54 protein-coding genes and 1 pseudogene (2 of these 55 cut by a window edge) are annotated in these 56032 nt (G+C 63.2%); 37 read left to right on the forward strand and 18 right to left on the reverse strand.

The genetic code is table 11. From position 1 onward, the window contains the following. On the reverse strand, positions 1 to 687 hold the 5' end (the start) of the coding sequence (locus ACH196_RS05360) for a calcium-binding protein (RefSeq protein WP_396645577.1). The gene continues 1560 nt to the left of window position 1, outside the view; 687 of the gene's 2247 nt are visible here — the first part of the coding sequence; its start codon is at positions 685 to 687; the stop codon falls past the left edge of the window. Positions 688 to 1047: 360 nt separating this feature from the next. On the opposite strand from ACH196_RS05360, the gene ACH196_RS05365 reads away from it, so the two are divergent. The 11 genes from ACH196_RS05365 to ACH196_RS05415 all read left to right on the forward strand — a co-directional run bounded on the left by ACH196_RS05365 (position 1048) and on the right by ACH196_RS05415 (position 14010). After that, a complete protein-coding gene (locus ACH196_RS05365) occupies positions 1048 to 1974 on the forward strand; it encodes a D-alanine--D-alanine ligase (protein WP_396645578.1) in 927 nt (308 codons plus the stop codon). After that, a complete protein-coding gene (locus tag ACH196_RS05370; protein ID WP_396645579.1) occupies positions 1962 to 2897 on the forward strand; it encodes a cell division protein FtsQ/DivIB in 936 nt (311 codons plus the stop codon). Before ACH196_RS05365 ends, ACH196_RS05370 begins: the two co-directional genes overlap by 13 nt. Further along, positions 2894 to 4204, forward strand: a complete 1311-nt coding sequence (gene ftsA / locus ACH196_RS05375; protein WP_396645580.1) for a cell division protein FtsA — start codon at positions 2894 to 2896, stop codon at positions 4202 to 4204. Before ACH196_RS05370 ends, ftsA begins: the two co-directional genes overlap by 4 nt. A 68-nt stretch (positions 4205 to 4272) precedes the next feature. Next, entirely contained in the window at positions 4273 to 5961 is a 1689-nt protein-coding gene (gene ftsZ / locus ACH196_RS05380; RefSeq protein WP_396645582.1) for a cell division protein FtsZ, read from the forward strand. Positions 5962 to 6236: 275 nt separating this feature from the next. Beyond that, on the forward strand, positions 6237 to 7187 hold the full coding sequence (gene lpxC / locus ACH196_RS05385; protein ID WP_396645584.1) for a UDP-3-O-acyl-N-acetylglucosamine deacetylase: 951 nt from the start codon (positions 6237 to 6239) through the stop codon (positions 7185 to 7187). Between the two features lie 298 nt (positions 7188 to 7485). Continuing rightward, positions 7486 to 8355: an outer membrane protein assembly factor BamD gene (locus ACH196_RS05390; protein ID WP_396645586.1), complete on the forward strand. Its 870-nt coding sequence runs from the start codon at positions 7486 to 7488 to the stop codon at positions 8353 to 8355. A gap of 170 nt (positions 8356 to 8525) precedes the next feature. Next, a complete protein-coding gene (gene recN, locus ACH196_RS05395; RefSeq protein WP_396645588.1) occupies positions 8526 to 10199 on the forward strand; it encodes a DNA repair protein RecN in 1674 nt (557 codons plus the stop codon). Positions 10200 to 10284: 85 nt separating this feature from the next. Next, positions 10285 to 12501 carry an NAD-dependent DNA ligase LigA gene (ligA, locus tag ACH196_RS05400; RefSeq protein ID WP_396645590.1) on the forward strand — a complete coding sequence of 739 codons (2217 nt, stop codon included), beginning with the start codon at positions 10285 to 10287 and terminating at the stop codon, positions 12499 to 12501. A 142-nt stretch (positions 12502 to 12643) separates the two neighbouring features. Then, positions 12644 to 13369 carry an AzlC family ABC transporter permease gene (locus ACH196_RS05405; RefSeq protein WP_396645592.1) on the forward strand — a complete coding sequence of 242 codons (726 nt, stop codon included), beginning with the start codon at positions 12644 to 12646 and terminating at the stop codon, positions 13367 to 13369. After that, positions 13366 to 13662 carry an AzlD family protein gene (locus ACH196_RS05410; RefSeq protein ID WP_396645594.1) on the forward strand — a complete coding sequence of 99 codons (297 nt, stop codon included), beginning with the start codon at positions 13366 to 13368 and terminating at the stop codon, positions 13660 to 13662. The genes ACH196_RS05405 and ACH196_RS05410 overlap by 4 nt, the downstream gene beginning before the upstream one ends. A gap of 9 nt (positions 13663 to 13671) precedes the next feature. Then, positions 13672 to 14010, forward strand: a complete 339-nt coding sequence (locus ACH196_RS05415; protein ID WP_396645595.1) for an antibiotic biosynthesis monooxygenase family protein — start codon at positions 13672 to 13674, stop codon at positions 14008 to 14010. A 9-nt stretch (positions 14011 to 14019) separates the two neighbouring features. Here the strand turns inward: ACH196_RS05415 and ACH196_RS05420 are convergent, their stop codons facing one another. Further along, positions 14020 to 15861, reverse strand: a complete 1842-nt coding sequence (locus ACH196_RS05420; RefSeq protein ID WP_396645597.1) for an aminopeptidase P family protein — start codon at positions 15859 to 15861, stop codon at positions 14020 to 14022. Between the two features lie 219 nt (positions 15862 to 16080). Between ACH196_RS05420 and ACH196_RS05425 the strand changes: the two genes are divergently transcribed. Beyond that, a complete protein-coding gene (locus tag ACH196_RS05425; protein ID WP_396645598.1) occupies positions 16081 to 16257 on the forward strand; it encodes a hypothetical protein in 177 nt (58 codons plus the stop codon). A gap of 49 nt (positions 16258 to 16306) precedes the next feature. On the opposite strand, the gene ACH196_RS05430 is transcribed toward ACH196_RS05425, so the two are convergent. The 3 genes from ACH196_RS05430 to ACH196_RS05440 form a co-directional block, all read right to left on the reverse strand. Next, complete coding sequence (locus tag ACH196_RS05430) at positions 16307 to 17179, reverse strand: 50S ribosomal protein L11 methyltransferase (protein WP_396645599.1); 873 nt, start codon at positions 17177 to 17179, stop codon at positions 16307 to 16309. A 12-nt stretch (positions 17180 to 17191) separates the two neighbouring features. After that, on the reverse strand, positions 17192 to 17770 hold the full coding sequence (locus ACH196_RS05435) for an SCO family protein (RefSeq protein WP_396645746.1): 579 nt from the start codon (positions 17768 to 17770) through the stop codon (positions 17192 to 17194). A gap of 63 nt (positions 17771 to 17833) precedes the next feature. Then, on the reverse strand, positions 17834 to 17971 hold the full coding sequence (locus ACH196_RS05440; protein ID WP_396645600.1) for a hypothetical protein: 138 nt from the start codon (positions 17969 to 17971) through the stop codon (positions 17834 to 17836). Between the two features lie 150 nt (positions 17972 to 18121). On the opposite strand from ACH196_RS05440, the gene ACH196_RS05445 reads away from it, so the two are divergent. From ACH196_RS05445 to ACH196_RS05455, 3 genes are all read left to right on the forward strand, one after another. After that, the gene (locus ACH196_RS05445; RefSeq protein ID WP_396645601.1) at positions 18122 to 18610 is read left to right on the forward strand and encodes a CreA family protein; all 489 of its coding nucleotides are present in this window, start codon (positions 18122 to 18124) and stop codon (positions 18608 to 18610) included. A gap of 38 nt (positions 18611 to 18648) precedes the next feature. Then, positions 18649 to 19290 carry a DapH/DapD/GlmU-related protein gene (locus ACH196_RS05450; protein ID WP_396645602.1) on the forward strand — a complete coding sequence of 214 codons (642 nt, stop codon included), beginning with the start codon at positions 18649 to 18651 and terminating at the stop codon, positions 19288 to 19290. Positions 19291 to 19415: 125 nt separating this feature from the next. Next, positions 19416 to 19904, forward strand: a complete 489-nt coding sequence (locus ACH196_RS05455) for a hypothetical protein (RefSeq protein WP_396645603.1) — start codon at positions 19416 to 19418, stop codon at positions 19902 to 19904. Positions 19905 to 19976: 72 nt separating this feature from the next. Here the strand turns inward: ACH196_RS05455 and ACH196_RS05460 are convergent, their stop codons facing one another. Then, positions 19977 to 20846 carry a LysR substrate-binding domain-containing protein gene (locus ACH196_RS05460; RefSeq protein ID WP_396645604.1) on the reverse strand — a complete coding sequence of 290 codons (870 nt, stop codon included), beginning with the start codon at positions 20844 to 20846 and terminating at the stop codon, positions 19977 to 19979. Between the two features lie 164 nt (positions 20847 to 21010). Here ACH196_RS05460 and ACH196_RS05465 point away from each other — a divergent pair, with 164 nt between their 5' ends. From ACH196_RS05465 to ACH196_RS05495, 7 genes are all read left to right on the forward strand, one after another. Then, positions 21011 to 22204, forward strand: coding sequence for a 2-aminoethylphosphonate--pyruvate transaminase (locus ACH196_RS05465; protein ID WP_396645605.1), 1194 nt, complete (start codon positions 21011 to 21013; stop codon positions 22202 to 22204). Positions 22205 to 22229: 25 nt separating this feature from the next. Beyond that, positions 22230 to 23486, forward strand: a complete 1257-nt coding sequence (gene phnA, locus ACH196_RS05470) for a phosphonoacetate hydrolase (protein WP_396645606.1) — start codon at positions 22230 to 22232, stop codon at positions 23484 to 23486. A gap of 27 nt (positions 23487 to 23513) precedes the next feature. Beyond that, positions 23514 to 24971: a phosphonoacetaldehyde dehydrogenase gene (gene phnY, locus ACH196_RS05475; RefSeq protein WP_396645748.1), complete on the forward strand. Its 1458-nt coding sequence runs from the start codon at positions 23514 to 23516 to the stop codon at positions 24969 to 24971. 145 nt (positions 24972 to 25116) lie between these two features. Then, positions 25117 to 25956 (forward strand): EamA family transporter, encoded by an 840-nt coding sequence (locus tag ACH196_RS05480; protein ID WP_396645608.1) that lies wholly within the window; start codon positions 25117 to 25119, stop codon positions 25954 to 25956. Between the two features lie 223 nt (positions 25957 to 26179). Continuing rightward, a complete protein-coding gene (locus ACH196_RS05485) occupies positions 26180 to 27202 on the forward strand; it encodes a putative 2-aminoethylphosphonate ABC transporter substrate-binding protein (protein ID WP_396645609.1) in 1023 nt (340 codons plus the stop codon). Between the two features lie 133 nt (positions 27203 to 27335). Beyond that, positions 27336 to 28463: a putative 2-aminoethylphosphonate ABC transporter ATP-binding protein gene (locus tag ACH196_RS05490; protein WP_396645749.1), complete on the forward strand. Its 1128-nt coding sequence runs from the start codon at positions 27336 to 27338 to the stop codon at positions 28461 to 28463. Position 28464: 1 nt separating this feature from the next. Continuing rightward, positions 28465 to 30480, forward strand: coding sequence for a putative 2-aminoethylphosphonate ABC transporter permease subunit (locus ACH196_RS05495; RefSeq protein WP_396645610.1), 2016 nt, complete (start codon positions 28465 to 28467; stop codon positions 30478 to 30480). Positions 30481 to 30537: 57 nt separating this feature from the next. Here ACH196_RS05495 and ACH196_RS05500 read toward each other — a convergent pair whose 3' ends face one another. The 3 genes from ACH196_RS05500 to ACH196_RS05510 form a co-directional block, all read right to left on the reverse strand. Then, positions 30538 to 31209, reverse strand: coding sequence for a Crp/Fnr family transcriptional regulator (locus tag ACH196_RS05500; protein ID WP_396645611.1), 672 nt, complete (start codon positions 31207 to 31209; stop codon positions 30538 to 30540). A 137-nt stretch (positions 31210 to 31346) separates the two neighbouring features. Further along, complete coding sequence (locus tag ACH196_RS05505; RefSeq protein WP_396645759.1) at positions 31347 to 31823, reverse strand: hypothetical protein; 477 nt, start codon at positions 31821 to 31823, stop codon at positions 31347 to 31349. Beyond that, a complete protein-coding gene (locus ACH196_RS05510) occupies positions 31823 to 32677 on the reverse strand; it encodes a hypothetical protein (RefSeq protein ID WP_396645613.1) in 855 nt (284 codons plus the stop codon). The genes ACH196_RS05505 and ACH196_RS05510 overlap by 1 nt, the downstream gene beginning before the upstream one ends. A gap of 854 nt (positions 32678 to 33531) precedes the next feature. Between ACH196_RS05510 and ACH196_RS05515 the strand changes: the two genes are divergently transcribed. The 4 genes from ACH196_RS05515 (at position 33532) to ACH196_RS05530 (ending at position 36062) form a co-directional block, all read left to right on the forward strand. Then, positions 33532 to 33813, forward strand: a complete 282-nt coding sequence (locus ACH196_RS05515) for a type II toxin-antitoxin system RelE/ParE family toxin (RefSeq protein ID WP_396645615.1) — start codon at positions 33532 to 33534, stop codon at positions 33811 to 33813. Positions 33814 to 33824: 11 nt separating this feature from the next. Continuing rightward, a complete protein-coding gene (locus ACH196_RS05520; RefSeq protein ID WP_396645617.1) occupies positions 33825 to 34127 on the forward strand; it encodes a HigA family addiction module antitoxin in 303 nt (100 codons plus the stop codon). 47 nt (positions 34128 to 34174) lie between these two features. Then, a complete protein-coding gene (locus tag ACH196_RS05525) occupies positions 34175 to 34432 on the forward strand; it encodes a hypothetical protein (protein WP_396645619.1) in 258 nt (85 codons plus the stop codon). Positions 34433 to 34679: 247 nt separating this feature from the next. Beyond that, positions 34680 to 36062, forward strand: a complete 1383-nt coding sequence (locus tag ACH196_RS05530; RefSeq protein ID WP_396645621.1) for a hypothetical protein — start codon at positions 34680 to 34682, stop codon at positions 36060 to 36062. Between the two features lie 6 nt (positions 36063 to 36068). Here ACH196_RS05530 and ACH196_RS05535 read toward each other — a convergent pair whose 3' ends face one another. Continuing rightward, on the reverse strand, positions 36069 to 38795 hold the full coding sequence (locus tag ACH196_RS05535; protein ID WP_396645623.1) for an ATP-dependent helicase: 2727 nt from the start codon (positions 38793 to 38795) through the stop codon (positions 36069 to 36071). A gap of 186 nt (positions 38796 to 38981) precedes the next feature. On the opposite strand from ACH196_RS05535, the gene msrA reads away from it, so the two are divergent. Next, positions 38982 to 39497 (forward strand): peptide-methionine (S)-S-oxide reductase MsrA, encoded by a 516-nt coding sequence (msrA, locus tag ACH196_RS05540; protein WP_396645624.1) that lies wholly within the window; start codon positions 38982 to 38984, stop codon positions 39495 to 39497. A gap of 7 nt (positions 39498 to 39504) precedes the next feature. Here the strand turns inward: msrA and ACH196_RS05545 are convergent, their stop codons facing one another. Continuing rightward, positions 39505 to 40206, reverse strand: coding sequence for an HXXEE domain-containing protein (locus tag ACH196_RS05545; protein WP_396645626.1), 702 nt, complete (start codon positions 40204 to 40206; stop codon positions 39505 to 39507). A 104-nt stretch (positions 40207 to 40310) separates the two neighbouring features. Between ACH196_RS05545 and ACH196_RS05550 the strand changes: the two are divergent. The 4 genes and pseudogenes from ACH196_RS05550 to ACH196_RS05565 form a co-directional block, all read left to right on the forward strand. Next, positions 40311 to 40419 (forward strand): annotated as a pseudogene (locus tag ACH196_RS05550) (peptide-methionine (S)-S-oxide reductase); the annotation flags it as partial. Between the two features lie 480 nt (positions 40420 to 40899). Then, positions 40900 to 41529, forward strand: coding sequence for a VOC family protein (locus tag ACH196_RS05555; RefSeq protein ID WP_396645750.1), 630 nt, complete (start codon positions 40900 to 40902; stop codon positions 41527 to 41529). Between the two features lie 436 nt (positions 41530 to 41965). Then, positions 41966 to 43489 (forward strand): hypothetical protein, encoded by a 1524-nt coding sequence (locus ACH196_RS05560; protein ID WP_396645627.1) that lies wholly within the window; start codon positions 41966 to 41968, stop codon positions 43487 to 43489. A gap of 341 nt (positions 43490 to 43830) precedes the next feature. Continuing rightward, a complete protein-coding gene (locus tag ACH196_RS05565; RefSeq protein ID WP_396645628.1) occupies positions 43831 to 44358 on the forward strand; it encodes a glyoxalase superfamily protein in 528 nt (175 codons plus the stop codon). Positions 44359 to 44460: 102 nt separating this feature from the next. On the opposite strand, the gene ACH196_RS05570 is transcribed toward ACH196_RS05565, so the two are convergent. Further along, complete coding sequence (locus ACH196_RS05570) at positions 44461 to 45000, reverse strand: OmpA family protein (RefSeq protein WP_396645629.1); 540 nt, start codon at positions 44998 to 45000, stop codon at positions 44461 to 44463. Between the two features lie 11 nt (positions 45001 to 45011). Further along, on the reverse strand, positions 45012 to 45662 hold the full coding sequence (locus ACH196_RS05575) for a L,D-transpeptidase (RefSeq protein WP_396645751.1): 651 nt from the start codon (positions 45660 to 45662) through the stop codon (positions 45012 to 45014). A 210-nt stretch (positions 45663 to 45872) separates the two neighbouring features. On the opposite strand from ACH196_RS05575, the gene ACH196_RS05580 reads away from it, so the two are divergent. The 4 genes from ACH196_RS05580 to ACH196_RS05595 all read left to right on the forward strand — a co-directional run bounded on the left by ACH196_RS05580 (position 45873) and on the right by ACH196_RS05595 (position 49577). Next, positions 45873 to 47021 carry a metallophosphoesterase gene (locus tag ACH196_RS05580; RefSeq protein ID WP_396645630.1) on the forward strand — a complete coding sequence of 383 codons (1149 nt, stop codon included), beginning with the start codon at positions 45873 to 45875 and terminating at the stop codon, positions 47019 to 47021. A gap of 145 nt (positions 47022 to 47166) precedes the next feature. Continuing rightward, positions 47167 to 47751 (forward strand): TetR/AcrR family transcriptional regulator, encoded by a 585-nt coding sequence (locus ACH196_RS05585; protein ID WP_396645631.1) that lies wholly within the window; start codon positions 47167 to 47169, stop codon positions 47749 to 47751. Continuing rightward, positions 47748 to 48584: an EamA family transporter gene (locus ACH196_RS05590; RefSeq protein ID WP_396645632.1), complete on the forward strand. Its 837-nt coding sequence runs from the start codon at positions 47748 to 47750 to the stop codon at positions 48582 to 48584. Before ACH196_RS05585 ends, ACH196_RS05590 begins: the two co-directional genes overlap by 4 nt. A 114-nt stretch (positions 48585 to 48698) precedes the next feature. Next, positions 48699 to 49577: a dienelactone hydrolase family protein gene (locus ACH196_RS05595; protein ID WP_396645633.1), complete on the forward strand. Its 879-nt coding sequence runs from the start codon at positions 48699 to 48701 to the stop codon at positions 49575 to 49577. A 156-nt stretch (positions 49578 to 49733) separates the two neighbouring features. Here ACH196_RS05595 and ACH196_RS05600 read toward each other — a convergent pair whose 3' ends face one another. After that, a complete protein-coding gene (locus ACH196_RS05600) occupies positions 49734 to 49940 on the reverse strand; it encodes a hypothetical protein (RefSeq protein ID WP_396645634.1) in 207 nt (68 codons plus the stop codon). A 177-nt stretch (positions 49941 to 50117) separates the two neighbouring features. Continuing rightward, positions 50118 to 50603, reverse strand: a complete 486-nt coding sequence (locus tag ACH196_RS05605; protein WP_396645635.1) for a thioesterase family protein — start codon at positions 50601 to 50603, stop codon at positions 50118 to 50120. Positions 50604 to 50703: 100 nt separating this feature from the next. Between ACH196_RS05605 and ACH196_RS05610 the strand changes: the two genes are divergently transcribed. Next, positions 50704 to 52107 carry an FAD-binding oxidoreductase gene (locus ACH196_RS05610; protein ID WP_396645636.1) on the forward strand — a complete coding sequence of 468 codons (1404 nt, stop codon included), beginning with the start codon at positions 50704 to 50706 and terminating at the stop codon, positions 52105 to 52107. Between the two features lie 12 nt (positions 52108 to 52119). Here the strand turns inward: ACH196_RS05610 and ACH196_RS05615 are convergent, their stop codons facing one another. From ACH196_RS05615 to ACH196_RS05625, 3 genes are read right to left on the reverse strand one after another with little or no spacing between them, the layout of a single operon-like run. After that, on the reverse strand, positions 52120 to 52410 hold the full coding sequence (locus tag ACH196_RS05615; RefSeq protein ID WP_396645637.1) for an addiction module antidote protein: 291 nt from the start codon (positions 52408 to 52410) through the stop codon (positions 52120 to 52122). After that, positions 52403 to 52708 carry a type II toxin-antitoxin system RelE/ParE family toxin gene (locus ACH196_RS05620; protein WP_396645638.1) on the reverse strand — a complete coding sequence of 102 codons (306 nt, stop codon included), beginning with the start codon at positions 52706 to 52708 and terminating at the stop codon, positions 52403 to 52405. The genes ACH196_RS05615 and ACH196_RS05620 overlap by 8 nt, the downstream gene beginning before the upstream one ends. Before the next feature lie 40 nt (positions 52709 to 52748). After that, on the reverse strand, positions 52749 to 53450 hold the full coding sequence (locus tag ACH196_RS05625) for a glycosyltransferase (protein WP_396645640.1): 702 nt from the start codon (positions 53448 to 53450) through the stop codon (positions 52749 to 52751). Positions 53451 to 53931: 481 nt separating this feature from the next. Here ACH196_RS05625 and ACH196_RS05630 point away from each other — a divergent pair, with 481 nt between their 5' ends. After that, a protein-coding gene (locus ACH196_RS05630) for an AsmA-like C-terminal region-containing protein (protein ID WP_396645642.1) crosses the window boundary here: on the forward strand, positions 53932 to 56032 show its 5' portion. Its footprint extends 2006 nt past the window's final position; the window shows 2101 of its 4107 coding nt (coding positions 1-2101); it begins with the start codon at positions 53932 to 53934; its stop codon lies off the right edge, out of view.

The raw sequence follows: 56032 nt of genomic DNA on the forward strand, positions 1-56032 counted from the left end.
CGGCCGAAAGATCGTTGCCCGGATCTGGTTCCGGCCATCCAGGGTGCCATCGTCGATGGCGGCTTCCGAATTCCAGATCGCAATGCTGTTGCCATTGCTCAAGGCGGTAGTCTCGGTCGCGATCTCGTCGAATTCGTTCGAGACCGTGTTCATCACGTGATCGGACCCGATCGGGACCCCCGCAGCCGTGTAGGCACGATAATAGACCTCGTCGAACAGGCTGGTGCCGGTGGACGCACCGTAGGTAACCACGAAGCCGCCATCGCCGGTCGCCGCGACGCTTGGCAGCACGGCTCCGGTCGAGGGCACCGTGTCGACCCGGAACGCGGAACTCACCGCCGTTCCGTCGGCGCTGAAGACCTGGCCAGCGATGTAGCTGTCGCCGGTAAAGATCGCGTCGTCGGGATTCTCGATCCAGGTGAAGACGATGTTTCCGTTGGCGAGCTGCGTCAGTTGCGGGTCGCCGGAATGGCCGCCATCGAGGGCGCGCATGATCTTCTCCCCGCCGACGGGGAGGCCGTTGGCGTTGTAGAACTGGGTGGCCACGTAGGTGGTGACCGGGCCGTCGTCGTAATTGTTAAAATAGCTCTCCCAGGTCACCACGAAGCCGCCATCGTGCAGCGCCAGGACGTTGGAGCTTCTCTGCCAGTTGTCCTGATAGGTGTTGACGCGGAATTCGCTGGCCATGGGAAACTCCTGTCTTTGGGTGACATTCTGACACCCTGCAGATGCAGCATACGGAGCAAATGCAACATACAGGCGAATTTTGGGCGCGGTCTGCGCAGGGGTAATTCGTCAAGCTGGGCCAAGCGTTCTGAGTGAGTCCAAAATGCCATAGTCGGCCGGCGAACTCGGCCGTCTCAGGCACGAAATTCCCTTTCCTGAAAATCAATGCTTGCCACGGGAATCATGCTCTGATTCTTTGGGGTTGAAAGCGTTTCCTGATTTGAGTCGTGCGGCGCGTCGCCGGTGAGGGGTGGTCACCGGAGGACTCGGATTCTGTTCGGGAAACCGCAGTGGATGTGGCCTGCGTGGGGACGACGAAGCATGGAGAAAAAACACGTAGCTGTTCTGTATGGAGGGTTCTCCTCGGAGCGGCCCGTGTCCTTGTCTTCGGGCAAGGCTTGCGCCGACGCCCTTGAGGCTGTCGGCTACACTGTCACCCGGGTCGATGTGGATCGCGATATCGGTGCGGTGCTTGCCGAACTCAAGCCCGATGTTGCGTTCAATGCCTTGCATGGGCCGTATGGCGAGGACGGCACGATCCAGGGCGTCCTCGAATATCTCGGCATCCCCTATACACATTCAGGCGTGCTTGCGTCCGCGCTGGCGATGGACAAGGAACTGGCCAAGAAGATCGCCAGGGCGTCCCTGATCCCGGTCGCCGAGTCCCGCGTCATGGACCGGCATTCGATCCAGAACCAGCACCCGATGAAGCCGCCTTATGTAGTGAAGCCGGTCAATGAAGGGTCGAGTTTCGGGGTGGTCATCGTCAAGGAGGGTCAGTCCCATCCCCCGCAGGTCATCTCCTCGCCGGAGTGGAAATATGGCGACCGGGTGATGGTCGAGCGCTACGTGCACGGGCGCGAACTCACCTGTGCCGTGATGGGCGATGTGGCTCTTGGCGTTTGCGAGATCGTTCCGACCGGTCACGCCTTCTACGATTACGACTCGAAATACGTGCCGGGCGGCTCAAAACATGTATGTCCGGCTAAAATTTCACTAAATATTTACCAAAAGATACAGACACTGTCCCTCAAGGCTCATCAAGCAATCGGCTGCCGGGGCGTCTCCCGATCTGACTTCCGCTACGACGATCGCCATTCCGAAAATGGCGAGGTCGTGTGGCTGGAAATCAATACTCAGCCAGGCATGACGCCGACGTCGCTTGTTCCGGAAATCGCCGCCGAGGCGGGGCATTCCTTCGGAGAGTTGCTGAGTTGGATGGTGGAGGACGCGTCGTGTTCGCGTTGAAGGCGGGGCATGGCAGGTTGACGGCGGGTACATCGAGCCCCGGCGGCACCCGGCTGGCCGACCGGTTCCTGCTGCCGCGTTGGGCAAGGCGCCCCGCGCGGCTGTTTGCGCGTCTGGGCACCGGCGACTTCGTGCCGCCGCGCTACGCGGCGACGATGGCTTCGGCGCTGCTGTTCGCTGCGACCGGTCTCTATGGTATCTATGTCGGTGGCCACATGCCGGATGTGGCGCAGGCCGTTACGGCGCGCACCGGCTTCGCGGTCGACCAGGTTCGCGTCGTCGGCCACCGCGAGACTTCCGAGATCGATATCCTTGAAAAGCTCGACCTAACGGGTTGGACCTCGCTGATCGGTTTTGATGTCGATGAGGCGCGCGAGCGCGTTGCCTCGCTTCCCTGGGTCGAGGTTGCCTCGGTCCGGAAAGTCTATCCCGAAACGCTGGAGATACGCATCACTGAACGCGAGCCCTTTGCGATCTGGCAGCACGACAACCAGCTTTCGATCATCGGCCGCAAAGGCAATGTGATCGTCCCCTATACGGGCGGACGGCATGCGAACCTTCCACTGGTCGTTGGCGCCGGCGCCGCCGAGCAGGCGGCCGGCTTCGTCGCGGAGATGGCGAAGTATCCCGATCTCGCGGGGCGGGTGAAGGGCTATATCCTGGTCGCCGACCGGCGCTGGAACCTGCGGCTGGACAATGGCATCACCGTCAAGTTGCCGGAGGCGGGGATGGATCAGGCGATCACGCAAATGCTGCGCATGGACCGCGAGAACGGGCTGTTCAACCGGCAGGTGACGGCGATCGACATGCGGTTCTCCGACCGGATGGTGCTGCAGCTTACGCCCGAGGCGGCGGAGGCCCGACAGGCGGCGCTGGATGGCAGTGGCAAGCTGAAGAAGCCCAAGCCGGAGAAACGCACATGAACTGGCTTGGCGGTCAGAAGGACGTCACCCAGCGCAAGGCTGGCATCGTCACGGTCCTCGATGTCGGCTCGACCAAGATCTGCTGCGTGGTGGCGCAGCTCAAGCCTTGCGAGCCCAGCCAACAGCTTCGGGGTCGCACCCACAAGGCCAAGGTGATCGGCATCGGCCATCAGAAGTCGCATGGTGTGAAGTCCGGCGTGGTGATCGACCTTGATCGCGCCGAGCAGGCGATCCGGTTGGCCGTCGACGCGGCCGAGCGCATGGCGGGGCTGACGGTCGATTCGTTGCTGGTCAACCTGACTTCGGGCCGGCTGAAGAGCCATACCTATTCGGCTACCATCAATCTCGGCGGCCATGAGGTCGATGAGGGTGACATCAAGCGTGTGCTGGCGGCGGGCGCAAAACAGTCGCTGAAGGCGGAGCGTCAGGTCGTGCATGCGTTGCCGGTCGCCTTCTCGCTCGACGCCGAACGCGGCGTGCGCGACCCGCGCGGCATGGTCGGTGATACGCTTGGCGTCGATATGCACGTGCTCACCGGCGATGCCGCGCCGCAGCGCAATCTGGAACTCTGCATCAACCGCTCGCATCTTTCGGTCGAGCGCTTGGTCGCGACGCCCTATGCCAGCGGTCTCGCCGCACTTGTCGACGATGAACTGGAGATGGGCGCGGCCTGCATCGACATGGGCGGTGGCACGACGACCATCTCTGTCTTCGCCGACGGCAAGTTCGTGCATGGCGACGCGCTCGCGATCGGTGGGATGCATGTCACGCTGGATATGGCGAAGGGCCTGTCGACGCGTTTCGACGATGCCGAGCGGCTGAAGGTCATGCACGGATCCGCGCTGCCGGGGAGTGCCGACGATCGCGACGTGCTCTCGGTGCAGCCTATCGGCGGTGACGACGGCGAGGTGCCGCTACAGGTTCCGCGCTCGGTTATGACGCGAATCATTCGCGCCCGCGTCGAGGAAACGCTGGAGATGCTGCGCGATCGCCTGAACAAATCGGGCTACGGCAATGTCGTCGGCAAAAGAGTCGTGTTGACGGGTGGCGCAAGCCAGCTTGCGGGCTTGCCCGACGCGGCACGGCGTATCCTGGGCCGCAATGTCCGTATCGGACGTCCGTTGGGCGTTTCCAGCCTGCCGGAGGCGGCCAAGGGGCCGGCGTTCGCGACGGCTGTCGGCTTGCTGATCTACCCACAGGTCGCAAGCTTCGAGAATGGCAGGATCAGTACGAGTTCCAAATTGCGTATGAGCGGAACGGGCGGCCGTTTCCAACGCATGAGTCAGTGGTTGAGAGACAGTTTCTAAACTTCGGCGGGGCGAGCCCCATAAATCAGCCGCGGCGGCGACGCGGCAGGAAGGCAAAGGACGAGGACATGCCCATCAATCTCCAGAGACCGGACATCACCGAACTCAAGCCGCGGATCACCGTTTTCGGCGTTGGCGGCGGTGGCGGCAACGCCGTAAACAACATGATCACTGCGGGTCTGCGTGGCGTCGATTTCGTCGTGGCGAACACCGATGCGCAAGCGTTGACCATGTCGAAGTCGGAGAGGCTGATTCAACTCGGCGCTCACGTCACGGAGGGTCTTGGCGCGGGGTCGCAGCCGGAAGTCGGCCGCGCAGCCGCCGAGGAGTGCATCGACGAGATCATCGACCATCTGTCGAACACCCATATGTGCTTCGTCACCGCGGGAATGGGTGGCGGCACCGGTACCGGTGCGGCGCCCGTCGTCGCCCGCGCTGCGCGCGAAAAGGGTATCCTCACAGTCGGCGTCGTAACCAAACCGTTCCATTTCGAGGGCATGCGGCGCATGAAGACCGCTGACTTCGGCATCGAGGAGCTGCAGAAGAGCGTCGATACCCTGATCGTCATCCCGAACCAGAACCTGTTCCGGCTCGCCAATGACAAGACCACCTTCGCCGACGCCTTCGCGATGGCCGACCAGGTGCTCTATTCGGGCGTGGCGTGCATCACCGACCTGATGGTCAAGGAAGGCCTGATCAATCTCGACTTCGCCGACGTGCGTTCGGTGATGCGCGAGATGGGCAAGGCGATGATGGGCACCGGCGAGGCCTCCGGCGAGGGTAGGGCGATGGCGGCTGCCGAAGCTGCGATCTCCAATCCGTTGCTCGACGAGACGTCGATGCGCGGCGCCAAGGGCCTGCTGATCTCGATCACCGGCGGCCGCGACCTGACGCTGTTCGAAGTCGACGAGGCGGCGACCCGCATCCGCGAGGAAGTCGACCAGGATGCCAACATCATCCTCGGCGCGACCTTCGACGAGGAGCTTGAGGGCGTCATCCGCGTGTCGGTGGTCGCCACCGGCATCGACAAATCGGCAGAGCAGATTGCGGCCGTGCCGATCAACATCCGCCAGGCACCGAAGCCGGCTCCGCGCCCTGTCGCTGCCGGCGAGACGCAGCAGGCGCGGGCTGCCGATCCGGTCGCCGAGGCCATCCGTCAGGCGGAACAGAATGCGGTGGCCCGTTCCCAGCCGGCGGAAGATTTCCGCCCGCAAAGCAAGCTGTTCCCGGCCCCGGAGCCGGTGGCGATGCAACGGCCGGCGGCTGCCGCGCCGCAGCCGGCGCCGCAGTTCCAGGTGGTCGAGGAGCCAGTCGTGTTGCAGCCGGTCGCCGTGCAGCCGGCCGAGCGCATGCCGCAGCCCGCAGCTGTGCAGCAGCGTGAGGCCGCACCGGTCGCGGCTGCGCCGCGCATGCCGCGGGTGGAGGATTTTCCGCCGATGGTGAAGGCGGAAGCCGAGGCCAAGGCTCGCCCTGCCGACCAGGAGGACCGCGGCCCGATGGGTCTGCTCAAGCGCTTGACGGTCGGTTTGACGCGTCGTGAAGAGGAGCCGGCAAAGCTCGAGGCGGCGCAGCCGCGCGAGCCCAGGCTGCGGCAGCCGGCGCCGGAAGCACGCCGCCTCAACAGCCAGGACCCGCAGCTCTACGCCCCCCGCCGCGGCCAACTCGACGATCAGGGCCGCCTGACGCCGCAGGCGCGCGCGACTCACGAGGACGATCAGTTGGAGATTCCGGCCTTCCTTCGCCGCCAGGCGAACTGAACCGTAAACGGCTGTTAACGAGTGTGTGCGGACAGGTGAGAAACCACCTGTCCGCATTTTCTATATATAGAGGGAAATCAATAGCTTACGGTCGGCATAAGCGGCCCGGTTGCGGTAACACAGAGTAAGAAACCGTGATTTGTGGCGACCCTGCCGGCAGACTATCTTCAAGGCTGAAAGATGGCAGGAATTGGATTGGGTGAGCCAATGCCGCTTCTGCCGGAAATACCCGCGGGGAGTTGGGATGGAGCCGCGGTGTCGAGCATGAAGCGCATATGGGGATAAATTTGCACGACTATCAAACCACGGTGAAATCGTGCGCGACATTGTCCGGCATCGGCGTTCATAGCGGCAAGCCAGTCACGATCCGTTTTAATCCAGCAGAACCAGATACCGGAGTCGTCTTCGTCTATGCAGGCGAGCACGGCGCAGGACGTCAGTTGCCGGCACTCGTATCGGAAGTTGGCGCGACGGCTCTTTGCACGGTGCTTGGCGAGCCCTCGGGCTTCCATGTGGCGACGGTCGAGCATTTGATGGCAGCCCTGCTGGGGCTTGGCATCGACAACGTCGTCGTCGAGATCGACGGCAACGAGGTGCCGGTCATGGACGGCAGCGCCTCCATGTTCGTCGACGCCATCGACCAGGCCGGCATCGAGACGCTTGACGTCAAGCGCCGCTACATCCGCGTCGTCAAGCCGGTGCGCATCGACAGCGGTACCTCCTGGGCTGAGTTCCGGCCGTATCGCGGCACGCGGTTCGAGGTCGAGATCGATTTCGACAGCCCGGCCATCGGCCGCCAGGCGTTTGCCGCCGATATCGACCCCGTCTCGTTCCGCAGCGATCTGGCGCGGGCGCGGACCTTCGGCTTCATGCGCGACGTCGAGAGGCTGTGGGCCGGCGGTTACGCGCTCGGCTCGTCGCTCGAGAATTCCATCGTCATCGGCGACGACAACCGTGTGATCAACATGGAAGGGTTGCGTTACGGCGACGAGTTCGTGCGTCATAAGATGCTGGACGCGATGGGCGATCTGGCGCTTGCCGGTGCGCGCTTCATCGGCTGCTTCAAGTCGTTCCGCGGCGGGCATCGGCTGAACGCTGCGGCGTTGCGGCACCTGCTGTCTGATCCGACGGCATTCGAGATCGTCGAGACCAACCGCCGCTCGCGTGGCCGTGGCGCCGAGATGATCGCGGTTAACGCTCCCGTCTACGCGCCCTGGGTGCTCTGAGGCGCGTTTCGCCTAGGCGGCCGCATAAGCTGCGGTTAACCGAAAGGCCTGTTCAACGCGCGTTGCGTCCCGATGCCGGTGAGTGCCGGAACGTAGTGTTTTGCTTTTGGGGCCGGAAATCCTGATGGTTTGTTTACCATCTTTCGGCAGACTCTTTCCCCAGTTGACGTGGATTACGGCAAGGAAGCCGCGCCAAGGCCACAAAAAAGCGCCATTGCGGCCCGATAGCGTTGCCGTGGCGAGCTGTTCTGGTTAAGGCTGCCCGCCTTCGCTTGGCCAAGAGGGGCGAATCGAAAATATGACGTTTGTTACTGCTGCTTCAGCCCGTGGACGGATTCGGCGGGCCTTGTTGGCCGCCACGGTCGTGGGTGTCCCCTTTGCGTTGTCCGCCTGCCAGTCGGATGACGACATCGACCTGTCGACCTATGTCGAGCAGACCGAGCCTGCCGATGTGCTCTACAATCAGGCGCTGGCGAACATGGATGCGGGCCGGCTTACCGAAGCGAGCCGCAAGTTCAACGCCATCGACCGCCAGCATCCCTATTCGGAATATGCGCGCAAATCGATGGTGATGGGCGCTTTCGCCAATTATCGCCAGGGCAAATACGACGACGCAATCGCCTCGGCCAAACGCTACGTTTCGCTCTATTCGAACACGCCTGACGCTGCCTATGCCCAGTACATCATCGGGCTTTGCTATTTCCGCCAGATCCGCGACGTGACCCAGGACCAGAAAGAATCGCGGCGCACCATCGAGGCGATGGAAGAACTGATCCAGCGCTGGCCCGATTCGGAATATGTCGACGACGCGCGCACCAAGATTCGCTTCGCCCGCGACCAGCTTGCCGGCAAGGAGATGCAGACCGGCCGCTATTATCTGGAGCGGCGCGAATACATCGCCGCAATCAAGCGCTTCCGCTACGTCGTCGAGAATTATTCCAACACGCGCCACATCGAGGAGGCGCTGGCCCGCCTGACGGAAGCCTACATGGCGATGGGTCTGACATCCGAAGCGCAGACGGCGGCGGCGGTTCTAGGCCAGAACTATCCTGACAGCCAGTGGTACAAGGATTCCTACAAGCTGCTGCAATCGGGCGGTCTCGAGCCGCGCGAAAACCCGGGTTCGTGGATATCCAAGGCCGGCACGCTTATCACCGGCGGCGCCTGATCGGACAATTGCCGGGAGGTGGGTGGGGACGCTTGCCCGCCTCCCGGTGTGTCCGACGTTGCGGTCGTCTTGCAACGGGTCGCGTCAATTGCCCAAATCATGCTATTGGCCGGTCGCGCGTCTGCGCTTGTTGGCACGCGCGTGATGATTCCTGAGCCTCAAGGGTTGTGATGCTGGTCCGCCTTTCGATCCGCGATATCGTCCTGATCGAACGGCTGGATATCGATTTCGCGTCCGGCCTTTCGGTGCTGACCGGCGAGACGGGCGCCGGAAAATCCATCCTGCTGGACGCGCTTTCGCTGGCGCTCGGTGCGCGGGGCGAGGCATCGCTCGTCCGCCACGGCGCGGCGCAAGGGCAGGTCACGGCGGTGTTCGACGTGCCGCGCAACCATCCGGCGCGGGCGATCCTGTCGGACAACGCGCTGGATGACGACGGCGACATCATCTTGCGCCGCGTGCAGACCGCCGACGGGCGCACGCGGGTCTTTGTCAACGACCAGCCGTCCAGTGTCACGCTGATGCGCGATATCGGCCGCGCGCTGGTGGAAATCCATGGGCAGCACGACGAGCGCGCGCTGGTCGATCCGGGCGCGCATCGCGATCTGCTCGACTCCTTCGGTGGCCATGTCGGGGAGGCGCGCACCGTCGCCGCGGCTTGGCGGCGTTGGCGCGATGCGGAACAGGAATTGGGACGCCACCGGGCGAAGGTGGATGCGGCGGCGCGCGAGGCGGATTTCCTGCGCGCCTCCGTGGCGGAGCTTTCCAAGATCGATCCCCTGCCCGGCGAGGAGACCGATCTCGCCGAGATGCGCGCCTCGATGATGCGGGTGGAAAAGATCGCCTCCGAGATCAAGGATGCGCAGGATGTGCTGTCCGGCGCCAACTCGCCGCTGCCGCAGCTTGCCAGCCTGCTCAGGCGCCTGCAGCGCAAGGCGCAGGAGGTGCCGAACCTGCTCGACGATGTGGTGAAGTCGCTGGACGAGGCGCTGATATCGCTCGATGCGGCCCAGTCCGGCGTTGATGTGGCGCTGCGAGCGACAGAATACGATCCAGAACGGTTGGAGCGGGCTGAGGAGCGGCTATTCGCGCTGCGCGCGGTGGCGCGGAAACACAATGTGCAGGTCGACGACCTCGCTCAGCTTCGCGATGCGATGGTGGCCGACCTTGCCGATCTCGATGCCGGCGAGGAGCGGCTGCACGGGCTGGAGGGCCAGGCCGCCGCCGCGCGCGCCGCTTACGATGAAGCTGCCTCGCACCTTTCCGAATTGCGGCAGTCGGCGGCTGCCGGTCTCGAAGCTGCGGTCATGGCCGAATTGCCGGCGCTGAGGCTGGAGCGTGCGGCTTTCATCGTCGAGCAGACTCGCGAGCCCGACAATCGCGCGGAAGAGGGGATCGACCAGATCGAGTTCTGGGTGCGGACCAATCCGGGCACGCGTCCGGGACCGATGATGAGGGTGGCCTCCGGCGGTGAGCTTTCGCGTTTCCTACTGGCGCTGAAGGTGGCGCTGGCCGACCGCGGCTCGGCGCCGACACTGGTCTTCGACGAGATCGATTCCGGCGTCGGCGGCGCGGTTGCCGACGCGATCGGCCAGCGGCTGGCGCGGCTGGCGAGGCGGGTGCAGGTGCTTACCGTCACCCATGCGCCACAGGTCGCGGCGCGAGCCGAGACGCATTTCCTGATCTCAAAGTCCGGCAGCACCGAGCGGGTGTCGACCACCATTGCCGAGATCGACCGGCCGTCGCGGCAGGAAGAGATTGCGCGCATGCTGGCCGGCGAGACGATCACCGAAGAGGCGCGCGCGGCGGCGGAGCGATTGCTCAGCGCGAATGTGCCTGTCAGTTGAAGCGCCGGGGACGGTTTACTTTTTTCGGGATTTTGCCGAAGACTTTTGACGTGTTCGCGTCGATCCGAGAAGAGTAAACATTCCCATGTCCGCTGTCCAAATCGCCGTCGAAGACCTCACCCAGGAGCAGGCCGCCGAAGAGCTCGCGCGGCTGGCAGCCGAGATCGCGGAACATGATCGGCGCTACCACCAGGAAGATGCGCCGATCATTTCGGACGCGGAATATGACGCGCTGACAAGGCGCAACTCGGCGATCGAACAGCTTTTCCCGGACTTGGTGCGGCCGGACAGCCCGACCGGCTCGGTCGGTGCGCCGCCGGCTGAGGGTTTTGCCAAGGTACGGCACGCCGTGCCGATGCTCAGCCTCGCAAAAGCCTATACCGATCAGGATGTTGTCGATTTTCTCGAACGTGCCAAGCGGTTCTTCGAGCGCGACAAGGATTTCGACATCGCGTTTACCGCCGAGCCGAAGATCGACGGGCTGTCGGCCTCGCTGCGCTACGAGAAGGGCGTGTTCGTCCAAGGCGCCACGCGCGGCGACGGCACGGTCGGCGAGGACATTACCGCCAACCTCAAGACCATCGCCGATATTCCGTACCGACTGAAAGGGTCGGGCTGGCCGGAGACGATCGAGATTCGAGGCGAGGTCTATATGACCTATGCCGAGTTCGAGGCGCTGAAGGAGCGTTCGGCCGCCGCTGGCGGCCAGGACTACGTCAATCCGCGCAATACGGCGGCGGGGTCGCTGCGCCAGAAGGATGCGTCGGTTACCGCAAGCCGCAACCTGAAATTCTTCGCCTATGCCTGGGGCTACACGACCGAGGACCCGGCGCCGACGCAGTACGAGTCGGTGCGAAAATTCGCCGACTGGGGTTTTCAGATAAGCCCGCTGATGATCCGCGCCAAATCGGTCGAAGAGCTGATCGCGCACTACAAGCTCATCGAAGCGCAGCGCTCGTCGCTCGGCTATGACATCGATGGCGTCGTCTACAAGGTCGACCAGCTCGAGCTGCAGCGCCGCTGGGGTTTTGTCACCGGCGAACCGCGCTGGGCGGTCGCGCATAAATTCCCGGCCGAGCAGGCGACCACCGTGCTCCGCCAGATCGACATCCAGGTCGGCCGCACGGGCACGCTGGCGCCGGTGGGGCGGCTCGACCCGGTGACTGTCGGCGGCGTCACTGTCGTGAACGTCACGCTCCACAACGAGGATTACATCGCCGGGATCGACAGCAACGGCCTGCCCATCCGTGGCGACGAAGCCATCGATGTCCGCACCGGCGACACCGTCGTCATCCAGCGGGCAGGGGACGTTATTCCGCAGATCGTGCGGGTCGAACTGGAAAAGCGGCCGGCCGATGCCGTGCCCTACACATTCCCGCACACCTGCCCGGTCTGCGGCTCGCCCGCCACACGCGAGGTCAACGAGAAGACCGGCAAGGAGGATTCACGCAGACGCTGCACCGGCGAACTGATCTGCTCGGCGCAGGCGATGGAGAGGCTGCGCCACTTCGTGTCGCGCGGCGCGATGGACATCGAGGGGCTCGGCGCGGAGAATATCGATCTTTTCTTCAATGCCGGGCTGATCAAGACCGCCGCCGACATTTTTGTGTTGAAGGACCGCCGCACCGAGGTCCAGCAGGCGCTGTTCGAGCGGCGCGAGGCGCAGGCCCGCGAGCGCGAGGCCGCCAAGGGAACGGCGCGCAAGAAGGTGCTGACGGCGGAGGAGCGTACCTATGAGGGTCTCGACAAGCTCTTTGCGGCCATCGACGCGCGGCGCGAACCGGAACTCGACCGCTTCATCTTCGCGCTCGGCATCCGCCACATCGGCGACACCACGGCCGCGCTGCTGGCCAAGACCTTCTCGACGGTCGAGGAATTCATCCGCGTCGGCAAGGAGACGGCCGCTGCGGAAGACCCGCACACCGTCTTCCCGTCGATCAACGGCATCGGCGACACGGTGATCGGCGCGCTGATCGATTTCTTCGGCAACGAGCGCAACGACGCGGTGCTCGATGCGCTGCTCGCGCAAGTGCGTCCAAAACCCTACGTGGTCAACGTCTCGGCCGGCAGTCCGGTGGCGGGCAAGACGGTCGTGTTCACTGGATCGCTTCAGCGCATGTCGCGCGGCGAGGCGAAGGCGATGGCCGAGCGGCTCGGCGCAAAGGTCGCCGGCTCGGTATCGGCCAAGACGGACCTGGTCGTGGCTGGACCGAATGCCGGCTCCAAGCTCACACAGGCGACTGCGCTCGAAATCGAGGTGATCGACGAGGACCAGTGGTTCGAGCTGGTTGGGCGGGCCTGAGGGCAGTCGCGTCAGCCGTAGGCGTCGGTTCGGTAAGCGGCCGCCGAGCCAAGGTTCACCGTTGCTGATCGTTTGGCTCAAGCGAATTCGTGTGACAGGACAGGGGTGCTGACATAGCTATCCCGTTTTCCCGGGAAGTGTCATGGCCACCGAATCCATCGCATTGCGACCATCCGAAAGCAGTTTTTGGCAGGGCGTCCGGCTCGGCCTGCCGGTGGTGGTCGCCTCGGCGCCCTTCGCCATCCTGTTCGGCGCGCTCGCGGTGGACAACGGTTTTTCGGTGACCGAGGCGGTGCTGATGAGCGCGCTGATCTATGGCGGCGCCAGCCAGATGGTCGGCCTCGAACTGTTCGGCCAGAACATCGCGCCCTGGCTCGTGGTGGCGTCGATCTTCGCGGTGAATTTCCGCCACGTGCTCTATTCCGCCTCGATTGGCCGGCGGCTGGCACATTGGCCGCTCTGGCAGCAGGCGGTGGGCTATTTCGTGCTGACCGACCCGCAATTCGCCGAGGCCGAACGCAAGGCCGAAAGCGGCGAAAAAGTCGGCTTCGCCTGGTACATGGGCATGGGCCTGGCGATCTATGTCTGCTGGGTGATCGAGAGCGGTCTGGGCGCGCTGTTCGGCAAGATGATTCCGGACACACGTGCCATCGGGATAGACTTCCTGCTGCCGATCTATTTCCTCGGGCTGGTCATGAGCTTTCGCAAGCGGCCGCTGTGGCTTCCCGTGGTGCTGGTCAGCGGGGTGGTCTCGGTGGTCGCCTACAAGACCATCGGCTCGCCTTGGCACGTTTCGGTGGGGGCGGCCGCCGGCATCCTCCTCGGCGCTATCGTCGCACCAACCAGCATCAAGGGCACACCGGAATGAGCACCATCCTGTGGATCACCCTGTGGGGCGCGGCGCTGACTTACTTGACCCGGATAGGCGGCCATCTGGTGCTGTCGCGCTTCGAGACGGTGCATCCGCGCGTCGATGCGGCGCTGAACGCCGTGCCGGCGGCGGTGCTGACCACGCTGGTGGCGCCGGCGCTGCTGACGGCAGGACCAGCCGAGTTCATCGCGCTGGTGGTTACGGCGATCGTGTCGCTGCGCTACGGCATGCTGGCGCTGTTTCTGGCCGGGGCAGCGACGTTGATTTTGCTGCGCCAGTTTCTTGGATAGGAGGAGGCGATGACCGAAGAAACCAAAATCCTGCGCAAATGGACCGGCGTCATCCGTACCGCGGACGAGCAAGTCTATGTCGACTACATCAAGGCGACCGGCCTCAATGACTACAAGACGACGCCGGGAAACCTCGGCTTCCAGATGGTTCTGCGCGCCCGCGGCGACGGGACCAGCGAAGTGACGACGCTGAGCTGGTGGACTTCGGTCGAAGCCATCAAGGCATTTGCCGGCGATGATCCGGAGGTGGCGCGGTATTACCCCGAGGACGACCGGTTTCTGGTCGAGCGTCCGAAAAACGTCGAGCACTATCGCGTCGTAGCGGGCTCCGGGCCTGACTGGGCGTAGCGATCCGGCTCAATGCGGCAGGTGGGGAAGCGGCGCCGCCGCCTTATCCAGCCAGGCGAGGTTTTCGCCGTCGAGCATCGGGCCGATCTCGGCCAGCACGCGGGCGTGATAGGCGTCGAGCCACTGCAACTCGTCCTTGTTGAGCAGGTCCGGCTGCAGCATGCGCCGGTCGAACGGCGCCAGGGTCAGCGTCTCGAAACCGTGCATGGCATTGTCGCCGCCGGCGACAGCTTCTTCCGGGGTGACGAGGATCAGGTTTTCCAGGCGGATGCCGTAGTGACCTTCCTTGTAGTAGCCCGGTTCGTTGGAGAGGATCATGCCTGGCAGCAGCTTTTGCGTTCCGGTTTTCGAGATGCGTTGCGGCCCCTCGTGCACCGAGAGATACGAGCCAACGCCGTGGCCCGTGCCATGCGCGAAATCCAGGCCATGCTGCCACAGCGCGGCGCGGGCGATGGCGTCGATGTCCGAGCCGCGCGTGCCGGGCGGGAAGCGCAGCATGGAGATGCGGATCATGCCTTTCAGCACCAGCGTGTAGCGTTCCTTCATCTCATCGGTCGGCGTGCCGACCGGGACGGTGCGGGTAATGTCGGTAGTGCCGTCCTGATACTGGCCGCCGGAATCGATCAGGAACAACTCGCCGTCGGCCAGCACGCGATTGGTGGCGCGCGAGACGCGGTAATGCATGATGGCGCCGTTCGCGCCCGAACCGGAGATGGTCGAGAAGGAGACGTCGCGCAGCGGCATCTGCGTCTCCTCGCCGACCGCGCGGCGAAAACCTTCCAGTTGCTCGACCGTCCTGATCTCGTCGATCGTGCCCGGCTGCTGGCGGTCGAGCCAGGCGAGCATCTTCACGACGGCAGCCCCGTCGCGGTGGTGCGCGGCGCGGGAGCCGGCAAGCTCGGCGGCATTCTTGGTGGCGCGAGGGATGCGCGCCGGGTCGGTCACTTCCACCACCGTGCCGCCATTGTCGGTGACGAGAAGCCGAAGCTGCTCGGCGGCCAGAGCCGGGTCCAGCGCGACGCGGGCGCCGGTTTTTGCCAACGCGATGAGGTCCGTTTCGAGAGCCGAAGGCGGGCTGATGTCGGCAAGCTGCGTCAGATAGGCTATCGGCTCGATCGGCAGTTTGCGCTTGTCGATGAAGATCCGGTGCGCGCCATCGGCGGCGAGGATGGCGAAACCAAGCGCCAGCGGCGTATGCGGCACGTCGTTGCCACGGATGTTGAAGGTCCAGGCCAGTGATGAGGGATCGGTCAGGACCGCATGGGTAGCGCCATCGGCGGCGATGGCTGCAGCCAGCCGGGCCAGCTTTTCCTTTGCGAGTTCCCCGGCGAAAGCATTGGGATGAATCTCAACCGGCTGCAGCGGGGCGTCGGGCTGGTCCGTCCACAACTCGTCGATCGGGTTGTTTTCGACGGCGACCAGCTCGGCGCCCTTGGCTTCCAGCGCGGTGCGAAGCGCCTTCACCTCGGAGATGGTGTGCAGCCACGGGTCGAAACCGAGACGCAGCCCCTTGCCGGCATTCTCCTTCAGCCAGTCCGGCGGCGGGTTGGTGACCAGGCTTTCGATCGAAAACACCGCCGGGTCGACCTGCTGGCGGGCTTGCAGCGTGTAGCGGCCGTCGACGAACAAAACAGCGCGGCCTGAAAGGACGATGACGACGCCGGCCGAGCCGGTGAAGCCAGTCAGCCATTTCAGCCGTTCGGATCGTTCGGCGACATATTCGCCCTGATGCTCGTCGGAGCGCGGCACGATGAAGCCGTCGAGATTTTTCGCGGCTAGCCATTCGCGGAGTTGCGCCACGCGGCCGGCGCCCAGCGTAGGATCGCTTACCTCGTCGAAGGTCTGGAACATGGCTGTCGTTTCCTCGGCGGATTCGAAAACGCGACCGTATCCGCAGGCTTCCATCGTGGCAACGCGGGCGCGATGGTCCAGTGCCGTGAGCGGCGCTCCGCAGGTGTATGCGATTGTAGATGGCACCCATGCTGAATTCGCATTTTGCGGAAAGGTCAGCGGAGCTTATCTCTCGCGTGTGGAGGACATGACTGCGAATCCTGAATAAGGAGAACGGCTATGACCACGAAACCCGGTTTTCTCAGATCCGCCTTCGATGCCTTCGTGAAGGCACGCGAGAAGCAGGCGGAGCGCTATGTCGCCACGGCTCTGCTCGGCCTCGATGATGAGACGCTGCGCTCGCGCGGCTACAATCGCGCGGACCTCAAGAAGCGCGCCGGCGCCTACTACCTGTAAAGACCAGTCTCGAGCGAAAGCCGGTGGGCGGGAATGCCTGCAGCAAGGCTCAGCGCTTCAGATGCAGCGTCACCCAGCCCTCGCGGGGCAGGGTGCGCACATGCCGGAAATGCTGTGTCGAATAGGCGGCCACCACGGCGTCGCGCTGGCGCTCCAAAATGCCCGATAGGATCAGCGATCCGCCCAGTGCGACATGCTGCGCCATCTGTGGGGCAAGCTGCATCAGCGGTCGCGCCAAAATGTTGGCGACGATCAGATCGAACGGCCCGGCTAAGCCGAAAACCGGATGGTGGAAGCCCGGTGCGGTCGCTGTGCGCACCAGCGACGGGACGCCGTTGAGCCTCACATTGTCGGCCGCAACCTTCGTGGCGACGGGATCGATGTCGGTGGCAAGCACAGGAATATGCGCCATTTTCGCGACGGCGATCGCCAGCACGGCGCTGCCGGTGCCGAGGTCGAGCGCATTTTTCGGATGTTCGCGCCGCACGACCAGCTCGATCATTTCCAGGCAGCCGGCCGTTGTGCCGTGATGGCCGGTGCCGAACGCCATGCCGGCCTCGATCTCGATGGCGAGGTCGCCTATGCGGCGGCGATGGCGGTCGTGCCCCCCATGGACGAAGAAGCGGCCGGCGCGCACCGGCTTCAGCCCTTCCAGCGAGCGCGCAACCCAGTCGATGTCCGGCAGGTTTTCCCGCGATAGGCTCGCAGGCTCGCCCTGGTCGCGCAGAACCTTCGCCATCCGGCGTTCGGCGTCGGCCGGGTCGCCGTCGACATAAAGCGATATCTCCTCAAGGCCCTTCGCCTCGTCGAACTCGATCATGGCGAGCGGCAGGCCGTCTTCCTCGAACTCGGCTTCGAGCGCCGGAAAGAGTTGCTGGCATGCCGCTTTGCCGGCAACGAAGAAAAGCCGCGTCTGGCCCATGAGCTCTGCGTCTCAGCCTTCGGCGATCAGGCGCTTGAGCTTTGCAAGCGCCGTGTCCGGGTCTTCGCCATAGGCGATGGTGCCGAAGAAGCCGCCTTCACGGTTGAGCAGCAGGACCGACGCGGTGTGGTCCATCGTATAGTCGCCGCCGTCCAGCGGCACCTTTCGCGCGTAGATGCCAAAGGCTTTCGCCATGGCGGCGACCTTTTCCGGGTCGCCGGTGATGCCGGTGATGCGGTCGGAGACATTGCCGACATAGGTGTTCATGGTCTCGGGTGTGTCGCGCTCGGGGTCGATCGAGACAAAATAGGCGCGAACGTCGCGGCCTTCATCGCCGAGCTTCTTCAGCCAACTGTCCATTTCGACCAGCGTTGTCGGGCAGACCTCCGGGCAATGGGTGAAACCGAAGAACACGGCCGAGGGGTGCCCGCGGAACGCCGCTTCGGAAATTTCGGCGCCCTTCTGGTCGACCAGCGTGAACGGCGCGCCATAGGCCTCGCTGCTGTTTGTCTTCCGATACCAGTCGAACGTCAGCCAACCGACACCGGCAGCCATGACGACGAGGATTCCGACCAGGATAAATCGCATCATCTTCGATTGCATGGCGGTCTCAGGTTCTGCGCAAGAGGAAGTGCAAAGCCGATGGCGAGGAGGTCAGAAGCACCAGGACAGGCCGGACTGGATCATCGCCATGAACATGTCGGGTCCGTGGGCCGCCCATGCCGCGAAAGTCGCGCCGGTCACGGCCGCCGTCAGCGACACCGCTAAGGTATATTTTGCCACAGATGGCACGTGGATTCCGGTCGGCGAACTCATGCCGTGAAAATAGCCCTCGGCATCGTGTCGGGAAAGAGGCCATGTTGACGCGATGGCAGGGACAGTCTTGCATTGGCGCTGCTGGCGTCCCACGTCTCACCTCGCCGTTCGCAACAGGAGAATCTTATGCACTCGCTCGCGATACTGATATCGGCTGTCGCCATCGCCTTGTCTTCCGGGCTCGCCCGCGCCCAGCAGGTCGGCGAAGTGGGCGTCGACTGGCTCGGCAACGACATCATCGTCGAGGCGATCAAGGATCCGAAGGTCGACGGGGTGATCTGCCACGTCTCCTATTTCGACCGCGGCGTGGTCGACCGGCTGCAGAAGGGCAACTGGTTCGAGGACCCTTCGGATTCCGCAATCTCCTGCCGGCAGACCGGGCCGATCACAATCCGCGATATCGCCTTCGGCGAGGCGGGGGAGGAGGTGTTCAAGCAGGGCATCAGCCTGATCTGGAAGAAGCAGGTGGTGAACCGCATCTACGACAAGGCCAACCAGACGCTGATCTATCTCTCGCATTCGCGGCAGGTACAGGACGGCTCGGCAAAGATGGCGATATCCACCGTGCCGCTCTATGGCCAGGAAGTGGTGTGGACGAACGGCAAGCCGCAGTGAAGCTTGCCGCCGGTTTCGGCGGCGCGTAAAGCGCGTCGATGGATATCGAGCCAGACTTGCGCTTCAAGGATTCCGAACCGCGCATCCACCCGACGGCGGAACTGAAGTCCTGCAAGCTCGGGCGCTACGCGGTGATCGGCGAGCGCGTCATCCTGCGCGAAGTCAGCGTCGGCGATTTTTCCTATTTCGAGCGGCATGCCGAGGCGATCTACACTTCGATCGGAAAATTCTGCTCGATCGCCGCCAATACGCGCATCAACGCGCTGGAGCATCCGATCGAGCGCATCACCCAGCACAAGCTGAGCTACCGTCCGAACGAATATTTTCGCTATCTCGGCGTGGACGAAGCGTTCCGAAAACGCCGGCAGGGCAAGCGGGTGACGATCGGCCACGACGTCTGGATCGGCCACGGCGCGGTGGTGATGCCGGGCGTGTCGATCGGCCATGGCGCGGTGGTCGGTGCCAACGCTGTGGTGACGCACGACGTCGATCCCTTCGCCATCGTCGCCGGGAACCCAGCGCGCGTTCTGCGATTGCGGTTTGCAGCCGACATCTCCCAGCGCATCGAAAAACTCGCCTGGTGGGATTGGCCGGCCGAAACGCTGTTCGAAGCGATTCACGACATGCAGGCGATGCCGATCGAGGCGTTTCTCGATCGCTGGGAAACGCGATTCCGTTAGCAGCCGCTTTCATTCCAACAGCGATACATCCGGTCGCGGTCGCCGCCCGGAACTGTCCAATCGTCCGGAACCTTTCTCGCCTCCCAAGGGTTGAGCCCGCGAGGGACAATCTGAGGAGAGTCACGATGAAACGCCGTCTTCTTTATGCCGCCTCCGTGGCGGCCATCACCGCCTTTTCCGTTCCGGCCTTCGCGGAGAGCCCGGCCCAGGCCAAGGACCCCGATTCCACCGGCCAGACCCAGATCAATCCCGGTGCGCAGCAGTTCAATGCCGAGAGCGCCACCGACCTGACGACCACCGCCAGCATTGGCGACTTGCGTACGCTGACGCCGGTAATGGCGGCGGGCACGACGACCGCCGGCCAGATCCAGACGATTTCCACGATCTCGACCGTGAGGGTGGTGCGCGTCGACGACTGGGCGAGCGCTGACAAGCAGGCTTTCGATGCGGCAATGAGCCAGAACGCGGCGCCTGTCGGCGATCTTCGCGCCGCATTGGCGGCGAACACCGTCGTCAGCACCAGACTGACCGAGCAGAGGGTCATGCCCGACAATGTCGTGGCGAGCCAAGTCATGCCCGATGGGAGCCTTGTCGTTTACACGTATGGCGGCTGACACCGTCAGCATCTCTCCTGCGTGACCCCTGTGCCGGCCTTTGGCCGGCACCTTTTCAGGTAGCTGGTTGGCCTACCGGCCGGCTGTCGACCGGGCGATGTCGAGAAAAGCACGCACCAGCTTGCCGCCGCTGCGCTCGGTGAGGCAGATCAGCGCTTCGTCCATGAGCAAACCCGGCGCGTCGATCGGAATTTTCACCAGCCGCGAATCCTGGCCGAATTCGACTGCCGAGACAAAGCCGATGCCGGCACCGGAAGCGACGATCTCGCGCACTGCCTCGCGGCCTTCCGCCTCGATCATCGGTTTCAACTCGACCCCTGCCTGTGCCGCCCCATCCTCCAGCTTGCGCCGGGTCTTCGAGCCCCGCTCGCGCATGACCAGCGGCAAATCAGCCAGTTCGCCGAAACTGAGGCTTTTCCTTTGCGTGACCGCATGATCGATTGCCGCGAAGGCGACGATCGGCGTGGCATTCAGCTTGACGACGTCGAAATCGCGGCTTGACGGGATTTCGCCGAGCACGCCGAGGTCCGCGTCGTAACTATAGAGACTCTCGATCACACTTTCTGTATTGCCGGCGCGGACGGAAATCTTGACGCCCGGATATTTGCGCCGGAACTCCGCCAGGATTTGCAGCAGGTGGTGTGCGGCGTCGGCGACGATGCGCAGCGTGCCGGCGCGAAAGGCGCGAGACTCCGACAGAAGTTCCAGCGCCTGCTGTTCATTGTCGAACATGCGGCGGGTGATGACCAGCAGCTTTTCGCCGGCGGGCGTGAGAGCGACCTGCTTGCGTTGCCGGTTGAACAGCAGCACGTCATATTCCTCCTCCAGCTTGCGCACCTGGTCGGAGATCGCCGGCTGGGTCAGCAGAAGCTCTTCCGCCGCCCGCGAAAAGCCGCCGGAGATCGCGACGTAATGGAAAGCCCGCAATTGAACGTAGCGCATGGAAACTCCGTCAGAAGGCTGCAACAATCGGAATGCAAGACTGGACGGATTTCTCCGTCACCGGGTTATGGCTATTTCCGTTCCAAACTTATAGGTGAATACAAAATAACGATTTTACAGATAGGTCGGCAAGTGGGAGATGTGCGCATCGTTTGGAGGACGAGATGCCCAGCAATGACCAGATCGAGGCTTTTCCGGCGCCGGCTCTCGGCGAACCCTATTTGCTGACGCCCGGCCCGCTGACCACTGCCACTTCGGTCAAGCAGGCGATGCTGCGCGACTGGGGATCGTGGGACGGCGATTTTCGCCAGATGACCGCCGATCTGCGGCGGCAGTTGCTCGCGCTGGCGGGCGATATCGCCGGAGAATTCGATTGCGTGCCTATGCAGGGCAGCGGCACCTTTGCCGTCGAAGCGATGCTGGGTTCCTTCGTGCCACGCGACGGCAAGGTGCTGGTGCTGGCCAACGGCGCCTATGGGCAACGCACCGCGCAGACGCTCGTCTATCTCGGCCGCGCCCATACGGTGATCGACAAAGGCGACTATCTGCCGCCGCGCGGCGACGAGGTCGGGGCGGCGCTCGATGCCGATCCGGCGATCACCCATATCGTCGTCATCCATTGCGAGACGAGTTCGGGCATCCTCAATCCCCTGGCGGAAATCGCCGAAGTGGTGGCGAAGAAAGGCAGGCGGCTGCTCATCGATTCGATGAGCGCCTTCGGCGCGGTGCCTCTCGACGTCAACGAGATCCGCTACGACGCGCTGGTGTCGTCGGCCAACAAATGCATCGAGGGCGTGCCGGGTTTCGGCTTCGTCATCGCGCGGAAGAGCGAACTGGAGGCCGCCAGGGGCCGCAGCCATTCGCTCAGCCTCGATGTACATGCGCAATGGGCCTACATGGAAAAGACCGGCCAGTGGCGCTTCACGCCGCCCACCCATGCGGTGGCCGCTTTCCTTGAAGCGCTGCGGCTGCATGCCGCCGAGGGCGGCGTCGCCGGGCGCGGCGCGCGCTACCGCCGCAACCGCGACGTGCTTGTGGGCGGCATGCGGGCGCTGGGCTTCGAGACGCTGCTTTCCGACGACTGGCTGTCGCCGATCATCGTCACCTTCTTCAATCCCGCCCATCACAATTTTGCATTCGACCGCTTCTACGGTCTGATGAAGGACAAGGGTTTCATCATCTACCCCGGCAAGCTGACGGCGGTGGACAGCTTCCGCATCGGCTGCATCGGCCGCATGGACGAACACGTCATGCGCAAGGTGGTCGCTGCCGCCGGCGAATGCCTGACCGAAATGGGTGTAGACACCGCCGCGCCGCCTGCCGTTGCTATCGCCGAACGCGCCAAACTTGCCGCCTGACGCGGCCCTAAAAGGATTTTTCGCCATGAACCAGTTTTCGCGTGTCGCGGTGACCGTCAACGGCCGGGACTATGCCTGGCCGTCCGTGCCGGCGATTGCCATCTGTCTCGACGGCTGCGAGCCGGCCTATCTCGACGAAGCTATTCATGCGGGGCTGATGCCGGCGCTGGAGAGGATCAAGGCGAAGGGCACGGTGCGCACCGCGCATAGCGTCATCCCGTCCTTCACCAATCCGAACAATCTGTCGATCGCCACCGGCCGCCCGCCTGCCGTGCACGGCATCTGCGGCAATTACCTCTACGAGCCGGAGACCGGCCAGGAAGTGATGATGAACGACCCGCGCTTCCTGCGGGCGCCGACGATCTTCAAGGCCTTCTTCGATGCAGGCGCCAAGGTTGCCGTGGTGACGGCCAAGGACAAGCTGCGTGCACTGCTCGGCCACGGCCTGTCCTATGAGGATGGGCGTGCGGTGTGTTTTTCCTCGGAAAAGTCCGACAAGGCGACGAAGACCGAAAACGGCATCGACAATGCCTCGGCCTGGCTGGGGCGACCGGTGCCGGAAGTCTATTCCGCCGAACTTTCGGAGTTCGTCTTCGCCGCTGGGGTAAAACTGCTGAAGGAATTCCGGCCGGACGTGATGTACCTGACCACGACCGACTATGTGCAGCACAAATATGCGCCGGGTGTTCCGCAGGCGAACGATTTTTACGAGATGTTCGACCGCTATCTCGCCGAACTCGATGCGCTGGGCGCGGCAATCGTCGTGACCGCCGACCACGGCATGAAGCCGAAACACAAGGCCGACGGCACGCCGGATGTCATCTACGTGCAGGATCTGCTGGACGAATGGCTGGGCAAAAATGCGGCGCGGGTCATCTTGCCGATCACCGATCCCTATGTGGTGCATCACGGCGCGCTCGGTTCGTTCGCCACCGCTTACCTTCCGGCCGGCGCCGACCGCGTGGCGATCATGCAGCGGCTGGCTGCGATCGATGGGCTCGACGTGGTGATCGACCGCGAGACCGCCTGCGCGCGTTTCGAATTGCCGGCCGACCGCATCGGCGACATTGTGCTTGTCTCGTCGGAGAACAAGACGATCGGCACCAGCGAACATCGCCACGACCTCACGGCGCTCGACGAGCCGCTGCGCTCGCATGGCGGGCTGACCGAGCAGGCCGTGCCGTTCATCGTCAACCGCAAGCTCTCCGACATGCCGGATGCCCCGGCGCTGCGCAATTTTGACGCCTTCTTCTACGCGGCGATGGCGGCAGCACGCGGCTAACCGCCGAAAACCAACTGGATGATCGAGATGGTCAAGCAGGAAACGTCGTTCCAGGTTCGCCACGAGCCGATGCGCATTGCCGGCCGCAAGGTCGATGCGGATGCGGTCGTCGAGGTGCGCTATCCCTATACCGACACGGTGATCGGCACGGTGCCGGCGGGGCAGGCACATCACGCCCGCGAGGCATTCCGGATTGCGGCGGACTACACGCCAAAACTGACGCGCTACGAACGCCAGCGCATCCTGCTGAAAACCGCCGAGACGCTGGCCGCGCGCAAGGATGAGATTTCCGATCTCATCACGCTGGAGCTCGGCATCTCCAAGGCCGACTCCCTCTACGAGGTCGGCCGCGCCTTCGACGTGTTCACGCTGACGGGGCAGATGACGATCCACGACGACGGCGAGATCTTTTCCTGCGATCTCACCCCGCACGGCAAGGCGCGCAAGATTTTCACGATCCGCGAACCGCTGCGCTCGATCTCGGCGATCACGCCGTTCAACCATCCGCTCAACATGGTGTCGCACAAGGTGGCGCCGGCGATCGCCACCAACAATTGTGTCGTGGTCAAGCCGACCGAACTGACGCCGATGACGGCGCTGGTGCTGGCCGACATTCTTTACGAAGCCGGCCTGCCGCCTCAGATGCTGTCGGTGGTCACCGGCTGGCCGGGCGAAATCGGCGACGAGATGATTTTGAACGACAACATCGACCTGATCGCCTTCACCGGCGGCGTGCCGGTCGGAAAAATGATCGCGTCGAAGGCGGGCTACAAAAGGCAGGTGCTGGAGCTCGGCGGCAACGATCCTCTGATCATACTCAACGACCTCTCCGACGACGACCTAGCCAAGGCCGCCGACCTCGCCGTGGCCGGCGCGACGAAAAACTCGGGCCAGCGCTGCACTGCGGTGAAGCGCATCTTGGTCCAGGAAAAGGTCGCCGACCGTTTCGTGCCGATGGTGCTGGAGCGCGCGAAGAAACTGCGCTTCGGCGATCCGATGGACCGCGCGACCGATCTGGGAACCGTGATCCACGAGAAGGCGGCAGCCCTGTTCGAGCGGCGCGTCGAGATGGCGGCGGAAGCGGGGGCCGAAATCCTCTACCATCCCGGCCGGCAGGGCGCGCTGCTGCCGCCGATCGTCGTTGACCGCGTGCCGCATTCCTCCGAGCTCGTCATGCAGGAAACATTCGGGCCGATCGTGCCGATCGTGCGTGCGCCGGATGACGACGAGGCGCTGATCGCGCTGTCGAACTCGACGGCCTTCGGCCTGTCGTCGGGGGTTTGCACCAATGATTTCCGGCGCATGCAGAAATACATTGCCGGCCTGAAGGTCGGCACCGTCAACATCTGGGAAGTGCCGGGCTATCGCATTGAGATGAGCCCGTTCGGCGGCATCAAGGATTCCGGCAACGGCTACAAGGAAGGCGTCATCGAGGCGATGAAGAGTTTTACCAATGTGAAGACGTTTTCATTGCCCTGGGGATAAAGGCAGGGCAGGCGAAGCTAGGCGCTTGGCACAAGCCGGCCAAACCGATTGATGCTTAGCTGACCAACGAAAACGCTTCGCCCGAAGTGTTCCCGCCCAATCAGGCCGTTTGGCCGCCCTTCCCGCGGGAAGGGCAGGAACAAAAATGTCCGCATTCGCCCTGACGCTCGTGCTTTCCGCCGCCCTTCTGCACGCCAGTTGGAACGCGCTGGTCAAGGCGGCGTCCGACCGGGCGCTGACGATTGCGGCGGTGGCGTCGATGCATGGGCTTGGCGGGCTTGTGCTGATCATGCTCAGCGCGCCGCCGGCGATGGCGAGCTGGCCGTCGATCGCCGCCTCGACGCTGATCCACTATGCCTACTACGTGCTGCTGTTCCAGGCCTACAGGCTGGGCGACCTCAGCCAGGTCTATCCGATCTCGCGCGGCATGGCGCCGGCCGTCGTGGCGCTGGGGACGTATCTGATCATCGGCGAGAACCTGACGACGCTCGGCTGGGCGGGCTTGTTCGCCATTTCGCTTGGCATCTTCTTCCTGGCGATCCAGCGCGGGGCCGCGCATGCCGACCGCCGTGCCGTCGGCGTGGCCTTGCTGCTCGGGCTGACGATTGCCGGCTATTCGATCGCCGACGGCATCGGTGTCAGGCTCTCGCAAAGCCCGATGGGCTATATCGGATGGCTGTTCCTGCTGGAATCGCCGGTGATGTTCGCCATCCTGTGGCAGCGCCGGCGCAAGGCGGCTCCATTCGACTGGCGCGTGTTCGGCATTGGCATGGTCGGCGGCGTGTTCTCGGTCGCCGCCTACGCGACCGTGCTCTACGTCAAGACCTTTGCGCCGATCGGGGCGGTCTCGGCGATCCGCGAATCCAGCGTGGTCATCGCGGCGCTGATCGGCCTGGTCTTCTTCGGCGAGCGGCCGTGGCTCGGCCGGCTCATATCGGCCGTGATCGTGGCGGCGGGCGTCATCACGCTGGCGGTATTCGATTAGCCAGTTCATCGCCAGAACTTTTCAAAACATAAGATAAATAGATTTCCCTTATTGAACCACGGTTTGCACTATCCCTCGCGGAAGTGGCGGCCAATGGCACGACGGACTGTCGCAACACTGTCATCGCCGCTGCTTATCGAACAAGCGGAGAGGACCGACGAAAATGCGCCGGACCGAAAACTCTCCCAAGAATGACTGCCGCAGCAGAACCCAGGGGAAAACCATGACATTCACGAAATCCGCCGTATCCGGCCTTGCCGTATTGCTCCTTTCGTCCTCCGCCGTGCTGGCGGAAACGCAGCTCATCGTCTACACCGCGATCGAGGCCGTCGATCTCGACCGCTACAAGCAGACCTTCGAGGCCGCCAACCCGGACATCAAGATCAACTGGGTGCGCGACTCAACGGGCGTCATGACCGCAAAACTGCTCGCCGAGAAGAACAACCCGCAGGCAGACGTGGTGTGGGGCATCGCGGCCACCTCGCTGCTGCTGCTCAAGGGCGAGGGCATGCTGGAAGCCTACGCACCGGCCGGCGTCGAAAAGTTAGATCCGAAATTCGTCGACAGCGACACGCCGCCGAGCTGGGTCGGCATGGACGCCTATGTCGCCGCGCTCTGCTACAACACGGTCGAAGCGCAGAAGCTTGGGCTGACGGCGCCGAAGAGCTGGAAGGATCTTACCAAGCCCGAATACAGGGGCCATGTGGTGATGCCGAACCCGAATTCTTCCGGCACCGGCTTCCTCGACGTCTCGGCCTGGATCCAGACTTTCGGCGAGGAAGACGCCTGGAAGTTCATGGACGGCCTACACGAGAACATCGCGGCCTACACTCACTCAGGCTCCAAGCCGTGCAAGTTGGCAGCGGCCGGCGAGACGGTAATCGGCGTTTCCTTCGAGTTTCCGGGCGCCAAGGCGAAATCGTCGGGCGCGCCGATTGACATCATTTTCCCGCAAGAGGGTTCGGGCTGGGAAGCGGAGGCCACCGCGATCATCGCCGGCACGGCGAACCTCGAAGCCGCCAAGAAGCTGGTCGACTGGTCGGTGACCAAGGAAGCCAACGAGATGTACAATGCCGGCTACGCCGTGCTTGCTTATCCGGGCATCGCCAAGCCGGTCGAGAACCTGCCGGCCGACGTGCCTGCCAAGATGATCAAAAACGACTTCGAGTGGGCCGCCAACAGTCGCGCCAAAATCCTCGAAGAGTGGAAGAAGCGCTACGACAGCAAGTCCGAGCCGAAGTCCTGAGCTTTTCACGACAGACGGGCGCTGCCCCGCGCGGCGCCCCGCATGCCAAGCATCCGGAGTATCCGCTCCGCAGCAGCAAGCATGGAGCACGGACGTGAAGCACGAGGCGATCGTGGTGGAAGACCAGGTTCGCGTGTCGGTAAAACCGTCTGGGCCGAACCGGGACGAGCCGGTCTACCTGCGCATTTCTGGCGTGTGGAAAAGCTTTGGCGACTTCCTGGCGCTGAAGGACGTGTCGCTGGACGTCAAGGAGGGCGAGTTCGTCTGCTTCCTCGGTCCATCCGGCTGCGGCAAGACCACGCTGCTGCGCGCCATCGCCGGCCTCGATCTGCAGACGCGCGGCATGATCGTGCAGGCCGGCCGCGACATTTCCGTGCTGCCGCCGTCGAAGCGCGACTACGGCATCGTCTTCCAGTCCTATGCGCTGTTTCCCAATCTGACGATCGAAAAGAATATCGCCTTCGGGCTTGAGAATACCGGCCGGCCGCGCGCCGAGGTCGCGGCGCGGGTCGCCGAGCTTCTGGCGCTGGTCGGGCTCGCCAGCCAGGCCAAGAAATATCCGGCGCAGCTTTCCGGCGGCCAGCAGCAGCGCATCGCGCTGGCCCGCGCCATGGCGATCTCGCCCGGGCTGCTTTTGCTCGACGAGCCGCTGTCGGCGCTCGACGCCAAGGTGCGCGTCCACCTGCGCCACGAGATCAAGGAATTGCAGCGCCGCCTGGGCGTCACCACCATCATGGTCACCCACGACCAGGAAGAGGCTCTGTCGATGGCCGACCGCATCGTGGTGATGAACCACGGCGTGATCGAGCAGGTCGGCACGCCGACGGAGATCTACCGGCATCCGAAGACCCTGTTCGTCGCCGATTTTATCGGCGAGACGAACAAGATCGAGGCGAAGCGGGTGGGCGAGCGCGGCATCAGCTTCGGCGACGGCACCTTGCTCTGCGAGAAGAACGCACTCGAGTCGGGCGCCGATGTCACGGCGGTCGTCCGCCCGGTCGACATTATTCCGCACGCGGCTGCGGGAGTTGGCGGGGAGCCGGTGGGTACGCCGGAAAACCTGCTGGAGGTCGCGGTGGGCGGGATGGAATATCTCGGCGCCTTCTGGCGCACGCGGCTGACCGGCGACAGGCTGGGCGGACGCACTCTCATCGCAGACTTCTCGATCAACGCCGTGCGCCGGCTGCGCATCGCCGCCGGCGGGACGATGCGGGTCGAGATACCGGCCGAGCGGCTGCTCGTCTTCCCGCGGAGCGCCTGACATGGCTGCTCCAGTCTCGGCCGTCCTGCCGCCGGGAAAGGCACTGCGCCAATCGCTCGACCGCGACGATCTGGTCAAGCGCGGGCTGATGGTCGTGATCTCGCTCTACCTGCTGTTCTCGCTGGCCGCGCCGCTCTACGTCATGCTGTCGAAGTCGGCGTCGATCTACCGTTTCGATCTCAGCCAGTTCGAGTTCCAGGTGAGCGACGAGACCGGCGCCAACTGGAGCGCGCCCGCCACCGCCGAGATGCTGAACGCCGCGAGCGGCGGGGTGCCGGCCGCCGATCTCGCCGCCGGCTCCGACAGCCGGCTGGCGGCGACCAGCTTCTTCAAGGATTTCAATTTTCGAAGCCCGGTGAAGTATCGGCTGCGTGGCACCAGTGAACAGGCGCGCTGGCTGGTCGGGTCGCAGCCGGGCGCCGGCATCATCTGGCATGAATTCGATTCCAACACGTTTCGGCGGGTAACGCTGCGCCCGGTACAGGGTTTTGGGCTCGGCAATTTCGCGGAGTATTTCAGCACGCCGGCGCTGTCGCGCTCAATCTGGAATTCCGTGCTGATGGCCAGCCTCAGCACGGTGATCACCATCGCCGTCGCCTTTGGTCTCGCCTATGCGCTGAGCCGCAGCATGATGCCGTTCAAGGGTTTCTTCCGGCTGGTCGCCGCGCTCCCGATCCTGGTGCCGTCGCTGCTGCCCGGCATCGCGCTGGTCTATCTGTTCGGCAATCAGGGGCTGATCAAGGGCCTGCTGATGGGCCAGTCGATCTACGGGCCGATCGGAATCGTCGTCGGCTCGGTGTTCTTCACGCTGCCGCACGCCTTCCTGATCATCTCGACGGCGCTGTCGATCTCGGATGCCCGCCACTACGAGGCGGCGGCATCGCTGCGCGCCAGCCGCTGGCGCACCTTCTGGACGGTGACGGTGCCGGGCGCCCGCTACGGCCTCATCTCCGCGGCCTTCGTGGTGTTCACGCTGGTGATCACCGATTTCGGCCTGCCGAAAGTGATCGGCGGGCAATACAACATGCTCGCCGTCGACATCTACAAGCAGGTGATCGGCCAGCAGAATTTCGAGATGGGCGCGGTGGTGTCGGTGATTCTGCTGGTGCCGGCGGTGGTGGCCTTCGCCGTCGACCGGCTGATGCAGAAACGCCAGGTGGCGCTGCTGTCGGCGCGCGCCGTGCCTTACCAGCCGAAAAAGAATCCGCGCTTCGACGCGCTGTGTTTTTCCTGGTGCGCGCTGGTCGCTTTGTTCATCCTCACCATTATCGGCGTCTGCCAGCTCGCGGCGCTGGTAAAACTGTGGCCCTACGATATGAGCCTCAGCCTCAACAATTTCGCCTTCGACAAGATGGATGGTGGGGGCTGGGCGTCCTACTGGAACTCGATCGAGCTGGCACTGCTGACGGCGGTGTTCGGCACGGTCGTCGTCTTCGTCGGCGCTTACATGGTCGAGAAGACCGATGGGTTCAGGGCAGGGCGGGCAGCATTCCATTTCCTCGCCATGCTGCCGATGGCGGTGCCCGGCATGGTGCTGGGGCTGGCCTATATTTTCTTCTTCAACAATCCGGCCAATCCGTTGAACGGCATCTACGGCACGATGGCGATCCTTGTCGTCTGCACGGTGACCCATTTCTACACGGTGTCGCACTTGACCGCGCTGACGGCACTGAAGCAGATCGACCGGGAGTTCGAGCCCGTCGCCGCGTCGCTGAAGCAGCCGTTCCACAAGCTGTTCTTCCGGGTGACTGTGCCGGTCTGCCTGCCGGCGATCCTCGACATCTCGATCTACCTGTTCGTCAACGCCATGACGACGGTGTCGGCGGTGGTGTTCCTCTATTCCACTCACACGCAGCTTGCCTCGGTCGCCGTGCTCAACATGGACGACGCCGGCGACATCGCGCCGGCCGCCGCCATGGGCATGATGATTTTTTACACCAACGCCGGGGTGCGCATCCTGCATGCGCTGGTGTCGCGCGGGGTGCTGGCACGCACGCAGAGCTGGCGTACGCGGTAGGGCGCGGGCCTCGGCCAACGTAGCCGCTGCTACATCGATCGAGGTGATCGGCAGCCGCTAGTCGTCCTTGCCCGCCAGCGCCTCCAATGCGGCCAGGTCATGCAGCACAAGACTGTTGCCGCGCTTCTCGATCAGCCCGCGTTTTGCCAGGTCGCTCATCTCGCGCGACACCGCCTCGCGATGCGTGCTGATCTGCGCCGCCAGCTCGAAATGCGTTGGCGCCGGGGTGATCGAAACCTTTCCGCGCAGCGGACCGGCCTCCTCGGCGCGGCGCAGCAACTCCAGGATCAGGCGCTCGCGCACCACCAGCGTCGAATATTCGTAGACTCGGTCGGTCATGCGCCTGAGCAGCGCCGACAGATGCTCCAGCAGCGTCCAGGCAAGCCGCGGATGGCTTTCCACCAGTTTGCGGAACGTGGCGGGCGGCAGGTGCGCGACGTAGGTCGGCTCGCGCGCCACGACGCTGGCCGACCGCTCCCTGCCGTCGATGCAGGCGAGCTCGCCGAAAATGTCGCCAGGCGCCAGATCGCGATAGGCAATCTCCTTGCCGTCCTCCGAATAGAGGGTCACGCGCGCGCGCCCCTCGAGCAGGAAGTAGACGTCGCGGCTCGAGTCGCCATGAGCGACGATGAATTCGCTGTGCAGAAAACTTGCGGTGCTCCAGCGCTCGGCCAGCGCTGCGTGGTCGGCCTCGCTCAGTCTCGACAGAAAGGCGGGAACGGCTGTCATGAAAAGTCCTCCCGCGACCGATGGGTTTGCCCCTCGAAAGCGTTTCGGGACCCCGAATAGCGGCGAAAGCGCCGCGCGGCAAATTTTTCGGGCGATGTGCGAATTGTCACAGCGGGCCCGCCGCGCTGCCCGTATCCTTACACCATCACCTGAGCGTTGCCGGCACTTCCAGCGATGAGGCAGGCGAGGGTACGATCATGGAACCATTGGCAATCGTTGTAAAACTGGCATCGGCGCTCCGCGACTTTTTCGTCCCGCGCTATCGGCCCGAGCTCTATTACATGCGCGGCCCTGGCCCGGCCAGCCGCCGCGCCGGCATGATAGGGCAGCGCATCCTGCACTGAGTTTCGAACCAGCCGGACCGGACGGCGAAGTTTTTTTGCGCGGTGTTTCGCGGGTTCGTCCTCCCCGAACTTTCGATGCCGCGCCCGCTTCGCAGAAAGACCGGTCCGGCTGGCGGCGTGACGGAAAAGGTTTTGCGTATCCGTCACGCCGCCCGAGATAGCCGACGGACAAGGTGTTTTCCGGCAACGCAAATCATCGCCACGCCCGGGTTTTACGCCGTCTGGCCATTGAACCTGCAGCGTCTTCGAGAACCGCCGGCCAAGCGTCATCACGATGTGTCGGGGCGCAGCGGGTTCAGCGCGTCCAAGGCCAGCGCATGGGCATGCGCCAGGATTTCGTCGACCTCGCGGATGTTGCTGCGGCGCCGGGCGTCCGGGTCGCAGGGCGACAGCCGGCCACCGGGCGGACGTCCGAGCCACAGCGGCCGCGTCCGCTGGAACCGCACCGTGCCGCGCGCCGTCCTGCCGCGCACGACCACGGCGCTGCCGATTTGCCTCATCTCAGCGACCGCCGCGTCGCAGCGTGCCTTCCAGCGGGCGAAGCGCCTTGCCTGTTTTGGCAGGTCGTCGAGGGCCGCACCCAGTGCGGCGAGCCGCAGGCCGAGCCGCGCCGCATCGATCGGGTCGTCGAGCGATGGAGGGGGAGGCAGCGGAGCCCGCTCGCTGAAGCCGGGAACCCAGATGCGCGGCACGCCGCGCGCCGGGAGATAGTGGCGGCGGACGCGGAACGGATACTTTTGGGGATCGAACAGCGGCAGGCTGATTGTGCGCGGCCTTGTGGCGCGCCGTTCGGCGGCTTTCCGCTCGGCTTCATAGCGGGCAAAGTCCTGCTTCGACAGGGTGACGGCGAGGCCGAGGCGGCGCATGGCGGCCACCGTGTCGGCAATCTTCGGCTTCGGCTTGCGCGGGCGAAACGGCGGCAAGGTCACCACGATGCCGCGCGCTGTCGCAATGATCAGCCGACGCGCGGCGGATTCGGCCGGACGCAGCAGCCGCAATATGGCGCGGTAGAGGTGACGCGGCAGGGTTGACGCACCGCCGGCCATCTCGGCCATGCCGACGAGCATTGCCAGGATGCGCTTCAGCGCCTCCCGGTTAGTCTCGACTTGCGGAATAACTTCCATCGCCGTCTCCTCCAACAAGGCAGCGGGATTATCGCACAGATCGACAATGATGTAAATAATCCTAGGAAAGTAATCCTTCAACTGAAATACATGTTCATACAACCCATTGAAAAAACTCGACTTTTCGAGACATGACGGCCTGCCATCCGGTCCTTTCCGGCTGGATACGAAGCTCCGCCGGGAAGAATGTCATGCTTGTAAGACAAATGGAATCAGATGGTTGTCTGCAAGACTCGTGGATTTTTGCGTAACAAGCATGACCAAGGGGGTATTATCGGCGGCTTTCAGATAGACCGTCTCGCCTCTTTGGAGTCACCTCGCCGTCAAGGGCCGGTGAGGAGGGATACCGAGACGAACCTGCGGAGCCGGCTCGGAGAGGATAAATTCCATATGCGATTGCCCTGCGGTCGAGGAGGAGGGTGGCAAGCTTGGCGCCCCTCTTGTCGTATTCAATTGATGGTCAGACATCCGCGCCGGATCTTCTTCGCCGAGTTTGACTTCACCACCATCGAGGCATGGATTCCCGACACTCTCCGCTCGCTACGCTCGCTCACGAGGTCGGGAATGACGACAGTCATCTTCCGTCTCAACCAATCGTCAACGTCGGAGACTAGCCGAGGCAGATCATGACTGTCGACCTCGTGAGTGAGCGTAGCGAGCGGAGAGTGTCGGGAATCCCGGCCTCGAACTCAATGACGCCCGAGCCGGTGCAAAATCGGCCGTGCCAGCATGATCGGCGAGCCGCAGCTACGGGAGCGGGACCTGATCGAAAGCTCGGAACGCGGCGGGTCGGTTGGCGGCATCGAGGCCCGCCATTTCGGATTGAGTTCTGTATCAACAAGTGATACACGTCTGTGATCGTTTCGCTGAAAGGCAAGTTCGCAGAGGCCGTGGTCGCGGGGAAGGCTGCGAAGGGCTTTCCGGCCGACCTGCTCGCAGTGGCCGAGCGGAAGATGCAGGCGGTTGACAATGCGCATATCCTGGCCGACCTGCGCTCGCCGCCGGGCAACAGGCTGGAAGCCCTGAAAGGCAACCGCGCCGGCCAGCATTCGATCCGGATCAACGACCAATGGCGTATCTGCTTCGTCTGGACCGAGGCAGGCGCGGAGGACGTCGAGATCGTGGACTATCATTAGGAGGTTCGATCATGAACATCAGGTTCGCCCGCCCCGTCCATCCCGGCGAGTTCCTGCGCGAGGAGTATCTGGCGCCGCTCGGCATGAGCGCGGGCGCCCTGGCGCGCGAATTGCGGGTGCCGCGCACCCGCATCGAGCGGATCGTCAAGGAGGAAATCGGCGTGACGCCCGACACGGCGCTCAGGTTGGCGAAATTTTTCGACACCACGCCCGAGTTCTGGATGAATTTTCAGACGGCGTGGGAACTGGCTGCCGAGGCGCGCGCGAAGGAGAAAGAGATCGGGCAGATCAGGGTGATGGAGCGGGCGGCGTAGGGGAGGTGCACGGCGCTTGCGGCACGTCGTAAGGATATGCGTGGGTTGTGCGCGCGGAAGTGGGGGAGCGCATGCGCGGCGACGAGGCCGACGGCTGGACGCTGAGCTACCGCCGCGAGACGGTTTCCGGCGCGAGTTGGTCGGGCCTGCGCAACGGGCGCATCCTCTATGCGCGCGCCATTCCGCTCTGCGACGGGGCGGCGGGGTATTTCAGGCTGGAATATCCGCAGGCGAGCGCGAAGGTTTTTGATGTGGTAGTGAAGGGGCTGGTGAAGGGGTTTGCGAAGGTAGTTGCGTGTGCATGATCTGACAATTATCGCATTCCTCCCGCGGACGCCTGAAGCGCACTAGTTGCTCTGCGGAAAGGCAAATATTTCTCCTGAAGCCACCTCTCGGATACTCAGAGCGATCGTTCGACGCTGGCGCTCCCAGATCGAGGAAGTAGTTGAGCCGAAAAGTGTGATCCTGTGGAACCAGATCTCTCTAATCATTGAGCGCTGGCATTGCCGATCTGATTCGCCATATGCTGCTGTTGACGAAAGAGGGCGTAACGTGTCGCGCGAAGAGCCATCAAAGATATCGGAAGTTTTTCGAACGACCGGGCAACCAACCATCACTTACGTCCAGCGCGATTCTGGTAACTACGAGCGCAGGTTAAATGGATATTTGGATGAGGCGGGGCAGTTATGCCTAATAACTGGACCATCTAAGACAGGAAAGACGACGCTCTATAAGCAAGTTCTGAATCAGCGAGGAGAAATACCACTTATTGTCCAGTGTACGGAGGGAAGAAACTGTGAAGAGATATGGCGGGTGGCTCTGGAAGGGGTGAACTTTGACCGTGTTGTAGAGAAATCGCAGGGGACAAACACCTCAATAAGCGCCGAAGCTGAAGTAAGTTCGACATTTGGTTGGAAGTGGCTTGCTGGGATTACGGGGGCGCTAAAAGGCTCTTTTAATAGAGATACAAGTGAAGGTGAAGTTAGGGAGCGAATTCTTTCCAATCCATCACCAGATTTGCTGATACCAATTCTAAAAGAAACAAGGTATGTGCTGGTTATTGAGGACTTTCATTATTTAGAAGAATCTCAAAAGATACTTCTTTTTCAGCAATGGAAGAGATTCGTAGACAACGAAATATCCATAATTGTTTTGGGTACTACCCATCGTGCCGTTGACATTGCAAATAGCAATCGCGATCTTGTTGGCAGAATATCTCGAATCGACGTGGGCCATTGGGATGAATCTGATCTGATAAAGATTTGTGATGCTGGGTTTGGCTACCTTCGTTGTCAGATAGCGGAAAAATTATCTAAAAAGATTTGCTCGGAGGCAGTTGGACTTCCCATCATAGTTCAGCAGATATGCTTACAGATATTCTCTTCGCAGAGTATTTTTCTGGTTTCTGCTGCCAGAAAGAAAAAAATCTCTGTTAGGGAATCAAACGTCGTCAGCTCGTTTTATGACGTTGCGACTGAAAAATATAGGCAGTTCGAGAGCTACTATTCCACGCTTATCCGTGGCCCTAGAGAAAAGAATCGAAAATATCGAACGTATGAGTTGGTCCTCGCGTGTTTCACTGTCGATCCGATTACGTTCTCTCTAACTAGAGCGGAAATTGATAGTCGTATTTCCAAGCTAGAGATAGACGCATCTGAAAAACCACCTGCTGCATCTTTAAATTCGACGCTGGGGGCTCTAAAGAAATTTCAAACGAAGCGGGAGTTTCAGCTTCTTGAGTGGAGGCCAACAGAGGATACTTTGTACATAGTTGAGCCATCATTTCTGTTCTATGTCAGATGGAGAAAGAAAAAATCGGGAAATTCAGGAGAGCAGCTTGATTTATTCGAGGAGCTTCTCAGAAATCTAAATGTGAAAGCTTCAAATATGCTACTTATCAGTAAGGCACAGAATGACAACATGGGGGATTTTTAGCAGCCGTCACACCCCCGTCACAAACCCGTCCAGCACCTTCTTCTGCCCAGCCCGGTCAAAATCGATGGTCAGCTTGTTGCCTTCGATGGCCGAAATATTGCCGTTGCCGAATTTCTGGTGGAAGACGCGGTCACCGACATTGAAGGGGGAGGGGGTGTCGGCGACGGATTTGGCGACCAGTTCGCCGTCGATGGTTTTGCCTTTCACCGAGCCGCGCCCGGCGCCGTAGCCGGAATCGGTTTCGCCGTAGCCGATGCGCTCGACGGCGTGGCCGGAGCGGGTGCCCCAGTTGCGGTCGGTGGCTTCCGTGCGGTTCTGCTGGGCGCGCTGCCAGCCGGGGGTGGCGTAAGAGTTGGAGAAGGCGCGGCCGGCATCGCCGCCGGATGGGCCGCGCTGGTCGCCGCGCGCGGAAAAATTTCCCGAGGGCGAGCCGATGCTGTCGAAGCGCGAGGCGCCATAGGGATTTTGTCGGCCGGCCGAGAAACCGGCGGAGCGGCCGCCGCCATAGGGGTTGCCGTAGCCGCCGTAGGAATTGCCGCCTTCCTGCACCTCGACATGTTTTTCCGGCAGCTCGTCGAGGAAACGCGAGGGGATGGTCGACTGCCACAGGCCGTGGATGCGCCGGTTCGACACGAACCATATGTGAAGATTCTTCTTGGCGCGGGTGACGCCGACATAGGCAAGGCGGCGCTCCTCCTCCAGGCCGGAGCGGCCGCCCTCGTCGAGCGCGCGCTGGTGCGGGAACAGGCCTTCCTCCCAGCCGGGCAGGAAGACCGTCTCGAACTCCAGCCCTTTTGCCGAATGCAGCGTCATGATCGAGACGGCGTCGAGCTCGGCGTTCTGCTCTGCGTCCATGACCAGCGCGACATGCTCCAAAAAGGAGCGCAGCGACTCGTATTCCTCCATGGAGCGGATGAGCTCTTTCAGGTTCTCCAGCCGGCCGGGGGCTTCCGCCGAGCGGTCGTTCTTCCACATCTCGGTGTAGCCGGATTCTTCCAGAATGGTTTCCGCGAGCTCGGTGTGCGGCTGGGTTTCCAACAACTCCTGCCAGCGGGAGAAATTGGCGGCGAGCTGGCGAAGTGCTGCGCGCGGTTTGGGCTTCAGTTCGTCGCTTTCGGCGAGCTTTTCGGCGGCGGCGAGCATCGGGATGCCGAGCGCACGCGCCGTGTCGTGGACCTGGCGCACGGCGCTTTCGCCAAGCCCGCGCTTCGGCACGTTGACGATGCGCTCGAAGGCGAGGTCGTCGGCGGGCTGCGCGACGACGCGGAGATACGCCATGGCGTCGCGGATCTCCTGGCGCTCGTAAAAGCGCGGCCCGCCGATGACGCGGTAGTTGAGGCCCAGCGTCACGAAGCGGTCCTCGAACTCGCGCATCTGGAAGGAGGCGCGCACCAGGATCGCCATGTCGTTGAGCAGGTGGTTCTGGCGCTGGTATTGCTCGATGGTCTCGCCGACGGCGCGGGCTTCCTCCTCGGAGTCCCAGGCGGCGTGGACGTTGACCTTGCCTTCCTCGGGGTCGTCGCGGTCGGTGAACAGGGTTTTTCCGAGCCGGCCCTCATTGTGGGCGATGAGGTGGGAGGCGGCGCCCAATATATGGGCGGTGGAGCGGTAGTTGCGCTCCAGCCGGATGATGGTGGCGCCCGGAAAATCCTTGTCGAAGCGCAGGATGTTGTCCACTTCCGCGCCGCGCCAGCCATAGATCGACTGGTCGTCGTCGCCGACGCAGCAGATATTTACGGGGGCCTTACCCTCCCCTGGAGGGGGAGGGTCGGCGCGAAGCGCCGGGGTGGGGTGTTTGTCGAAGTCACCCCCACCCGCGCCGCTGCGCGGCGCGACCTCCCCCCTTGAGGGGGAGGTGGGGCGCGAACCCGTTGGCCTCTGCGCCAAGAGCCTGAGCCACATGTACTGCGCGGTGTTGGTGTCCTGGTACTCGTCGACCAGAATGTACTTGAACCGGCGATGATACTCCGCCAGCACGTCGTGGTGGGTGCGGAAGATGCGGATGGGGTGGCACAAAAGGTCGCCGAAGTCGCAGGCGTTCAGCGTCGTGAGGCGGTCCTGGTAGGCCTTGTAGAGCTCGCGGCCCTTGCCGTTGGCGAAGCTGCGCGCGTCGCCTTCGGGGATTTCGGAAGGGCCGAGACCCTTGTTCTTCCAGCCGTCGATCATCTGTGCGAACTGGCGCGCCGGCCAGCGCTTGTCGTCAAGACCTTCGGCCTGGATGAGCTGCTTGATCAGCCGGATCTGGTCGTCGGTGTCGAGAATGGTGAAGTCGGAGCGCAGGCCGGCGAGCTCGGCGTGGCGGCGCAGCATTTTTACGCCGATCGAGTGGAAGGTGCCGAGCCAGGGCATGCCTTCGACCTGCTCGCCGACCAGGATGCCGACGCGCTGCTTCATCTCGCGCGCGGCCTTGTTGGTGAAGGTGACGGCGAGGATTTGGCTCGGCCAGGCGCGGCCGGTGGCGAGGATGTGGGCGATGCGGGTGGTGAGCACGCGGGTCTTGCCGGTGCCGGCGCCGGCCAGAACCAGAACCGGGCCTTCGGTGGTCTCCACCGCCAGCCGTTGTTCCGGGTTCAGGCCGTTCAAATAGGCCGGCGGATTGTTGTGGCCGGCGCGCGCTGCCATGGCTCGGGCGGCGATGCCGGACGCACGTTGCGGCGCGCGCGCGACTTCACCGTGCGGCGGACGCGGTGCGTCGTCGTCGAAGAACGGGATGTCGTCGGGCTGGCCGGCCATGACCCCGAATGTAGTGATTCGGCCGGGAAAGGCCAGCGGCGTTTCCGTTTTGTACCGAAAAGCAAGAGGGGACAAGCAGGGATCGAGGAATTATTTCCTTCGACGGCCCGGCAACTTTGCCCGGCGCTACAAAATCCCGTTCGCAATGCCTATCTATGGGAAAATCCAAACCGAAGGAGCGAAGACATGGCGACTGAACGCGCAGTGCTGGCGGGTGGCTGTTTCTGGGGCATGCAGGACCTGATCCGCCGGCGTCCGGGCGTGATCTCCACCCGCGTGGGTTATTCCGGCGGCGACGTGGCGAACGCGACCTACCGCAACCACGGCAGCCACGCCGAGGCGATCGAGATCCTGTTCGACCCGGCAAAGACCAGCTACCGCGACATCCTCGAATTCTTCTTCCAGATCCACGACCCGAGCACCCGCAACCGGCAGGGCAACGACGTCGGCGCGAGCTACCGCTCGGCGATTTTCTATATCGGCGACGAGCAGAAGAGCGTGGCGGAAGATACCATCGCGGACGTCGACGCCTCCGGACTGTGGCCGGGCAAGGTGGTGACCGAGGTGGTGCCGGCCGGCGATTTCTGGCAGGCCGAGCCGGAGCACCAGGATTATCTCGAGCGCTACCCGAACGGCTACACCTGCCATTTTCCGCGGCCGAACTGGAAGCTGCCGAGAAGGGAGCAGCGCAAGAGCGCGTGACGCCTTCTCAGGCCCGGACGGGCCGGCGCGAAGTCACCGCCGCAAGCAGCAGCATCGGGATCGCCGGATTGACGATCTGGATCGCGACGAGGGCGGTCTCGCCGATCCAGCCGGCGAGATAGGCTTTCAGCGAGAGCAAAAGCACGGCGTGGATCAGGATGCCGGCCAGCACGGTCGCGGCGACCGCCGGCACGCCCAGATCCGGCCGCCGCAGGGCAATCCAGAAGGTTCTGAGCGCCAGCGGCAGGAACAGCAGGATCGCGGTGACGAGGCCGGGATTGTAGCCGCCGTTCGCCAGCGCCGGCCCGATATGCGCGACCGCGTTGACCGACACCACGCCGAAGAAGCTGAGCGCGATTGCCGGCCAGCGACGCCCGAGCAGGGCCGAGACCGGGCCGGCCAGCCATACCAGAGGGATGTTCACCGCCGTGATGAAGGCTTCGGGGACTGGGCAGGTGGCCGTGTCGGCAAAGCCGAACGTTTCGCACATCATGGCGCGGAAGGCGTAGCGCTGGCCTTCTGCGTCGATGCCGTGCTCCTCGAACTGGTGTAGCAGGTAGGCCGCGGTGGCCGCCCAGGCGAGCCACACAATGTCACGGCTGCGCGGCACCGTGTGGTCGCCTCGCAGATCGCCGAACAGCAGACCGGCGAGCACCACGGCCGCGAAGCCTAATCCGATCCATGGCCAAAGATGCGGGAACGAGGACATGGAGGCAGCTTAGATGCCGCCCCGCGCCTCCGCCAGCCCACGCGCTTGGCACCCACGCAAAAGTTGTGGCAGCGCTTGCGATCGTTGACGCCGGCCGCCTTTGCTTCTGGCAGGCCCAGCCCGAGCACCAGAATTATCTGGAATGCTACCCCGAACGGCTCACCTGCCATTTTCCGAGAACCGAACTGGAGGCCGACCGGCCGTGAGGCGGCGTGGAAAAAGCGCGTGAAGCGGCCTGCGCGGTATTCTGTGTTGCGCCCATTGAGGTTCGAACTTGAAGCACAGCTCAGGGTGGTGGAAGATTAACATTACCCGCCTTCGGCCCGGACTATTCCCATTTTTCAATACATGCCGTACTGTTCAAGAGACAATGGCAAGTTTTTCTTGCCACGGCTGCTTGCGATTGAAATACGCCGGCAGCAACCGAGATTGTGCGCAGATTCAGATTGTTGCGCTCTGACCTTGAAGCAAATTGGCGAGCTGTAGTTCGGCCCGCTTCATTTTGAAATTGAGCCGTGCACGTCAGCGTCCTGTCGCAGGCCGCAGTATCGAGGCGTTGCATGTGGAGGTTTTTGGCCCGGTTTCCTGACTGCACCCATCACCTTGACGCGAGAGGCACGACACATGTCCCAGACCACACAGACCGGCAGTCCCGAGACCCGCAGCGAGGCCGGGGGAGCGCGAGCGCCCGACATGAAGTTCGAGATCGTGATCATCCCGGTGTCGGATGTCGCGCGCGCCAAGCAATTCTACGCCGGCCTGGGCTGGAGGCAGGACGCCGAGTTCGCTTCCGGTGACGACTTCCACATCATGCAGTTCACGCCGCCGGGATCGGGGTGCTCGATCATCTTCGGCAAGAACGTCACTGCCGCGGCGCCCGGTTCGGCGCGCGGATTGTACCTGATCGTCTCGGACATCGAGGCGGTGCGCACGCACCTGCTTGGCCGAGGCGTTGCGGTCAGCGAGGTGTTCCATGGCGCCGACGGCGTCTATGCGGGCGGCGATGAACCCTACCTGTTCGGGCGAATTCGGGTGAACGGTCCGGACCCCGAGCGCCGCAGCTATCGATCGTTTGCGTCGTTCAGCGATCCGGACGGCAATGGCTGGCTGCTCCAGGAGGTCACCCAGCGTTTGCCAGGCCGCGTCGATCCCGATGTTGTGACGATCACCTCTGCCACCGAGCTCGCAGCGGCGTTGCGGCGCGCGGGGGCCGCGCATGGAGAGCATGAGAAGCGGACGGGCGGCGAATACGACGTCAACTGGCCAGACTGGTACGCCGAATACATGTTCAACGAACAGACCGGCAAGCCACTGCCGGAATGAGCGACGGCGGGTGCGTGTCGGAGGCAACGGATTTCGTTTTCACGGCCTATGGAAAGAGGTGAGCTTGCAACGGTGCGGCTGGAAAGTATGGCTGGCGGTCCGAGTGCCGCCGACGATGCGCGACGTTTCACAATTCGCTATCGATAAGTATCGTTCTCGCTGAGACATTCCCGCAACAGTTGTGGAACAATGCAGTCACTGCTAGTTTCTAACTTCGCGCGGTTCTTGGGAGGGCACCATGCTTATCAGCGAATTCATTTCCGGCGTCTCGCCTGATTTCACGATTGAGCGGAGCGGCAATCAGGTCACGCTGTCGTTTTCCTACTATCTGACGGGATATCTGGACGAGGAACTCGGATATTATGTCTGGGACGGCGAGATCGGCGCCGAACTGGGCGTGTTCAGCGGATATGTCCATCAGACGCTGGACGGGCCGATGGACCTCCAGTTCACTGCAACGCTCGCGTCAGGCGTTACGGCCAGCGGCTCCTATTACCTGAACGACAATATCGGCGGCGCCGCACTGACAAGTGACTTTACCGTAACCTTGTTTGATGTGGCGGCGGACTTTACCGGAACGGCCGGCTCGGATGTTGTCTTCGGATCGGCTCAGGCCGACAAGTTGCGCGGTGGAGAGGGGAACGACTTTCTCATCGGCGGCGCGGGCGATGACACGCTGGCCGGCGGAGACGGTGACGATGTACTGAGCGACGGCGAAGGTTCGAACTATATCAGCGGCGGCCTCGGACGCGACACCGTCTCCTATGCGGATTCTCCCACAAGGATGTGGATCCAACTGATGGATCTCTGGGGTCACGGTCAGAATGGGGTGTTCGATCACTACAACTCGATCGAGAACCTCATCGGATCGAAATACAACGATACCTTGATGGGGAATGATGGCGCCAATCTGATCGTGGGCGGCGGAGGTGTCGATTCCATGCGCGGACTTGGGGGAAATGACACGATCATAGGCGGCAACATCGCGAATGTGATGCAGGGCGAGGGCGGAAACGACGTCCTCATTGGTGGCTCCGGGGTCAATAGCTTCTTTGGCGGCGAGGGGGCGGACAAAATATATGGAGGAGCCGGAAACGACTCAGCCAGTTACTACGGTGCCGCTACCGGCGTTATCGTGTCGCTCGTCGATCAGTCGATCAACACCGGCGAGGCTGCTGGCGACACATTGGTCAGCATCGAGGACCTGAGCGGTTCCGACTATACCGACACGCTCTATGGCGATGGCAACGCGAACAGGTTGTACGGCGGCGGGGGCGACGACACGCTGTTCGGGAACGCAGCCGATGACACTCTGATCGGCAGCTCCGGAGACGACATTCTGTGTGGCGGCGCCGGTGCGGACGCGCTGTGGGGCATTGAGAACAGCGGGGGCGATACTGGTGGCAACGATACCGCGTCCTACCAGACGGCTACGGCAAGAGTCGTGGCCAGCCTTCAGAACAGCGCCAACAACACCGGCGATGCGGCGGGCGACAAATATTCCCGAATCGACAACCTTCTCGGGTCCGACAATGGAGACTCGCTAGCTGGTAACGGCTTTGGCAATGTTATCGATGGCGGCGCCGGGAACGACACGCTGCGCGGCTATGGCGGCAACGACAAATTGATAGGAGGGGGCGGCCAGGACATTTTTGTATTTAGCTCGGTCCTGAGCGCAAGTGCCAACGTTGAGACAATCGCCGACTTCAACGCGGCGGACGACACGATCCGCTTGGAGGCGCGCGTATTTTCGGTGTTGCCGGCTGGCACGTTGGCGGCAACCGCGTTCAGGGCCAACGCTAGCGGAACCGCTGGAGATGCAGACGATCGGATCATCTACAATTCCGCAACAGGTGGCCTTTTCTATGACGAAGACGGCAATGGCGCGGCGGTCGCGGTCCAGTTCGCAAAGCTGACGGGAGTGCCTTCGATCAGCGCGGCGGACTTTGTGGTGGTCTGAGCAACGGGTAAGCCGACGGCCACTTCAGACTATCGATAGCCGTCTTTGTCGATAGTCGGCAAGGCGCGGCTTCCGGTCTATCACGGACAGCGTCTCGATGAGCGGCTGGGGCGATCAAGGCCGGAATCCAAACCGCGACCATGCCTGTGCTCCATCGTTGACGCCGCCTGCCGCCGCCGCTAGCTTTCCTGCCGGCCGCGACGCAGCCGGCAGTCCGCGCCCGCAAGGGTTTTGGCGAATGCGTCGATCTGAAAAAGTCCAACCGGTAAACCCTTTCCGGCGGAGACTTCGGCAATGCGGGCGCTGAGGCAAGACTTCGCCGGGACGGAGAACCGGAACCCATGCGTACATTTTTGAACGCCAAGGCGATGGCGAAGGCCATGCGCGAACAGCTTGCCACGCGCGGCGTGACGATCCAGCATGCCGAGGCGCTGGAGATCGTGGCGAAACAGTTCGGGCTGGAAAGTTGGAACGTGCTGTCGGCAAAAATCGGCGAGGCAGAGGTCGCGCCATGGCGCTTCGAGCCGCCGGCGCCGATCATCAGGATTTTCGACGAGGCCAGGGCGCGCGACTTCTATCTCGGCTTTCTCGGCATGACGCTCGACTGGGAACATCGCTTCGAGCTAGGTATGCCGCTTTACTGCCAAGTGTCGCGCGGGGCGCTGAAATTGCATCTAAGCGAGCATTCGGGCGACGCCAGCCCGGGCGCCAACATGCTGGTCTACATGACGGGCGTCGAGGCCTGGCAGAAGGAGTTGGTCGGCAAGAACTACAAATATAACCGTCCCGGCCTGCAGCGGCAGGACTGGGGGCTGGAATGTGAGGTCATTGATCCCTTTGGGAACAGGATCCGGTTTCTGGAAGTTTGATCGCAGTAAATCCGGGGACAGTTTACTTAATTCCGGGGCGTAGGGCGCTGATGTTTCAGCGGCATAGTCCGGAATTAAGTAAACTGTCCCCGGATTTCCGCCTCACGGCGCGTCGTATTCGTTGCGCAGGTTGGAGACGACGCGGCGGTTCTGGACGCGGCAGGCGGTGTCGGTGCAGGCGCGCACGAGGCGGTCCTTGCCGTAGCCTTTCGCCCACATGCGCTTGGGGTCGACGCCCTTCGAGACGATGTAACGCATGACCGCGTCGGCGCGCTTCTGCGACAGCGCGACCTGCGTGGATTCGGAACCCGGATCGTCGGCGAAACCCTGAAGCTTCATGAGCCAGCGCGGATACTGCTGGAGGAACGCCGCCTGCTTGTCTAGCGTGGCGCGCGCCACGGAGTCGAGCTCGGCCGAGCCGGAGGCGAAGAAGGTGCGGCGGCCGACATTGAGGATGAAATCCTCCTCGCTGCCCGGCCCGGCATTGGCGAAGCCGGCGGCTGGATCGTTGGTCTTGCCGATCTCGTTGGGATTGACACCGGGCGGTTCCGGCGTTTCCAGCTTTGCGGTGGTGCAGGCGGCGAGCGTGACCAGAAGGCCGGCGGCGAGAAGCCGCCGGAGGGCGTCGTGACGGACGATCATCGGCGGCTATCCTATTGGTCTTCGAGTTCTTCGGGTTTGGCGATCGAACGTTCCGCCTGTTCCGCAAGATGCGGCAGGACCTGCACCGCCGTGCCGATCGGGCAGCGCTGGTAGAGGTCGATGGCGTCCTCGTTGAACATGCGGATGCAGCCGGAGGAGGCGTCCGTGCCGATGCTCCACGGAGCGATGGTGCCGTGGAAACGGTAGCCGGTGTCGGCGCCGTCGCGATGCAGATACATTGCGCGGGGACCGAGCGGATTTTTCGGCGAACCGCCTTCAACCGAGGCTGGCAGTTCCGGATGGCGCTTGCGCATTTCCGGCGGGGGGGTCCATTTCGGCCACAGCGACTTGCGGTCGACGGTGGAGCGGCCAAACCACTGGAACCCTTCCTTGCCGACGCCGACGCCGTAGCGGATCGCCGTCTTGTTCTCCATGATCACATAGAGGAAGTGGTTGCGGGTATCGACGACGATCGTGCCCTGCGGCTCGCTCGACTTGAATTTTACGACCTGGCGCTGCCACTTCTTGTCGATCTTCTTGAAGTTGGTGGCGCGGAAGGTGATGCCATTGTCTGTGATGGTGCCGGCGAAATAGGACGACGCCTGCGCATTGGCCTCGGCGCCGGCAAATCCGGTCGCGGCAGCGGCCATCGCGCCGAGCATCACTTCGCGTCTTGAGAGAATCATCGGCAATCGTCCCCCGCAAACCTTCCGATCGCGGTGGAGCATAAAGCAGAGTTGTTCCGGTTCAACTGGAAATCTGGGGCTTTTCCAAAGAGATGGCCGAGTGTCACCGTGCGGCAACGCGTCGTCGCTGTTGAAGGACTTTGGTACTGCGGTATTGTGAGCCGGATCACCGGCTGGCGATGAGCGATGGTAAATAAATCCTTAGTCGAGCCTCTGGGCGGCCTCGCCAACCTGTCGCGGCGGTGGTTGATCGGCGGTGCCCTGGCCAGTCTGGGCGTGATGACCGCCCGAGGGGCTTTTGCGCAGGCAAGCGCGGGCGTCGGCAAGACCGACGTGACCTTCCTGTTTTCCAACGACATCCATGCCTGCCGGATGGGCGAGGGGCTGAGCCCCAACTGTGCGCAAGAAGGTAAGACCGATGCCAATCTGCTCAAGCATATCGCCGCGCTGAACGGGCTGGAGCACGGGCGCTGGCCGCAGGTTGTCAACGGCGTGGCGAGTGGGCTGGCGAGCGCGGGCGGGCGGATCGGCAAACCGCGCGGGCTGGTGATCGGCGGCGATATGACCGACGACGGCGGCGGGCAGATCGCCCTGCTGCACGAGGGCACGCAGCTCCTGCAGTTCAGCCACCGCTACCAGGAGGGCGCCGGTCCTGACCGCGTGCATTTTCCGGTCTATCTCGGCCTCGGCAATCACGACCTCGACCAGGACGGACTGCCGCCCGACGTCGACTGGTACCGGCGCGAGCTGCGCGACTATGTCGAGATCACGCATCGGCCAGGCGTGTTCTTCAAGCCGCCGGTGCCGGCCGACAGTTACGACGCGGCGTCGGACTGCTATTCGTGGAACTGGGACCGACTGCATCTCATACAGGCGCAGCGTTTCGCCGGCGATACCAACAAGGGCGCGGTGAGCGGCCTGTCCTGGCTGAAGGCGGATCTCGCGGCCTATGCCGGGGACGGAAGGCCGGTAGTAGTCTTCCAGCATTATGGCTGGGATTCCTTTTCGATCGAGCGCTGGGACGCGGCCAAAAAGACCTTCGACGACGAGGGCGTCGGCGCGCCGCACTGGTGGAGCGACGCGGATCGCCGCGCCATGCTCGGCGTGCTGGAAGGCTACAACGTCGTGGGCATCTTTCACGGCCACCAGCACGAGACGCCGATGATCTACCGGCGCGACGGGCTCGACATCTTCAAGCCGAAGGCGGCCTATATGGGCGGTTTTGCGCTGGTGCGGATTACCGACAGCTTCATGGACGTCGTGCTCGGCGAGGCGGCTGGGCCGCATGGCGAGGTGGTTTTCACCAACGCTTTCAGTAAGCCTTTGCGGGGCTAGCCGGCAAGCGGATCAAGCACGAAATCTCAGCTTGACGCTGACCGGAGCCCGATCAATCGACGCTATTCGGAAGCCATGTTGACGGGCGAGGTCATGTCCATATAGAGATGAGACAGACCTGTCTCATCTCTATATGGACGCCACGATGACGGCACCTCCCGGAACTTCCGACAAACGGCAGACCATCGTCGAAACCGCCTACCGCCTGTTCAAGCGCTTCGGCTTCCACGCCACCGGCATCGACCGGATCATCGCGGAAGCGGACGTGGCCAAGATGACGATGTACCGCCACTTCCCGAACAAGGACGGCCTGATCGTCGAGGTGCTGAACTGGCGGGCACGGCGTTTCGACCGCCAGTTCGACCAACTGGTTGACGATGCGATTGCGCCCGAGCGGAAGATCGAGACCATCTTCGACTGGCATCGGCGCTGGTTCCAGACCACCGATTTCCATGGATGCCTCTTCGCCCATGCCCTGGCGGAATTCGGCGACCCCGCGCATCCCGTCTTCAAGGCCGTGGTCTCGCAGAAGACCGGGCTCAAGCGGCGGATGCAGGCCATCCTCGAAGGCATAATGCCCGCCGAGCAGGCCGAGAGCGTTTCGGCGGCGCTGCTGATGCTGATCGAGGGGGCGACGCTGATGGCACAGATGGGAAGGGGCGACGATGCCATCGCCGACGCCTGGAAAGCCGCATCGGGCATCATCACGGTGAAGGATAGGCCGCGATGAGCCCGGCGGTCATCGGCCTGGCCCTCTCGGCGGCGATGCTGCACGCAACATGGAACGCCTTTCTTCGCAACGGCGCCGACCGCCTCTGGACCGTCACGGTCATGAGTTTTTCCAGCACGATCGCCGGCGCGGTAGTGGCGATGCTGTTTCCCTTTCCGGCCTCCACGGCCTGCCTCTACATCGCTCTCTCGGCCTGTCTTCAGGTCGGCTACAGCGTTTTCCTGGTCGCCGCCTACCGCTACGGCGAGTTGGGACAAGTCTATCCGATCGTTCGTGGGACGGTGCCGTTGCTGGTGACGTTCGGCGGGTTTCTGTTCGCCGGCGAACGTCTCGGCCCTTACCAGATGACCGGCGTGATCCTTGTCGCTGCAGGCATCATGAGCCTTTCACTCGGGCGGGACAGGGCTGCCTTGTCGTCGATCCTGTTCGCGTTGGTGACCGGCGCGATCATCGCGGCCTACGCAACCGTCGACGCCATCGGCGTTCGCCAGGCAGGCCATGCGGGCGCCTATACGGCCTGGGTCCTGATCCTTTACGGCGTCCTCTTGCCGGGGACGTTCGTCCTGTTGCGGGGAAGGCTCGCGGTGGATGTTCGATCGCCGGAGACATGGAAGGCGCTCGCGGGCGGGATCGTCGCGCTGGTCGCCTACGGCGCCGTTGTCGCCGCATTCGCGCTGGGGCCGGCCGGTCCGATAACCGCCTTGCGGGAAACCAGCGTCGTGTTCGCGGCGCTTATCGGCGGGGTGTTTCTTGCCGAAAGGTTGACTGCAAGAAGGATCGCCGCGTGTGCGGTCGTCGCGCTCGGAGCCGTCTGCATTGGATATCAACCATGACCGTCGCCCGGTTGGCCAAGAGGCCGCCGACGTGGCCCAGCCTCACGAAGCCTTGACTGGACGCTTTCCTGTCCGCCCCTATCTTGCAGACCTCATACAATTTGGGAGCGAGCCATGAACAAGCCTGCCATCACCCAGGCGATGATCGACGCTTATGACGAATACACCCATCTGACGCTCGACCGGCGCGGGTTCATGGAAAAGCTGACGAAGCTGGCGGGCACGGGCGCGGCGGCTGCGGTCATCGCGCCGATGCTTGCGGCGAATTCCGCACAGGCGGCTGTTGTCGCCGAGGACGATTCGCGGCTGAAGGCCGAGGATGTTACCTGGCCGGGGGCTGACGGCGAGATGAAGGGTTATCTGGTCAAGCCCGCGGACCAGAGCGGAAAACTCGGATCGGTGATCGTCATCCACGAGAACCGGGGCCTCAACGCCCATATCAAGGACGTGGCGCGCCGCGTTGCGCTGGAAGGGTTCGATGCGCTGGCCGTCGACTTCCTGTCGCCGCTGGGCGGAACGCCGGCCGACGAGGAGAAGGCCCGAGAAATGTTCTCGCAGCTCGATCCGGCAAAGACGGCGGCCAACGGCGCGGCAACGGTGACCTGGTTGAAGGGCCAAGAATGGTCGAACGGAAAAGTCGGCGCGGTCGGCTTCTGCTGGGGCGGCGGCACGGTGAACAATCTTGCCATCGCCTCGCCCGACCTCGTGGCAGGCGTTGCCTATTACGGTGCGCAGCCGAAGGATGCGGCGGCGATTGCCAACATCAAGGCGGCGTTGCTCTTGCAGTATGCCGGGCAGGACGAACGCATCAATGCCGGCATCGACGCCTACAAGGCGGCGCTGACGGCGGCGGGCAAGGATTTTACCGTCTATGTCTATGACGGGGCGCAGCACGCCTTCAACAACGACACTTCGGAGGCGCGCTACAACAAGGAAGCGGCGGAACTCGCCTGGGGCCGGACGATCGCGTTCTTCAAGGAGAAGCTGGCGTAGGCAGTAGGGCAGTAGGGCAGTAGGGCAGTAGGGCAGTAGGGCAGTAGGGCAGTAGGGCAGTAGGGCAGTAGGGCGGTAGGGGCTGCGTTCCTCTGCCCGCTTGCGTCCTCGCGCCCCGTCAGGGCGGTGGCGATGACACCGCATTGCTCGTTCCGATCATCCTACCTCGGGCGTCAGCCTTCTCGAGCGCGCCAGTTTCAGCACGTGGCGGGCATAGATCATCTGCATCGGTATGGGCTTGCCGCGGCGCTCGATCTGGTAGAGTTCGTCGTCGATCATCTTGATCGCCCGCCAGAAGTCATAGTCGCTAAGCCGGCCGTCGGACGCAAGGCGCGCCGACATGGTGGCGATATCGAGTTTCATTCTCATCTCCGGCGAGTCGCAAGTCCGCCCCATGCGACTCGATTCGATAGAGCGGAGTCTTCGCGCCGGAGCGTGCCGGATCAACCGGCCGGATCATTCAAATTGTGCATAAACGGTAACCTTAAGAAATCGCCTCCTTTTATGGTTAAGGAAGGGTAAACGTCCGTTGACGGAGCGTCAGGACGTCTTGCGCCGGATGCCGATCGAGCGGCCGGAGCGCTCGGGTTTCGGCAGGACGGCATGAGCGGAGTGCATGGCGGCGACCTTTTCGGCGATGTCGGCCGGGTAGGGCGCGACCTTAGGGCCGGCCATGTCGATGTGCAGAGACAAGGTCTCGGAGGTGGCGGCCAGCCACCCGTCGACGTGGCGGATCTCCTGGTAGGCGGTGAAGCGTTTTTCGTCATGGTCGAGAAGCTGGAAGCTGACGCGCACCCGGTCGCCGAGATGCAGTTCCTGCACGTAGCAGATGTGGACTTCCGCCGTGTAGACGGTGAGTTTTCGCTCCTTCGCATAGGCCGGGCCGAGGCCCATCAGTTCGAAGGCTTCGTCCGAGGCTCGGTCGAGCAGCACGTTGTAGTAGGCCATGTTGAGATGGCCGTTGTAGTCGATCCAGTCTTTCTGGATGTCCATGATGTCGGAGACGAAGGGAACGGGCAGGGACATGGATGAAGTCTTTCTGGATGCTGGACAATCGGGCTGCTCTGGGCTTAGGCGAACATAAGGTTCGGCGGAAGCAGCCGATGGTCCATTCGCGGAGGAAATCATGGCTTTGAGCGACCTGCGGCGCGTTCCGCGCAACGAGGAGGGTGTCGGCATCGTGCTGGGCGTGCTCAAGCAGCGGTTCGGCGAGCGGCTCCAGACCGGCCAGTCGATCCGCGAGCAGCATGCACACACCACCACCTACATCCCGACACAGGCGCCGGACGGCGTCGTCTTTCCGGAGAGCGGCGAGGAGGTGCAGGAGGTCGTCAAAATCTGCGCCGAACATCGCGTGCCGGTGATCGCCTATGGTACCGGCACGTCGCTGGAGGGGCATGTCAACGCGCCGGGCGGCGGCATCTCGCTGGATACGTCGCGCATGAACCGGATTCTGGCCGTGCATGCGGAGGATCTCGACTGCATCGTCGAGCCCGGCGTGACGCGCGAGGCGCTGAACGCGCATCTGCGCGACACCGGCCTGTTCTTCCCGATCGATCCCGGCGCCAACGCCAGCCTGGGCGGCATGGCGGCGACCCGCGCCTCCGGCACCAATGCGGTGCGCTACGGCACGATGCGCGAGAACGTGCTGGCGCTGACGGCGGTGCTTGCCGACGGCAGTCTTATCAGCACCGGCAGGCGCGCCAAGAAGAGTTCGGCCGGCTATGACCTGACGCGGCTGATCGTCGGCTCGGAGGGAACGCTCGGCATCATCACCTCGCTGACGCTGAAACTTTACGGCATTCCGCAGGCGATTTCGGGCGGGGTCTGCCCGTTCCCGAGCATCGAAAAGGCTTGCGAGGCGGTGATTGCCACGATCCAGATGGGTATTCCGGTGGCACGCATCGAGCTGGTCAACGAGTTGCAGATGCGGGCGATGAAGACCTATTCGAAGCTGGATTATCCGGAGTCGCCCTGCCTGTTCGTCGAGTTCCACGGCAGCGACAGCGGCGTCGCGGAACAGGCCGAGATGTTCGGCGAGATCGCCGCCGAATACGGCGGCGGTCCGTTCCAGTGGACCAAGGTGGCCGAGGAGCGCGCAAAACTGTGGAAGGCGCGGCACGACGCCTACTGGTCGGCCCTCACGTTGCGCCCGGGCGCCAAAAGCCTGTCGACGGACACCTGCGTGCCGATCTCGCGGCTGGCCGAATGCATCGCCGAGACGCAAGCAGACATCGACGAAATGAAACTGATCGCGCCGATCGTAGGCCATGTCGGCGACGGCAATTTTCATGTCATGGTGCTGATGGACCCTGACAGCCACGAGGAGATCGAACGCACCGAGCAGTTTGTCGCGCGGCTGAACATGCGGGCCATCGCCATGGACGGTACCTGCACCGGCGAGCATGGCATCGGCCAGGGCAAGATGGGTTTTCTCGAACACGAGGTCGGCCACAGTGTCGAGGTGATGCGGGCGATCAAGGCGACACTGGATCCGAAGGGAATCTTGAATCCGGGGAAGATTTTCTGAGGGCGTTGCGGGTCAGGCGGCGTGGCGCTTGCCGGTCATCTCGAAGCCGATCGCCTTGAGCACCGCGAGTGTGGTTTCCAGCGTCGGATTGCCATCTTCGCTTAACGATTTGTAGAGCTGTTCCCGCGCCAAACCGGTTTCGCGTGCGATTTTCGTCATGCCCTTGGCGCGGGCGACAACACCAAGCGCCCGCGCGATATATCGCGCGTCGCCAGTCTCGAAGGCATCGTTGAGAAAGACCTCGATCGCTTCATCCGAGGTCAACGCATCCGCAGGGTCATAGTCATAAAGTCTCTCAGCCATTTCGACCGTCCCATTCGATGGCAAGCCGTTTTGCTGCCCTGATGTCCCGATCCTGCGTGCTCTTGTCTCCACCACATAGTAGCACGATGATCTCGTCACCCCGTTGCTGGAAGTAGATACGGTAGCCCGGTCCGTAGTGGATTCGCAGCTCGCTGATTCCTTCGCCAACCGGCGATAGGTCTCCGAAAAGCCCGTTCGCCAATCGAAAAAGACGGGCAGCAATTGCTGCCCTGGCCTTTGGGTCGCTGAGCTTGCGTTCCCATTTTTGAAAGGTCTCAGTCTGCTTGAGCCGTGCCATGATGATGTAATCTATAAATTACACATCGTCAAGTTTGTGCTCAAATCGGCTTGAAGTCCGGGTCGATCTTACGCGCGACGGCGCGCCACTCGTCGCCGTAGTCGACGTCCTGCCAGTTCTTGAACCACGGACCGCCATTGGTGAAATGCACGGCGTTGGGCGTACCGGTCGCGGGCTTGTCGTTCCAGCCTTCCAACCAGTTCCATTCGACCGGGATCTCGCCGATCTCGTCGTCGGCCGCCCACTGCATGCGGTGAAGGTAGGCGCCGCTTTCGCGGTTGATGAGTTCGGGAGTGAGCCGGCGGGTCGAGGGGTGGTCGCAGTTGAACAGCATGAAGGACGACCAGTTCTTGCGCGGATAGTTGGTCTGCACCTTGCCGTCCATCTTGACCGTCGCCTTGGGCGTGTAGTCGTGCTTGACGCAGGCGACGGCCTTGCTGTCGTCCTGATATTTCAGCAGGCCGGCCACGTCGCCGAGGAACAGGAAATCGCAGTCGCAGAACAGCGCCCAGCCCTGGTAGCCGGCGAGCCATGGCGTGAAGAAGCGCGAATAGGTGAATTCGGTGGAGGCGAGCGGGTCGACCTCGCGCGTATAGGCGCTCTTCTCGACAAGCTCGTTCAGTACGATCGGCATGACGCGCACCGGGATCGAGGCGTGTTCCAGGATGGTTTTCTTCGCCACGTCGTAGGCTATCGGTTCGCGGGAATCCCAGCCGATGTAGATGTCGAGTGATTTCGTCATGCTTGCCTCTATGTTTTCATCCAATCTATACAACCGCTTCCAAAAAGGCCAAACGCACCGCGACGGTTCCCTTCCGAAACGGGGGCGCAACCGGGTCCGGTCGCCATTGCCGATTGCAGGGATTTTCCGCTCATTGTCGTGCGTCTCTCGATCCGCAGGTTGCCGACGCAGGCGCCCTCACGCGGATCGATCCATCCAAACCGGCACAAACCCGCACCTTTTGCCGACGATGATGGGGGAGGGCGGCTGATTCGCCGCCGTGCCTGGATTGCCGACGCCGCAACATATGGCACGAAGGAACGACAAACGCACCTGCGGCCTTGTAAGAAGCCGACAAACGCCCGCGTGCCCTGAGATATCGCCACCTTATCGACAGACGGGTGCGGTATCGAGCAATCCACTGACATTGGACCGGCGGCGATGGTTCAACCGGAACGCATCTTGCTCTACAGTGCCGCTCCGCTTCCATGAATGAAAGGGCTTGATTCTGGCGCGGCTGTTCGTCTTCGTCGGTGGATTTTTCGTCCTGGTGCTGACTGCGGCGCTGGTGGCGCCGTATTTCATCGACTGGACCAGTTATCGCGCCGAATTCGAGCGCGAGGCGAGCGCAATCCTCGGCCGCAAGGTCGTGGTGCAAGGCGACGCCGAGGCGCGGCTGCTGCCGTTTCCGTCGGTGACTTTCTCGGACGTCGCGGTCGGCGGCGGGGCGCATGGCGAGCCCGCAATGACGATCGAGACTTTTTCGATGGACGCCGAACTGGCGCCGTTCCTGCGCGGCGAGTTTTTGATCTTCGACATGCGCATGGTGCGGCCGAAAGGCGTCGTCGACATCGCCGAGGACGGTACGGTCGACTGGGCGGTGCGGCCGTCGAGCCCGATCCCAGCGGCGAAAATCGCGCTGGAAAAGCTGACGGTCACCGAAGGCCAGATCGACGTGCGCCACCGGCTGAGCGGGCGCACGCACCGACTCACCGACATAAACGCCGAACTGTCCGCCAAGTCGCTGGCAGGCCCGTGGCGGGTGGAAGGCGCGTTGAGCTTCGACGGGATGCAGACCGCGCTGTCGGCGACGACCGGCGTCGCCGATGCCGATGGCCGGATGCGGCTGCGTGTCAGAGCGACGCCGACGGTCCAGCCGGTGTCGCTGGACACCGATGGCGAGGTGGCGCTGCGACCGGAGGGGCTGGTCTATTCCGGAACGTTCCGCCTGGTGGAAGCGGTTGCGAAAGAGGATGCCAAGGAGATCGATGCCGCGGCGACGGCACCGCCAAAACAGCCAGAAGCGCCGGGCTACCGGCTTAGCGGCCAGTTCTCGGTCGACAGCCGCAAGCTCGACGTGGCGGCTTTCCGCTTCGAGACTGGCCCACTCGACCAGCCCTATACGGCTGACGGCACCGCCAGCCTCGATTTCGGCGCCGAGCCGCGTTTCGCGATCAAGGCCAGCGGCGCGCAGATGCGCTTCGATGAGGCACTGGGCGCAACCGACGGTTCCAGCCTGTCGCTCGAACAGCGGATCGCGGCTTTCGAAGCGGCGATGCTCGACCTGCCGAGGCCGACGATGCCGGGTTCGATCAAGGTGGACCTGCCCGCTGTGGTCGTCGGCGACACGACGATCCGTGATGTGCGGCTGGCAGCCGAGCCGGCGGCGAATGGCTGGACGATCAAGTCGATGGGCGCGACGCTGCCTGGCCGCACCACGCTTGAGGCCGACGGGCTACTCAAGACCGATGGCGATTTCGGCTTCACCGGCAATCTTCTGCTGGCCGTTGCCCAGCCATCGGGTTTCGCGGCCTGGGTCGCCAAGGACATAGATGACGCGATCCGCCGGCTGCCCGCGGCGGGGTTCAGCGCCAAGGTGGAGATGACGGAGCGGCGGCAGTTGTTCCGCGACCTCGAGCTGGTGCTGGGCGATGCCCGCTTTCGCGGCGAGATCGACAGCCGCGAGCCCGCCGAAGCGCGCGCGTCGGTCTTCATCAGGCTCGACGGCGATGCAATGGATGTCGACGGGCTTTCCGCTTTCGCTTCGCTGTTCGTCAGCGATGAGGGACGCAACCGTTTTGCCGACTCCGATCTCGATTTCCAGGTCAAGGCCGGCCCGGTGCGCGTGGCAGGCTTGTCGGCGGAAACCGTGGATACGGCGCTGCGGCTGCGGCAGGGGCGTCTCGAGATCGACCGGCTGTCGATCGGAGGGCTGGCCGGGGCATCGATCAGCGCCACCGGCGCCATCAGGGATTTTCCCGACAATCCAACCGGCAATATCGATGCCTCGATCGTCGCGGTCGATCTCGCGCCGCTGGCAAAACTCGCTGCCGAAAGTTTTCCCGACAATTATCTGCTGCAGCAGCTCCAGCGGCGGGTCGCCGCCCATCCCTCGCTGCTTTCGGATGCGCGTGTCGACGTCGTGGCAAGTGCCGCGGCGAACAAGGATGGCACATCAGGCATGGCGCTGAGCCTGCAAGGCAATGCCGGGGGATCGGCGCTGTCGGCCAGCCTGTCGGGAAACGGCCATCCGGCCGGCGCTGGCGATGCGCAATTGTCCTTAGCGCTTTCGGCGCGCAACGAGGATTCGACGGCGCTGCTGG

Source organism: Mesorhizobium sp. IMUNJ 23232 (genome assembly GCF_044326205.1).
Lineage (GTDB): Bacteria > Pseudomonadota > Alphaproteobacteria > Rhizobiales > Rhizobiaceae > Kumtagia.

Excerpts from the sequence above, each read along its gene's own strand:
- ACH196_RS05510 (WP_396645613.1), bottom strand. The coding sequence starts at position 32,677 with ATGGAAGTTATTCCGCAAGTCGAGACTAACCGGGAGGCGCTGAAGCGC.
- recN (WP_396645588.1), top strand. The coding sequence starts at position 8,526 with ATGCTGGTCCGCCTTTCGATCCGCGATATCGTCCTGATCGAACGGCTG.
- ACH196_RS05430 (WP_396645599.1), bottom strand. The coding sequence starts at position 17,179 with ATGGGCCAGACGCGGCTTTTCTTCGTTGCCGGCAAAGCGGCATGCCAG.
- ACH196_RS05485 (WP_396645609.1), top strand. The coding sequence starts at position 26,180 with ATGACATTCACGAAATCCGCCGTATCCGGCCTTGCCGTATTGCTCCTT.
- ACH196_RS05450 (WP_396645602.1), top strand. The coding sequence starts at position 18,649 with ATGGATATCGAGCCAGACTTGCGCTTCAAGGATTCCGAACCGCGCATC.
- ACH196_RS05365 (WP_396645578.1), top strand. The coding sequence starts at position 1,048 with ATGGAGAAAAAACACGTAGCTGTTCTGTATGGAGGGTTCTCCTCGGAG.
- ACH196_RS05420 (WP_396645597.1), bottom strand. The coding sequence starts at position 15,861 with ATGTTCCAGACCTTCGACGAGGTAAGCGATCCTACGCTGGGCGCCGGC.
- ligA (WP_396645590.1), top strand. The coding sequence starts at position 10,285 with ATGTCCGCTGTCCAAATCGCCGTCGAAGACCTCACCCAGGAGCAGGCC.
- ftsZ (WP_396645582.1), top strand. The coding sequence starts at position 4,273 with ATGCCCATCAATCTCCAGAGACCGGACATCACCGAACTCAAGCCGCGG.
- ACH196_RS05435 (WP_396645746.1), bottom strand. The coding sequence starts at position 17,770 with ATGATGCGATTTATCCTGGTCGGAATCCTCGTCGTCATGGCTGCCGGT.
- ACH196_RS05545 (WP_396645626.1), bottom strand. The coding sequence starts at position 40,206 with ATGTCCTCGTTCCCGCATCTTTGGCCATGGATCGGATTAGGCTTCGCG.
- msrA (WP_396645624.1), top strand. The coding sequence starts at position 38,982 with ATGGCGACTGAACGCGCAGTGCTGGCGGGTGGCTGTTTCTGGGGCATG.
- ACH196_RS05425 (WP_396645598.1), top strand. The coding sequence starts at position 16,081 with ATGACCACGAAACCCGGTTTTCTCAGATCCGCCTTCGATGCCTTCGTG.
- ACH196_RS05415 (WP_396645595.1), top strand. The coding sequence starts at position 13,672 with ATGACCGAAGAAACCAAAATCCTGCGCAAATGGACCGGCGTCATCCGT.
- ACH196_RS05625 (WP_396645640.1), bottom strand. The coding sequence starts at position 53,450 with ATGACGAAATCACTCGACATCTACATCGGCTGGGATTCCCGCGAACCG.
- ACH196_RS05565 (WP_396645628.1), top strand. The coding sequence starts at position 43,831 with ATGCGTACATTTTTGAACGCCAAGGCGATGGCGAAGGCCATGCGCGAA.
- phnY (WP_396645748.1), top strand. The coding sequence starts at position 23,514 with ATGGTCAAGCAGGAAACGTCGTTCCAGGTTCGCCACGAGCCGATGCGC.
- ACH196_RS05590 (WP_396645632.1), top strand. The coding sequence starts at position 47,748 with ATGAGCCCGGCGGTCATCGGCCTGGCCCTCTCGGCGGCGATGCTGCAC.
- ftsA (WP_396645580.1), top strand. The coding sequence starts at position 2,894 with ATGAACTGGCTTGGCGGTCAGAAGGACGTCACCCAGCGCAAGGCTGGC.
- ACH196_RS05535 (WP_396645623.1), bottom strand. The coding sequence starts at position 38,795 with ATGGCCGGCCAGCCCGACGACATCCCGTTCTTCGACGACGACGCACCG.
- ACH196_RS05560 (WP_396645627.1), top strand. The coding sequence starts at position 41,966 with ATGGACCTCCAGTTCACTGCAACGCTCGCGTCAGGCGTTACGGCCAGC.
- ACH196_RS05580 (WP_396645630.1), top strand. The coding sequence starts at position 45,873 with ATGGTAAATAAATCCTTAGTCGAGCCTCTGGGCGGCCTCGCCAACCTG.
- ACH196_RS05620 (WP_396645638.1), bottom strand. The coding sequence starts at position 52,708 with ATGGCACGGCTCAAGCAGACTGAGACCTTTCAAAAATGGGAACGCAAG.
- ACH196_RS05495 (WP_396645610.1), top strand. The coding sequence starts at position 28,465 with ATGGCTGCTCCAGTCTCGGCCGTCCTGCCGCCGGGAAAGGCACTGCGC.
- phnA (WP_396645606.1), top strand. The coding sequence starts at position 22,230 with ATGAACCAGTTTTCGCGTGTCGCGGTGACCGTCAACGGCCGGGACTAT.
- ACH196_RS05480 (WP_396645608.1), top strand. The coding sequence starts at position 25,117 with ATGTCCGCATTCGCCCTGACGCTCGTGCTTTCCGCCGCCCTTCTGCAC.
- ACH196_RS05500 (WP_396645611.1), bottom strand. The coding sequence starts at position 31,209 with ATGACAGCCGTTCCCGCCTTTCTGTCGAGACTGAGCGAGGCCGACCAC.
- ACH196_RS05600 (WP_396645634.1), bottom strand. The coding sequence starts at position 49,940 with ATGAAACTCGATATCGCCACCATGTCGGCGCGCCTTGCGTCCGACGGC.
- ACH196_RS05595 (WP_396645633.1), top strand. The coding sequence starts at position 48,699 with ATGAACAAGCCTGCCATCACCCAGGCGATGATCGACGCTTATGACGAA.
- ACH196_RS05555 (WP_396645750.1), top strand. The coding sequence starts at position 40,900 with ATGAAGTTCGAGATCGTGATCATCCCGGTGTCGGATGTCGCGCGCGCC.
- ACH196_RS05405 (WP_396645592.1), top strand. The coding sequence starts at position 12,644 with ATGGCCACCGAATCCATCGCATTGCGACCATCCGAAAGCAGTTTTTGG.
- ACH196_RS05460 (WP_396645604.1), bottom strand. The coding sequence starts at position 20,846 with ATGCGCTACGTTCAATTGCGGGCTTTCCATTACGTCGCGATCTCCGGC.
- ACH196_RS05570 (WP_396645629.1), bottom strand. The coding sequence starts at position 45,000 with ATGATCGTCCGTCACGACGCCCTCCGGCGGCTTCTCGCCGCCGGCCTT.
- ACH196_RS05390 (WP_396645586.1), top strand. The coding sequence starts at position 7,486 with ATGACGTTTGTTACTGCTGCTTCAGCCCGTGGACGGATTCGGCGGGCC.
- ACH196_RS05465 (WP_396645605.1), top strand. The coding sequence starts at position 21,011 with ATGCCCAGCAATGACCAGATCGAGGCTTTTCCGGCGCCGGCTCTCGGC.
- ACH196_RS05410 (WP_396645594.1), top strand. The coding sequence starts at position 13,366 with ATGAGCACCATCCTGTGGATCACCCTGTGGGGCGCGGCGCTGACTTAC.
- ACH196_RS05605 (WP_396645635.1), bottom strand. The coding sequence starts at position 50,603 with ATGTCCCTGCCCGTTCCCTTCGTCTCCGACATCATGGACATCCAGAAA.
- ACH196_RS05610 (WP_396645636.1), top strand. The coding sequence starts at position 50,704 with ATGGCTTTGAGCGACCTGCGGCGCGTTCCGCGCAACGAGGAGGGTGTC.
- ACH196_RS05520 (WP_396645617.1), top strand. The coding sequence starts at position 33,825 with ATGAACATCAGGTTCGCCCGCCCCGTCCATCCCGGCGAGTTCCTGCGC.
- ACH196_RS05445 (WP_396645601.1), top strand. The coding sequence starts at position 18,122 with ATGCACTCGCTCGCGATACTGATATCGGCTGTCGCCATCGCCTTGTCT.
- ACH196_RS05575 (WP_396645751.1), bottom strand. The coding sequence starts at position 45,662 with ATGCTCGGCGCGATGGCCGCTGCCGCGACCGGATTTGCCGGCGCCGAG.
- ACH196_RS05585 (WP_396645631.1), top strand. The coding sequence starts at position 47,167 with ATGACGGCACCTCCCGGAACTTCCGACAAACGGCAGACCATCGTCGAA.
- ACH196_RS05455 (WP_396645603.1), top strand. The coding sequence starts at position 19,416 with ATGAAACGCCGTCTTCTTTATGCCGCCTCCGTGGCGGCCATCACCGCC.
- ACH196_RS05615 (WP_396645637.1), bottom strand. The coding sequence starts at position 52,410 with ATGGCTGAGAGACTTTATGACTATGACCCTGCGGATGCGTTGACCTCG.
- ACH196_RS05505 (WP_396645759.1), bottom strand. The coding sequence starts at position 31,823 with ATGACGCTTGGCCGGCGGTTCTCGAAGACGCTGCAGGTTCAATGGCCA.
- lpxC (WP_396645584.1), top strand. The coding sequence starts at position 6,237 with ATGGGGATAAATTTGCACGACTATCAAACCACGGTGAAATCGTGCGCG.